This window comes from Nocardioides antri (assembly GCF_008373765.1).
GTDB classification, from domain to species: Bacteria; Actinomycetota; Actinomycetes; order Propionibacteriales; family Nocardioidaceae; genus Nocardioides; species Nocardioides antri.
This window is the reverse complement of the sequence record NZ_VUJW01000009.1, coordinates 56632-112408: the sequence shown is the minus strand read 5'-3', so window position 1 is coordinate 112408 and position 55777 is coordinate 56632. Positions and strand designations below refer to the sequence as shown.

General features: G+C 71.6%; 54 protein-coding genes and 1 tRNA gene (2 of these 55 running past the window's edge). 37 read left to right on the top strand and 18 right to left on the bottom strand.

Features of this window, described 5'->3' with window-relative positions; genetic code table 11:
- The 8 genes from F0U47_RS15115 to F0U47_RS15085 all read left to right on the top strand — a co-directional run.
- Nucleotides 1–650, top strand: partial view of a CDP-alcohol phosphatidyltransferase family protein gene (locus tag F0U47_RS15115; RefSeq protein WP_149751307.1) — the 3' portion only. Its footprint begins 4 nt before the window's first position; only the last 650 of its 654 coding nucleotides appear in the window; the start codon falls outside the window, past its left edge; the stop codon is at nucleotides 648–650.
- Entirely contained in the window at nucleotides 647–1141 is a 495-nt protein-coding gene (locus F0U47_RS15110; RefSeq protein ID WP_149751306.1) for a VTT domain-containing protein, read from the top strand. The genes F0U47_RS15115 and F0U47_RS15110 overlap by 4 nt, the downstream gene beginning before the upstream one ends.
- Before the next feature lie 24 nt (nucleotides 1142–1165).
- The gene (locus tag F0U47_RS21295) at nucleotides 1166–1324 is read left to right on the top strand and encodes a hypothetical protein (RefSeq protein WP_188111377.1); all 159 of its coding nucleotides are present in this window, start codon (nucleotides 1166–1168) and stop codon (nucleotides 1322–1324) included.
- Nucleotides 1325–1340: 16 nt separating this feature from the next.
- Nucleotides 1341–1964 carry a nicotinate-nucleotide adenylyltransferase gene (gene nadD / locus F0U47_RS15105; RefSeq protein WP_149751305.1) on the top strand — a complete coding sequence of 208 codons (624 nt, stop codon included), beginning with the start codon at nucleotides 1341–1343 and terminating at the stop codon, nucleotides 1962–1964.
- Nucleotides 1961–2347: a ribosome silencing factor gene (rsfS, locus tag F0U47_RS15100; protein WP_149751304.1), complete on the top strand. Its 387-nt coding sequence runs from the start codon at nucleotides 1961–1963 to the stop codon at nucleotides 2345–2347. Before nadD ends, rsfS begins: the two co-directional genes overlap by 4 nt.
- Entirely contained in the window at nucleotides 2340–2954 is a 615-nt protein-coding gene (locus F0U47_RS15095; protein WP_149751303.1) for a histidine phosphatase family protein, read from the top strand. Before rsfS ends, F0U47_RS15095 begins: the two co-directional genes overlap by 8 nt.
- Before the next feature lie 55 nt (nucleotides 2955–3009).
- A tRNA-Ala gene (locus F0U47_RS15090) sits at nucleotides 3010–3082 on the top strand.
- Nucleotides 3083–3229: 147 nt separating this feature from the next.
- Nucleotides 3230–3733 carry a nitroreductase family deazaflavin-dependent oxidoreductase gene (locus F0U47_RS15085; protein ID WP_149751302.1) on the top strand — a complete coding sequence of 168 codons (504 nt, stop codon included), beginning with the start codon at nucleotides 3230–3232 and terminating at the stop codon, nucleotides 3731–3733.
- Here the strand turns inward: F0U47_RS15085 and F0U47_RS15080 are convergent.
- Nucleotides 3726–4127 (bottom strand): arsenate reductase ArsC, encoded by a 402-nt coding sequence (locus tag F0U47_RS15080; protein WP_149751301.1) that lies wholly within the window; start codon nucleotides 4125–4127, stop codon nucleotides 3726–3728. The genes F0U47_RS15085 and F0U47_RS15080 overlap by 8 nt on opposite strands.
- A 58-nt stretch (nucleotides 4128–4185) precedes the next feature.
- On the opposite strand from F0U47_RS15080, the gene F0U47_RS15075 reads away from it, so the two are divergent.
- Nucleotides 4186–4908 (top strand): aquaporin, encoded by a 723-nt coding sequence (locus tag F0U47_RS15075; protein ID WP_438362077.1) that lies wholly within the window; start codon nucleotides 4186–4188, stop codon nucleotides 4906–4908.
- A gap of 10 nt (nucleotides 4909–4918) precedes the next feature.
- Nucleotides 4919–5521: a TetR family transcriptional regulator gene (locus tag F0U47_RS15070; protein WP_188111376.1), complete on the top strand. Its 603-nt coding sequence runs from the start codon at nucleotides 4919–4921 to the stop codon at nucleotides 5519–5521.
- Here F0U47_RS15070 and F0U47_RS15065 read toward each other — a convergent pair.
- Nucleotides 5488–6165: a LuxR C-terminal-related transcriptional regulator gene (locus F0U47_RS15065; RefSeq protein WP_223162795.1), complete on the bottom strand. Its 678-nt coding sequence runs from the start codon at nucleotides 6163–6165 to the stop codon at nucleotides 5488–5490. The genes F0U47_RS15070 and F0U47_RS15065 overlap by 34 nt on opposite strands.
- A gap of 128 nt (nucleotides 6166–6293) precedes the next feature.
- Here F0U47_RS15065 and F0U47_RS15060 point away from each other — a divergent pair, with 128 nt between their 5' ends.
- The 5 genes from F0U47_RS15060 to F0U47_RS15040 all read left to right on the top strand — a co-directional run bounded on the left by F0U47_RS15060 (nucleotide 6294) and on the right by F0U47_RS15040 (nucleotide 14813).
- The gene (locus F0U47_RS15060) at nucleotides 6294–7922 is read left to right on the top strand and encodes an AMP-binding protein (protein ID WP_246159645.1); all 1629 of its coding nucleotides are present in this window, start codon (nucleotides 6294–6296) and stop codon (nucleotides 7920–7922) included.
- A 112-nt stretch (nucleotides 7923–8034) separates the two neighbouring features.
- Nucleotides 8035–10143, top strand: a complete 2109-nt coding sequence (locus F0U47_RS15055; protein WP_149751298.1) for a PhoX family protein — start codon at nucleotides 8035–8037, stop codon at nucleotides 10141–10143.
- 233 nt (nucleotides 10144–10376) lie between these two features.
- On the top strand, nucleotides 10377–12875 hold the full coding sequence (leuS, locus tag F0U47_RS15050; protein WP_149751297.1) for a leucine--tRNA ligase: 2499 nt from the start codon (nucleotides 10377–10379) through the stop codon (nucleotides 12873–12875).
- Nucleotides 12876–12914: 39 nt separating this feature from the next.
- Nucleotides 12915–13775 (top strand): DegV family protein, encoded by an 861-nt coding sequence (locus F0U47_RS15045; RefSeq protein ID WP_149751296.1) that lies wholly within the window; start codon nucleotides 12915–12917, stop codon nucleotides 13773–13775.
- A 99-nt stretch (nucleotides 13776–13874) separates the two neighbouring features.
- The gene (locus tag F0U47_RS15040; RefSeq protein ID WP_149751295.1) at nucleotides 13875–14813 is read left to right on the top strand and encodes a ComEA family DNA-binding protein; all 939 of its coding nucleotides are present in this window, start codon (nucleotides 13875–13877) and stop codon (nucleotides 14811–14813) included.
- Between the two features lie 6 nt (nucleotides 14814–14819).
- On the opposite strand, the gene F0U47_RS15035 is transcribed toward F0U47_RS15040, so the two are convergent.
- The gene (locus F0U47_RS15035) at nucleotides 14820–15860 is read right to left on the bottom strand and encodes an HPP family protein (protein WP_149751294.1); all 1041 of its coding nucleotides are present in this window, start codon (nucleotides 15858–15860) and stop codon (nucleotides 14820–14822) included.
- A gap of 143 nt (nucleotides 15861–16003) precedes the next feature.
- Here F0U47_RS15035 and F0U47_RS15030 point away from each other — a divergent pair, with 143 nt between their 5' ends.
- Nucleotides 16004–18358: a ComEC/Rec2 family competence protein gene (locus tag F0U47_RS15030; protein ID WP_149751293.1), complete on the top strand. Its 2355-nt coding sequence runs from the start codon at nucleotides 16004–16006 to the stop codon at nucleotides 18356–18358.
- Between the two features lie 10 nt (nucleotides 18359–18368).
- The gene (gene holA, locus F0U47_RS15025) at nucleotides 18369–19316 is read left to right on the top strand and encodes a DNA polymerase III subunit delta (protein WP_149751292.1); all 948 of its coding nucleotides are present in this window, start codon (nucleotides 18369–18371) and stop codon (nucleotides 19314–19316) included.
- A gap of 86 nt (nucleotides 19317–19402) precedes the next feature.
- On the opposite strand, the gene rpsT is transcribed toward holA, so the two are convergent.
- The 4 genes from rpsT to F0U47_RS15005 all read right to left on the bottom strand — a co-directional run bounded on the left by rpsT (nucleotide 19403) and on the right by F0U47_RS15005 (nucleotide 22189).
- Nucleotides 19403–19663, bottom strand: a complete 261-nt coding sequence (gene rpsT, locus F0U47_RS15020; protein ID WP_149751291.1) for a 30S ribosomal protein S20 — start codon at nucleotides 19661–19663, stop codon at nucleotides 19403–19405.
- A 159-nt stretch (nucleotides 19664–19822) separates the two neighbouring features.
- Nucleotides 19823–20803, bottom strand: a complete 981-nt coding sequence (locus F0U47_RS15015) for an aminoglycoside phosphotransferase/kinase family protein (RefSeq protein WP_149751290.1) — start codon at nucleotides 20801–20803, stop codon at nucleotides 19823–19825.
- Nucleotides 20800–21738 carry a phosphotransferase family protein gene (locus tag F0U47_RS15010; protein ID WP_149751289.1) on the bottom strand — a complete coding sequence of 313 codons (939 nt, stop codon included), beginning with the start codon at nucleotides 21736–21738 and terminating at the stop codon, nucleotides 20800–20802. The genes F0U47_RS15015 and F0U47_RS15010 overlap by 4 nt, the downstream gene beginning before the upstream one ends.
- A gap of 25 nt (nucleotides 21739–21763) precedes the next feature.
- Nucleotides 21764–22189, bottom strand: a complete 426-nt coding sequence (locus F0U47_RS15005; protein ID WP_149751288.1) for a VOC family protein — start codon at nucleotides 22187–22189, stop codon at nucleotides 21764–21766.
- Between the two features lie 62 nt (nucleotides 22190–22251).
- Between F0U47_RS15005 and F0U47_RS15000 the strand changes: the two genes are divergently transcribed.
- The 3 genes from F0U47_RS15000 to F0U47_RS14990 are packed head-to-tail and all read left to right on the top strand — an operon-like array spanning nucleotide 22252 to nucleotide 26111.
- Nucleotides 22252–23226, top strand: a complete 975-nt coding sequence (locus F0U47_RS15000) for a helix-turn-helix transcriptional regulator (RefSeq protein WP_246159644.1) — start codon at nucleotides 22252–22254, stop codon at nucleotides 23224–23226.
- A 45-nt stretch (nucleotides 23227–23271) separates the two neighbouring features.
- Nucleotides 23272–25155, top strand: coding sequence for a translation elongation factor 4 (lepA, locus tag F0U47_RS14995; protein WP_149751287.1), 1884 nt, complete (start codon nucleotides 23272–23274; stop codon nucleotides 25153–25155).
- 23 nt (nucleotides 25156–25178) lie between these two features.
- Nucleotides 25179–26111, top strand: a complete 933-nt coding sequence (locus tag F0U47_RS14990) for an aminoglycoside phosphotransferase family protein (RefSeq protein ID WP_246159643.1) — start codon at nucleotides 25179–25181, stop codon at nucleotides 26109–26111.
- Nucleotides 26112–26123: 12 nt separating this feature from the next.
- Here the strand turns inward: F0U47_RS14990 and F0U47_RS14985 are convergent, their stop codons facing one another.
- Nucleotides 26124–26624 carry a hemerythrin domain-containing protein gene (locus F0U47_RS14985; RefSeq protein ID WP_149751286.1) on the bottom strand — a complete coding sequence of 167 codons (501 nt, stop codon included), beginning with the start codon at nucleotides 26622–26624 and terminating at the stop codon, nucleotides 26124–26126.
- 295 nt (nucleotides 26625–26919) lie between these two features.
- On the opposite strand from F0U47_RS14985, the gene F0U47_RS14980 reads away from it, so the two are divergent.
- Nucleotides 26920–28743 carry an AMP-dependent synthetase/ligase gene (locus tag F0U47_RS14980; RefSeq protein WP_149751285.1) on the top strand — a complete coding sequence of 608 codons (1824 nt, stop codon included), beginning with the start codon at nucleotides 26920–26922 and terminating at the stop codon, nucleotides 28741–28743.
- Between the two features lie 142 nt (nucleotides 28744–28885).
- Here F0U47_RS14980 and F0U47_RS21290 read toward each other — a convergent pair whose 3' ends face one another.
- Nucleotides 28886–29056 carry a hypothetical protein gene (locus tag F0U47_RS21290; protein WP_188111375.1) on the bottom strand — a complete coding sequence of 57 codons (171 nt, stop codon included), beginning with the start codon at nucleotides 29054–29056 and terminating at the stop codon, nucleotides 28886–28888.
- A 34-nt stretch (nucleotides 29057–29090) separates the two neighbouring features.
- Here F0U47_RS21290 and hemW point away from each other — a divergent pair, with 34 nt between their 5' ends.
- Together hemW and F0U47_RS14970 are read left to right on the top strand one after the other, a co-directional pair.
- Nucleotides 29091–30323 carry a radical SAM family heme chaperone HemW gene (hemW, locus tag F0U47_RS14975; RefSeq protein WP_149751284.1) on the top strand — a complete coding sequence of 411 codons (1233 nt, stop codon included), beginning with the start codon at nucleotides 29091–29093 and terminating at the stop codon, nucleotides 30321–30323.
- A 61-nt stretch (nucleotides 30324–30384) separates the two neighbouring features.
- A complete protein-coding gene (locus F0U47_RS14970) occupies nucleotides 30385–31014 on the top strand; it encodes a TM2 domain-containing protein (RefSeq protein WP_223162794.1) in 630 nt (209 codons plus the stop codon).
- On the opposite strand, the gene F0U47_RS14965 is transcribed toward F0U47_RS14970, so the two are convergent.
- Complete coding sequence (locus F0U47_RS14965; protein WP_149751283.1) at nucleotides 31015–31887, bottom strand: DUF3097 domain-containing protein; 873 nt, start codon at nucleotides 31885–31887, stop codon at nucleotides 31015–31017.
- Between the two features lie 97 nt (nucleotides 31888–31984).
- Here F0U47_RS14965 and F0U47_RS14960 point away from each other — a divergent pair, with 97 nt between their 5' ends.
- Nucleotides 31985–33544 (top strand): adenylate/guanylate cyclase domain-containing protein, encoded by a 1560-nt coding sequence (locus F0U47_RS14960; protein ID WP_149751282.1) that lies wholly within the window; start codon nucleotides 31985–31987, stop codon nucleotides 33542–33544.
- Here the strand turns inward: F0U47_RS14960 and F0U47_RS14955 are convergent.
- A complete protein-coding gene (locus tag F0U47_RS14955; protein ID WP_149751281.1) occupies nucleotides 33537–34388 on the bottom strand; it encodes an MBL fold metallo-hydrolase in 852 nt (283 codons plus the stop codon). The two genes, F0U47_RS14960 and F0U47_RS14955, sit on opposite strands and share 8 nt — an antisense overlap.
- Nucleotides 34389–34408: 20 nt before the next feature.
- A complete protein-coding gene (locus F0U47_RS14950; protein ID WP_149751280.1) occupies nucleotides 34409–35164 on the bottom strand; it encodes a hypothetical protein in 756 nt (251 codons plus the stop codon).
- A gap of 139 nt (nucleotides 35165–35303) precedes the next feature.
- Here F0U47_RS14950 and hrcA point away from each other — a divergent pair, with 139 nt between their 5' ends.
- The 3 genes from hrcA to F0U47_RS14935 all read left to right on the top strand — a co-directional run bounded on the left by hrcA (nucleotide 35304) and on the right by F0U47_RS14935 (nucleotide 38303).
- A complete protein-coding gene (hrcA, locus tag F0U47_RS14945) occupies nucleotides 35304–36320 on the top strand; it encodes a heat-inducible transcriptional repressor HrcA (protein WP_149751279.1) in 1017 nt (338 codons plus the stop codon).
- Between the two features lie 61 nt (nucleotides 36321–36381).
- A complete protein-coding gene (dnaJ, locus tag F0U47_RS14940; protein ID WP_149751278.1) occupies nucleotides 36382–37557 on the top strand; it encodes a molecular chaperone DnaJ in 1176 nt (391 codons plus the stop codon).
- A 2-nt stretch (nucleotides 37558–37559) separates the two neighbouring features.
- A complete protein-coding gene (locus F0U47_RS14935) occupies nucleotides 37560–38303 on the top strand; it encodes a 16S rRNA (uracil(1498)-N(3))-methyltransferase (protein WP_149751277.1) in 744 nt (247 codons plus the stop codon).
- Here F0U47_RS14935 and F0U47_RS14930 read toward each other — a convergent pair.
- The gene (locus tag F0U47_RS14930; protein WP_149751276.1) at nucleotides 38300–39343 is read right to left on the bottom strand and encodes a winged helix DNA-binding domain-containing protein; all 1044 of its coding nucleotides are present in this window, start codon (nucleotides 39341–39343) and stop codon (nucleotides 38300–38302) included. The genes F0U47_RS14935 and F0U47_RS14930 overlap by 4 nt on opposite strands.
- A gap of 45 nt (nucleotides 39344–39388) precedes the next feature.
- On the opposite strand from F0U47_RS14930, the gene F0U47_RS14925 reads away from it, so the two are divergent.
- Both F0U47_RS14925 and F0U47_RS14920 read left to right on the top strand, forming a co-directional pair.
- Nucleotides 39389–40216, top strand: coding sequence for a 1-acyl-sn-glycerol-3-phosphate acyltransferase (locus F0U47_RS14925; RefSeq protein ID WP_149751275.1), 828 nt, complete (start codon nucleotides 39389–39391; stop codon nucleotides 40214–40216).
- Nucleotides 40216–40656, top strand: a complete 441-nt coding sequence (locus F0U47_RS14920; RefSeq protein ID WP_149751274.1) for an SRPBCC family protein — start codon at nucleotides 40216–40218, stop codon at nucleotides 40654–40656. The genes F0U47_RS14925 and F0U47_RS14920 overlap by 1 nt, the downstream gene beginning before the upstream one ends.
- A gap of 31 nt (nucleotides 40657–40687) precedes the next feature.
- On the opposite strand, the gene F0U47_RS14915 is transcribed toward F0U47_RS14920, so the two are convergent.
- Genes F0U47_RS14915 through F0U47_RS14905 form a run of 3 tightly spaced genes read right to left on the bottom strand, consistent with a single transcriptional unit; the run spans nucleotide 40688 to nucleotide 43279 of the window.
- Complete coding sequence (locus F0U47_RS14915; RefSeq protein WP_149751273.1) at nucleotides 40688–41599, bottom strand: Gmad2 immunoglobulin-like domain-containing protein; 912 nt, start codon at nucleotides 41597–41599, stop codon at nucleotides 40688–40690.
- A gap of 28 nt (nucleotides 41600–41627) precedes the next feature.
- The gene (locus F0U47_RS14910; RefSeq protein WP_149751272.1) at nucleotides 41628–42656 is read right to left on the bottom strand and encodes a hypothetical protein; all 1029 of its coding nucleotides are present in this window, start codon (nucleotides 42654–42656) and stop codon (nucleotides 41628–41630) included.
- Complete coding sequence (locus F0U47_RS14905) at nucleotides 42653–43279, bottom strand: SigE family RNA polymerase sigma factor (RefSeq protein ID WP_246159642.1); 627 nt, start codon at nucleotides 43277–43279, stop codon at nucleotides 42653–42655. Before F0U47_RS14905 ends, F0U47_RS14910 begins: the two co-directional genes overlap by 4 nt.
- Before the next feature lie 67 nt (nucleotides 43280–43346).
- Between F0U47_RS14905 and F0U47_RS14900 the strand changes: the two genes are divergently transcribed.
- On the top strand, nucleotides 43347–43712 hold the full coding sequence (locus tag F0U47_RS14900; RefSeq protein ID WP_149751270.1) for a histidine triad nucleotide-binding protein: 366 nt from the start codon (nucleotides 43347–43349) through the stop codon (nucleotides 43710–43712).
- Here the strand turns inward: F0U47_RS14900 and F0U47_RS14895 are convergent, their stop codons facing one another.
- A complete protein-coding gene (locus tag F0U47_RS14895) occupies nucleotides 43713–43976 on the bottom strand; it encodes a hypothetical protein (protein ID WP_149751269.1) in 264 nt (87 codons plus the stop codon).
- A gap of 125 nt (nucleotides 43977–44101) precedes the next feature.
- Between F0U47_RS14895 and F0U47_RS14890 the strand changes: the two genes are divergently transcribed.
- From F0U47_RS14890 to F0U47_RS14880, 3 genes are read left to right on the top strand one after another with little or no spacing between them, the layout of a single operon-like run.
- Nucleotides 44102–45118, top strand: coding sequence for a PhoH family protein (locus F0U47_RS14890; RefSeq protein ID WP_149751268.1), 1017 nt, complete (start codon nucleotides 44102–44104; stop codon nucleotides 45116–45118).
- A 7-nt stretch (nucleotides 45119–45125) separates the two neighbouring features.
- On the top strand, nucleotides 45126–45590 hold the full coding sequence (ybeY, locus tag F0U47_RS14885) for an rRNA maturation RNase YbeY (RefSeq protein WP_149751267.1): 465 nt from the start codon (nucleotides 45126–45128) through the stop codon (nucleotides 45588–45590).
- 16 nt (nucleotides 45591–45606) lie between these two features.
- Entirely contained in the window at nucleotides 45607–46914 is a 1308-nt protein-coding gene (locus F0U47_RS14880; protein WP_149751266.1) for a hemolysin family protein, read from the top strand.
- 13 nt (nucleotides 46915–46927) lie between these two features.
- Here F0U47_RS14880 and F0U47_RS14875 read toward each other — a convergent pair whose 3' ends face one another.
- Complete coding sequence (locus F0U47_RS14875; RefSeq protein ID WP_188111374.1) at nucleotides 46928–48019, bottom strand: calcium-binding protein; 1092 nt, start codon at nucleotides 48017–48019, stop codon at nucleotides 46928–46930.
- Nucleotides 48020–48188: 169 nt separating this feature from the next.
- On the opposite strand from F0U47_RS14875, the gene F0U47_RS14870 reads away from it, so the two are divergent.
- The 4 genes from F0U47_RS14870 to F0U47_RS14855 form a co-directional block, all read left to right on the top strand.
- The gene (locus tag F0U47_RS14870; protein ID WP_149751264.1) at nucleotides 48189–48533 is read left to right on the top strand and encodes a cytidine deaminase-like protein; all 345 of its coding nucleotides are present in this window, start codon (nucleotides 48189–48191) and stop codon (nucleotides 48531–48533) included.
- Between the two features lie 103 nt (nucleotides 48534–48636).
- Nucleotides 48637–50025 carry an FAD-binding oxidoreductase gene (locus F0U47_RS14865; RefSeq protein ID WP_149751263.1) on the top strand — a complete coding sequence of 463 codons (1389 nt, stop codon included), beginning with the start codon at nucleotides 48637–48639 and terminating at the stop codon, nucleotides 50023–50025.
- On the top strand, nucleotides 50025–51317 hold the full coding sequence (locus tag F0U47_RS14860) for an SAM-dependent methyltransferase (RefSeq protein ID WP_149751262.1): 1293 nt from the start codon (nucleotides 50025–50027) through the stop codon (nucleotides 51315–51317). The genes F0U47_RS14865 and F0U47_RS14860 overlap by 1 nt, the downstream gene beginning before the upstream one ends.
- A 144-nt stretch (nucleotides 51318–51461) precedes the next feature.
- Nucleotides 51462–55777 carry the 5' portion of an Ig-like domain-containing protein gene (locus tag F0U47_RS14855; protein WP_149751261.1) on the top strand. It continues 772 nt past the right edge of the window, so 4316 of the gene's 5088 nt are visible here — the first part of the coding sequence; it begins with the start codon at nucleotides 51462–51464; its stop codon lies beyond the right edge, outside the window.

The window sequence follows — 55777 nt, the reverse complement described above, 5'->3', positions numbered from 1 at the left end:
CAGGGGCGCCCGAGCGGATCTACGCGGACGCGGCGTCGGAGCGACTTCTCACCGGCGCGACGGTGATCACCTTCATCCGGACCGTCGCGACGCTCGTCCTCAGCATGTGGGGGGCGTACGACGAGAGCCTGGCCCTGCTCGTCTCCGGGCTCGTCGTGTACTGGGTCGGCGACACCCTCGACGGGGAGTGGGCACGCCGGTTCGACTGCGAGACCCGGATCGGCGGCGTGGTCGACATGGTGAGCGACCGGCTCAGCTGTGGCGCGTTCTACGTCGGCCTCGCCTGGCTGCAGCCCGCGCCGTTCTTCTTCAGCGACGAGCCGATGGAGCTGATCGCGATCCCGGTCGCGGTCTACCTCTTCGAGTTCATGGTCATCGACATGTACCTCTCGCTGGCGTTCCTCGCGTGGCCGATCCGCAGCCCCAACTACTTCTACGTCGTGGACCGCCGGATCTACCTGTGGAACTGGTCGCGGCTCGGCAAGGCCGCCAACTCCGGCCTCTTCGCCGTCCTGCTGCTGGCCACCGGGTGGTGGTGGCTGGGCCTGATCATCGCGGTCGGCCTGCTGGCGCTGAAGTGCGTGTCGCTGCGCTGGCTGCTGCAGCTCGGGATCCCGGTGCCGGCGCGCGTGGAGCAACCTTCGTCATGACGCTGCTGTTGGCCAGCTTCGGGATCAGCATCGCATCGGCTCTGGTCCCGCTGATCAACATCGAGGCCTACGTCATCGGCATCAGCTCGACCGGTGTCGGCAGCGCCGCCGCCGTCAGCCTCTCGCTCGTCTGCGGCGCGGGCCAGAGCCTGGGCAAGGTCGTCTGGTACGAGGCGACCCGCCGCGGCATCGAGAGTGGCTGGGCGCAGAAGAAGCTGTTGAACCCCAAGGTCCGCGCGAGCTACGAGCGCTGGGTCGAGCGGATGGAGGGCCGGCCGCTGTACGGCGGCGCGATCCTCTTCGCCGCGGCGTTCATCGGCCTGCCGCCGCTGCTGGTGATGGCCGCCGTCGCCGGCGCCCTCAGGATGCCGATGTGGGTGTTCCTGCCGACGATCTTCGTCGGGCGCACCGTCCGGTTCTGGATCTGCTTCGAGTTCGGCGCGCTGATCGAGTGGAGCCAGATCCTGGACTGGCTCGTGTTCTGGACCTGAGCCACGTTCGCTAGGATCCGGCCCATGCAGATCAGCCTGACCGCCCTCGCCGTACTCCAGGCCGCGGAGGAGCACAGCGAGCCCGCCGTGAACCCGTGGATCATCGGCGGCGCTGCCCTGGGCATCCTGCTCCTCATGCTGCTCGCCCTGGTCTGGTTCGGCGGCGGCCGCGACCACAGCTGATCGGGTTGACCGGCCGATGACGGACCCCGCTCGGCGGCCCCGGGTCGGGGTGATGGGTGGCACGTTCGACCCCATCCACCACGGCCACCTGGTGGCCGCGTCCGAGGTCCAGGGCTGGTTCGAGCTCGACGAGGTCGTCTTCGTCCCGACCGGGGAGCCCTGGCAGAAGAGCGAGCGGGTGGTGTCCCCGCCCGAGCACCGGTACCTCATGACGGTCATCGCGACCGCAGCGAACCCGAGGTTCACCGTCAGCCGGGTCGACATCGACCGGGGCGGGCCGACCTACACCAAGGACACGCTGCGGGACCTCCGCGCCGCCCGCCCGGACGCCGACCTGTTCTTCATCACCGGCGCCGACGCGCTGACCGACATCTTCAGCTGGCGCGACGCCGACGAGCTCTTCGAGCTCGCGCACTTCGTCGGCTGCACGCGGCCCGGGTCGGAGATGGACCCCGCCACGCTTTCGGCGATCCCGGTCGAGCGTGTCACGATGTTGGAGGTGCCGGCGCTCGCGATCTCCTCCACCGACTGCCGTCAGCGACAGGCGGAGGGGCAGCCGATCTGGTACCTCGTCCCCGACGGGGTCGTGCAGTACATCACCAAGCACGGCCTCTACGCCGCAGAACCCGGAGTGAAATGACAGCGACCGAGCACGCCGTCGAGCTGGTGCACGCGGCGGCCCGCGCCGCCGCCGACAAGCTCGCCACCGACCTTCTCGCCTTCGACGTGAGCGAGCAGCTCGCGATCACCGACGCCTTCCTCCTCGCCAGCGGCGCCAACGACCGCCAGGTCAAGGCGATCGTCGACGAGATCGAGGACAAGCTGCGCGAGATCGGAGCCAAGCCGGTGCGCCGCGAGGGCGAGCGCGACGGGCGCTGGGTCCTGATCGACTACGGCGAGATCGTCGTGCACGTGCAGCACAGTGAGGAGCGGCAGTTCTACGCGCTCGAGCGGCTCTGGCGCGACTGCCCGGTCATCGCGCTCCCTGCGGAGGTCCACGGCCCCGCCGCGGCCGATGGCTGAGCCTGAGCGCAGGCTGGTCCTGCTCCGGCACGGCCGCACCGAGTGGAACGCCATCCGGCGGATCCAGGGTCACCTCGACCCCGCCCTCGACGAGACGGGTCACGCGCAGGCGCAGGCCGTCGCCCCGGCGGTCGCCGGGCTGCGCCCGGTCCTGCTGGTCTCCTCGGACCTGCAGCGGGCCCGCCAGACCACGGAGTACCTCGCGCAGGCGACCGGCCTCGCGCCGTCGTACGACGAGCGCCTGCGGGAGTGCTACCTGGGGGAGCGGCAGGGCCTGACCCACGAGGAGTACTCCGCACTCGACCCGGAGGAGTACGCCCGGTTCCGCGCCGGCGAGTGGGACGACATCCCGGGTGCCGAGACGCTGGCGGAGGTCGCGGCACGGGTCACCTCCGTGCTGAAGGAGACCGCCGCGGCCCTCGAGCCCGGTGAGACGGCGCTCGTCGTCGGGCACGGCGCCGCGATCCGGACCTCGATGGTGCACTGGCTGGGCTGGCCCGGCGAGCTCGTGCGCGACTTCCGGGGGCTGGCGAACTGCGGCTGGGTGGAGCTCGTCGAGCGCCCGTCGGGCCGCTGGGCCCTCGCGGCCTACAACCGCACCGCCTGACCTCGATTTCACCGTCGCTGCACCGTTCGGTAAGGTTCTCCGCGTTGCAAACCACGGGGCTGTGGCGCAGCTGGTAGCGCATCTGCATGGCATGCAGAGGGTCAGGGGTTCGAGTCCCCTCAGCTCCACCGGATCAAAGGCCGCCTTCGGGCGGCCTTTGTCGTTTCGGCTGCCCGTTCTCGCGAGCCGCGCTCCGGGAGCTCCGGCGTGACGGCGAGCGGGACAGCGGGGCGCATCCCTGGCCCCGGGTGCCGGCGGGCTGCTTGAATCCGGTCATGACGATCCCCGACTACCGGTGGGGCCGGGAGGGTTCGGTCCTGTCGCGTGCCGGGCAGCGGTTCGCCGCGACGAAGGCCGGCTCCTGGACGATCCGCAAGCTGATGCCGCTGGACCGCAGGCTGCTGCTGCGGACCCGCGGCCGCCGTACGCTCCTCGGGCCGATCGGCGCGCCGACCCTCGTGCTCGAGACGATCGGCCGGAAGTCCGGCCAGCCGAGACTCAGCCCGCTGCTGTTCGCCCGCGACGGGGGCGCGGTCATCGTCGTCGGCTCCAACTTCGGCCAGCAGCACCATCCCGCCTGGACCGCGAACCTGATCGCGAACCCACGGGCGAAGGTCGTTTCCGGCGGCGTCGAGGTCGACGTCGTGGCCGAGCTGCTCTCTGGTGAGGAGGCCGAGGCCGGGTGGCGGCAGATGGTCGCGGTGACGCCGGTCTACGCGGAGTACAAGAACCGCACCGACCGCGACATCCGAGTGTTCCGGCTGACGCCGGTCAACTGACGCCCAGCGAGGCCAGCAGGTCGAGCACCCGCCGCTCGATCTCGTCGCGCACCGGCCGGACCTCGTCGACGCCCTTGCCGGCCGGGTCGTCGAGCTTCCAGTCCTCGTAGCGCTTGCCCGGGTAGAACGGGCAGGCGTCGCCGCAGCCCATCGTGACCACGACGTCCGCGGCACGAACGATCTCGTCCGTCCAGGGCTTGGGGTACTCCTGGGCGATGTCGATCCCGCGCTCGGCCATCGCCGCGACCGCCGACGGGTTGACCTGGTCGGCGGGCTCGGAGCCGCCGGACCAGGCGAGGGCGCGGTCCCCGGCGTGGTGCTTGAAGAAGCCCAGCGCCATCTGGGAGCGGCCTGCGTTGTGGACGCAGAGGAAGAGAACGCTCGGCTTGCTCATCGGTTGGCCTTTCTACCCGAGTGGTGGGCCCACATCTTCCTCCGCGAGGATGTCCGCCGTGCACACCGCCCCCCTCGCCCGCCGCCTGCTCGCCGAGCTCCTCGGCACCGGGCTGCTCGTCGCCGTCGTGGTGGGCTCCGGCATCGCGGCGGAGCGGCTCTCGCCGTCCGACGTCGGCCTCCAGCTGCTCGAGAACTCCACAGCCACGGTGCTCGGGCTGACCGTGCTGATCCTGCTCTTCGGCCCGGTGTCGGGCGCGCACTTCAACCCGGTGGTGTCGCTCGCGGACTGGTTCCTCGGGCGCCGTACCGGATCCGGGCTCATGCTCCGCGAGGTCGGCGCCTACACGGCGGCGCAGGTCGTCGGCGCGGTCGGCGGGTGCGTCCTGGCCAACGTGATGTTCGAGGTCAGCACCGAGATGTCGACCAAGGACCGGGTCTCGTCGGGTCACCTGGTGGCCGAGGCGGTCGCGACCGCTGGCCTGGTGGCCCTGATCTTCGCGCTGGTGCGCAGCGACCGCGGTGCCTTCGCGGCGCCTGCGGTGGGTGCCTACATCGGCGCGGCGTACTGGTTCGCGAGCTCCACCTCGTTCGCCAACCCCGCCGTCACGGTCGGCCGGATGTTCTCCGACACCTTCGCCGGCATCGAGCCGAGCTCGGTGCCGGCGTTCGTGGCGCTGCAGGTCGTCGGCCTCGCCGTGGGCGTCGCCGTCACCCTCGTGCTCTACCCGGATGCGGGCACCCGCGCCGACGACGTCGTGCTGCCGCACCCGGACCACTAGCCTTCCGCACATGCCCCGCTCCGGTGTGCCGCCCCGTGTCGCGGTCTTCGCTGCGTTGCGCGAGATCCTCACGGAGACGCCCTGGCGCAAGGTCAGGCTCGAGACCGTCGCGAAGCAGGCCGGGGTCAGCCGGCAGACGATCTACAACGACTTCGGCTCCCGGTTCGGCCTGGCGGAGGCCTACGCCTACGAGGTCGCGGACACGATGTGCGACCTGATCGCCGCCGACCTGGCCGCGCACGCCGACAGCCCGCGCGCCGCGCTCGAGTCGGCCCTCCGGATGTTCCTCGACGCGACGATGCGCGACCCGCTGATCCGACGGGTCCAGGAGGGCGAGGCGCACGAGGACCTCATGCGGCTGGTGACGACGGACAGCGGACCGCTCCTGGAGCACATCGCCGGCCGACTGGCCGAGGCCGTGGGGCAGGTGTGGCCGGTCGTCGACCCCGTCGCGGGCCGGGCGTTCGCCCGGACGATCGCCCGGCTCTGCATCAGCTACGTCGCCATGCCGCCCGAGACCGACGAGGACGTCGCGGCGGGGCTCGCGATGTTGCTGGCGCCTGCTCTCGAGGCGGCAGTTCAGGAGAGGACGGTCGAGCCCGACGCCGGCTGATCGCCGCGCAGTCGCTGCGCGAGCAGCGCCGCCTGCGTCCGGTGGGCGACCCCGAGCCGGCTGAGGAGTGCCGTCACGTGGTTCTTCACCGTCTTCTCGGCGAGGAACAGCCGCTCGGCGATCTCCCGGTTGGTCAGACCGTCCGCGATCAGGGACAGGATCCTGGTCTGCTGCGGGGTGAGGTCGGCGACCACCTGGGACGCACGCCGGTGGAACGCCACCTGCTCCATGACGCGCGCGGCGGCGGAGCGGTCGATGAGCGAGTGACCGCTGGCGACCAGCCGGATGGCGCTGACGAGCGAGCCGCCCTCGATCTCCTTGTGGACGTAGCCGGAGGCGCCCGCGAGGATCGCGGCCGAGATCGCCTCCTCGTCCTTGCGGTCGGTGAGGATCATCGCCTTCATGCCCGGCGTGATGGCGCGCACCTCACGGCACAGGTCGACACCGTCGCCGTCGGGTGGGTGCGCGTCGAGGACGGCCACGTCGGGCCGCAGGACGAGCAGCTCGACGAGCGCCGTGACCGCCAGCCCGGAGTGGCCGGTGACCTCGATGTCCGCCTCGTCCGCGAGCAGGCTGAGGATCCCTCGACGCACGAGATCGCGTCCCTCGAGGAGGTAGACGCGGATCGGGGGTTTGGCGGACACGCTCAAACTCTGCCGACAGGATCGCCCCCGCAACGCCGTATCGCCACGGAACCTCACCAGGTCGGTGCTTTCTGTCCACTCGTCGTCGAGACCCTCACCCGTTGGGACTAGTCGGCGCTACGGTTCGGATGATCGCAGCGCACCACCGAGAGGACACCGCCGTGCCGTTCAAGAGCCCCTTCCCCGATGTCGAGATCCCCGACGTCACCGTCTACGACTTCCTCTTCGGCGACCTGACCGAGGAAGAGTCCGGACGGGTGGCGGTCTTCGACTCCGCGACCGGCTCCGAGACGACGTACGGCGACCTGCGCGCCCGCATCGACGCGTTCGCCGGCGCGCTGGCCGCCCGTGGCATCAAGCCGGGCGACGTCGTCGCCCTGCACGTGCCGAACACCGCAGCGTTCGTCATCGCGTTCCACGGCATCCTGCGCGCAGGGGCGACCGCCACGACGATCAACTCGCTCTACACGCCCCCGGAGATCGCCAACCAGCTGCGCGACTCCGGCGCGGTCCGCTACGTGACCGTGTCGCTGCTCCTCCCCGGCGCACTGGCCGGTTGTGCGGAGGTGGACCTGCCGCCGGAGAACGTCGTCGTCCTCGACGGTGCCGAGGGACACGAGTCGCTGATGGACCTGCTGTCCGAGGGCGCGGCCCCGCCGGACGTCTCGATCGACCCGGCGACCCACCTCGCCGTGCTGCCCTACTCCTCGGGCACGACGGGCAAGGCCAAGGGCGTCATGCTCACCCACCGCAACCTGGTCGCCAACGTCCTGCAGTCGATGTCGGCGATCCCCGAGCGTTCCGACGACGTGGTGCTCGCGGTGCTGCCGTTCTTCCACATCTACGGCATGAACGTGATCATGAGCATCACCCTCAAGGTGCGGGCCAAGCTGGTCACGATGCCGAAGTTCGACCTCGACCAGTTCCTCCGGCTGATCCACGAGCAGCGGATCACCTTCCTCTACATCGCGCCCCCGATGGCGGTGGCGCTCGCCAAGCACCCCGCCGTCGACGACATCGACACCTCCAGCGTGCGGGCCGTCCTCAGCGGCGCGGCCCCGCTCGACGAGGCGCTCGGCCAGGCGGTCAAGAAGCGCCTCGGCTGCGGGATGCAGCAGGGCTACGGCATGACCGAGCTCAGCCCCGTCTCGCACGCCCTGCCGCTCGACCGCGAGGACATCTCGATCGGCTCGGTGGGGCTGGCGGTGGCCAACGTGGAGTTCAAGGTCGTCGACACCGCGACGGGCGAGGAGATCGAGGCCGTCCCCGGCGGGCGCACCGCTCCCGGCGAGCTGTGGGTCCGCGGGCCGGGCGTCATGGTCGGCTACCTCGGCAACGAGGAGGCGACGCAGGAGACCATCGACGCCGACGGCTACCTCCACACCGGCGACATCGTCGAGGTGGGCCCCGAGGGCGAGGTCTACGTCGTCGACCGCCTCAAGGAGCTCATCAAGTACAAGGGCTACCAGGTCCCGCCCGCCGAGCTCGAGGCCGTGCTGCTGACCCACCCGGACATCGCCGACGCCGCCGTCGTGCCCCATCCCGACGACGACGCCGGCGAGGTCCCGCACGCCTTCGTCGTGCTCCAGCAGGGCGCGTCGCTCACCGCCGAGGACGTCATCGCGTACGTCGGCGAGAAGGTCGCGCCGCACAAGAAGGTCCGCGTCGTCGATTTCATCCCCGCCATCCCGAAGTCCGCGTCCGGGAAGATCCTGCGCAAGGACCTCAAGGGCAAGACCGCGGCCGACTTCTCCTAGGAGGGTGCTGGCGTCGCGCAGTAGGCCCAGTTGTTCAGCAGTCTCCTAAGGTTCATAGTCCGGTCACCACCGGACCGGCACCGGTTCAGCGGTCGGCGGTTGGCTCCGCCTCATGACTGTGACGCGCACCGAGCACCGCCCGCTGCTGCCCCTCGCCCCGGTCGTCCGGGAGGGGAACCGGCACGGCTCGCGGTCCTACCTGACCTGCCTGTTCAAGTGCGGCAACGCCTGCGACCACGAGGTTCCCAACCCGAATGACGGCGAGACGATCCGCGACGTCATCCAGTCCGCCGTCGGTCGTCGCGCGGTGCTCCGAGGATCCGCCCTCGGGACCGGCGCGCTGGTGGTGGGCGCCAGCGGCCTGATGGCGGGCGCCGCCCCCGCTGCCGCCGCGCCCGCCGCCGGCGCCCCCGGTCCCACGACGCTGGCCAATGCCAGGTTCAGGTCCGTCGCACCCAACCGCCGTGACGCGGTCGTCCTGCCCGACCAGTTCGACCATGACGTGATCATCCGGTGGGGCGACCCGGTGCTCCCCGGCGCGCCCGACTTCGACGTCCGCAACCTCACAGTCGCGGCGGTGAAGAAGCAGTTCGGCTACAACAACGACTACGTCGGCGTCGTCCCGATCGGCAAGGACCGGGCCGTGATGGTCGTCAACCACGAGTACGACGACATCGGGCTGATGTACCCGCAGGGTCACTACAGCCAGCGGGACCTCGCGCGGCTCGGCATGTACACCCACGGCATCTCGGTGGTGACGATCAAGCGCGGCAAGGTGCCGGGATCCTGGCGCCGGGTGAAGGATCTCACCAAGGCGCCGAAGAACCGTCGGATCACGGTCGAGACGCGGTTCAAGATGACCGGCCCGGCGGCCGGCAGCGACTGGCTGAAGACCTCCGACGACCCCACCGGCAGCGTCGTCAAGGGCACGCTCAACAACTGCGCCGGCGGCACGACGCCGTGGGGAACCGTCCTGTCGGGCGAGGAGAACTTCAACCAGTACTTCAACACCGAAGGCACGGTGCCGACCGGCCCGACCTTCGGTGGCGCGAAGGACTCCTATGCCCGCTACGGGATCCGGAGCAACAGTTCCGACCCCCGGAATTGGCACGACGTCGACGACCGGTTCGACCTCGAGAAGGAGCCCAACGAGCCGCACCGCTTCGGGTGGATCGTCGAGGTCGACCCCTTGCGTCCCAAGTCCCAGCCGCGGAAGCACACCATGCTCGGTCGGTTCAAGCACGAGGGCGCGAACGTGGTGATCGCGGACAACGGCCGGGCTGTCGTCTACTCCGGCGACGACGAGCGCGGAGACTACATCTACAAGTTCGTGTCGGAGGAGAGGTACGACCCCCGCAAGACCGCGCGGGCCCGCAACCACAACAAACGGCTTCTCGAGGCGGGGACGCTCTACGTCGCCAAGTTCACCGGCGACGGCCTCGAGGATGGGGTGTCGGACGGCACCGGGAAGTGGATCAAGCTCTGCAGCGACAGGGAGTCGTTCGTGCCGGGCATGACGGTGGAGGAGGTCCTCACCTTCACCCGCCTCGCAGCGGACAAGGTCGGACCGACCCAGATGGACCGCCCCGAGGACGTCGAGGTCAACCTGGTCAACGGCAAGGTGTACGCCGCTCTGACCAACAACTCCCAGCGGGGTTCGACCTTTCCGGCTGACGAGGCGAACCCGGTCACGTCGTGCGGCACCCGCACGAGTCCGGGAGCGCCGCTCGAGATGAAGAGCGGCAACCGCAACGGCTACGTCCTCGAGATGACCCCTGACGACGGCGACCACACCAGGTCGACGTTCACCTGGGACCTGTTCCTGATCTGTGGTGACCCGGAGTCCCCGGAGACCTATTTCGCAGGCTTCGACAAGAGCAAGGTCAGCCGGATCAGCTGTCCCGACAACCTCGCCTGGGACTCATCCGGGAACCTGTGGATCTCGACCGACGGGGCGGCGGCCGGGCTCGGCCACAACGACGGCCTGTTCCGGGTGCCCACCTCCGGTCCCGAGCGTGGGCGCGTCCAGCAGTTCCTCACCGTGCCCAAGGGCGCCGAGTGCTGCGGCCCGCTGGTCACCGACGACGACCGGTCGCTGTTCTTCGCACCGCAGCACCCGGGCGAGATCGACGGTGCGACGTTCGCGGAGCCCGCCAGCACCTGGCCGCACACCGACGACTTCCCGCGCCCGTCGGTCTGCGTCGCGTTCCGGAAGGCCTGAGCCGACCACCCGTGGGGCCGTCCGGTGCGCCGGTCGGCCCCACTGCCATGTGCGGTCGCCGTGCCCCGGCGGGGCGCGGTAGCATGGCCTCGTGCGGAAGAACCTGCTTCTTAGCTAGCCGCGTCGACGATCCAGACGGGTCGACGCGGCCGCCCCTCCCTGTGTGAGGGGCTTTCTTGTGTCTGGAGCGTCACCGGGGCAGGTCACCCACCCACGAGCACCGAGAGAGAACCATGAGCGAGCAAGAGCACTCCGAGGCGTCGTCGTACGACGTCCAGGCCGTCGAGTCGAAGTGGCTGCCGGTCTGGGAGGACCTCGACCCCTTCCGCGCCGACGACGAGGTCGTCCGGTCGGGGGAGCGGCCCAAGTACTACGCGCTGACGATGTTCCCCTACCCGAGCGGTGACCTGCACATGGGTCACGCCGAGGTGATGGCGCTGCACGACGTGATCGCGCGCTACCGCCGGATGCAGGGCTACGAGGTCCTGAACCCGATGGGCTGGGACTCCTTCGGCCTCAACGCCGAGAACGCCGCGATCAAGCAGGACGAGCACCCGGCGACGTTCACCTACGCCAACATCGAGACCCAGTACGAGTCGTTCAAGCGCTACGCGACGGCGTTCGACTGGTCGCGCCGGCTGCACACGTCCGACCCGGAGTACTACCACTGGACCCAGTGGCTGTTCCTGAAGTTCCGCGAGCGCGGTCTGGCCTACCGCAAGCTGAGCCCGGTGAACTGGTGCCCCCAGGACCAGACCGTGCTGGCCAACGAACAGGTCGTCGACGGCCGCTGCGAGCGCTGCGGCGCCGAGGTCACCAAGCGCGAGCTGACCCAGTGGTACTTCAAGATCACGGAGTACGCCGAGCGGCTGCTGCGCGACCTGGAGCCGTTGGAGGAGCGCTGGCCGGACCGGGTCGTGCACTCGCAGCGGAACTGGATCGGGCGCTCCGAGGGCGCGCACGTCGCGTTCGCCGTCGAGGGTCGCGACGAGCCGGTCACGGTCTACACCACCCGTCCGGACACTCTGTTCGGTGCGACGTTCATGGTGGTGGCGGCCGACGCCCACCTGGCCGCCGAGCTGGTGACCGACGAGCAGCGACCCGCCTACGAGGCCTACCTGGCCGAGGTCCGCAAGTCCTCCGAGATCGAGCGGATGGCGACCGACCGGCCGAAGACGGGCGTCTTCCTGGGCGTGCACGCCACCAACCCGGTCACGGGGGAGCGGATCCCCGTGTGGGCTGCCGACTACGTGCTGGCCGACTACGGCACCGGCGCGATCATGGCCGTCCCCGGGGGCGACCAGCGCGACTACGAGTTCGCCAAGGCCCACGACCTGCCGATCATCTACACCGTGCAGCCGCCCGAGGGGTTCGAGGAGTCGGGCGGTGAGGCCTACGCCGGCGCCGGTCCCGCAATCAACTCCGCCAACGACGAGGTCTCGCTGAACGGCCTGGAGGTCGCGGACGCGAAGCGGACGATCATCGACTGGCTGGTCGCGAAGGGGCTGGGCACCGCGGCGGTCAACTACCGGCTGCGCGACTGGCTGCTGTCGCGCCAGCGGTTCTGGGGCGCGCCGATCCCGATCATCCACTGCCCCGCCTGTGGCGAGGTCCCGGTGCCCGAGGATCAGCTGCCCGTCGTACTCCCCGACAACCTGAAGGGCGCCGACCTGAAGCCCAAGGGGGTCTCGCCGCTGGCAGCCGCCGAGGAGTGGGTCAACGTCGACTGTCCGACGTGCGGCGGCCCCGCCAAGCGCGACAGCGACACGATGGACACGTTCGTGGACTCGTCGTGGTACTTCCTGCGGTTCTGCTCGCCCGGCAACGACCAGATGGCCTTCGACCCCGAGCAGGTGCGCCTGTGGGGACCGGTGGACCAGTACGTCGGCGGCGTCGAGCACGCCGTGCTGCACTTGCTGTACGCGCGCTTCTTCACCAAGGTGCTTCACGACATGGGCCTGCTGGACTTCACCGAGCCGTTCCAGGCCCTGCTGGGCCAGGGCGTGGTGATCAACCAGGGCAAGAAGATGTCGAAGTCGCTGGGCAACGGCATCAGCCTGGGTGAGCAGCTGGAGCTGTACGGGGTCGACGCCGTCCGGCTGACCCTGGTGTTCGCAAGCCCGCCCGAGGACAACATCGACTGGGCCGACGTGAGCCCGGCCGGCTCGGTGCGCTTCCTGCAGCGCGCCTGGCGGCTGTCGGGCGACGTGACGTCCGAGCCGGGGACGGACCCGACGACCGGCGACGCCGTGCTGCGCAAGGCGACCCACCGGACGATCCACGACGCCACCGCGCTGCTGGAGGGCCACCGGTTCAACGTGGTCGTCGCCCGGGTGATGGAGCTGGTCAACGCCACCCGCAAGGCGATCGACTCCGGCTGCGGCCCGGCCGACCCCGCCGTGCGCGAGGCCACCGAGACGGTGGCGATCCTGCTGTCACTGGTCGCGCCCTACACCGCCGAGGACATGTGGGAGCGACTGGGCCACGAGCCGTCCGTCGCCCAGGTCGCGTGGCCGGCCGTCGACGAGGCCCTGCTGGTCGAGGAGTCCGTGACGGCGGTCGTCCAGATCCAGGGCAAGGTCAAGGCGCGCATCGAGGTTGCGCCGGACGTGTCGGACGCCGACCTCGAGGCGGCCGCGATGGCCGACGCGGACGTCGTCCGCGCCATCGACGGGCGCGAGGTGCGGCGCGTGATCGTGCGCGCCCCCAAGCTGGTCAACATCGTCGTCTAGCGCGATGACGGACACCGGGACATGCCCTAGCCTCGGCGCATGACGATCGCGCTCGTCACCGACTCCACCGCGAGCCTCCCGCCGGAGGTCGCCGCGGAGTGCCGGGTCGCCGTGGTGCCGGTCCAGGTCGTGATCGACGACGTGGCCTACGACGAGGGCGCGGAGGAGGCGTCGCCGGCGTGCGTCGCCGCGGCGCTGAGGGAGAAGAGGTCGGTGAGCACCTCCCGGCCGGCGCCAGCGGTGTTCGCCGACGTGTACCGCCGGCTCGCCGACGAGGGCGCGACCGAGATCCTCTCGGTGCACCTGTCGAGCGAGGTGAGCGGGACGTTTGAGTCGGCACAGGTGGCGGCGCGGCACGCGCCCGTGCCGGTGACCTGTGTCGACACCCGGCTGGTCGGGCCGGGCACCGGGTACGCCGTCGAGACCGCCGCTGCCGTCCTCGCCGCCGGCGGCAGCCGCACCGCTGCCGCCGATGCTGCGGCGACCCGGGCAGCGTTGGCGACCTCGGTGTTCTACGTCGACAGCCTGGAGTACCTCCGTCGGGGTGGCCGGATCGGGGGCGCTGCTGCGATGCTGGGCGGGGCACTGGCGGTCAAGCCGCTGCTCGGGATCGAGGGTGGCGTCATCACCACCCTGGAGAAGGTGCGCACCTCGGGGCGGGCCATCAGCCGGCTGGAGGAGCTGGCCGTGGAGGCCACCGAGGACCAGCAGGTCGACGTGACCGTCGCCCACCTCGCCAGCGAGGAGCGGGCGGAGGTGCTGGCCGCCAGCCTCGCCGACCGGCTCGAGAAGCAGCTCGACGGGCGTGCCGTCCGGTGCACCGAGCTCGGCGCCGTGCTCGGGGCCCACGTCGGCCCCGGCATGCTCGCGATCTGTGTGGCGCCGATCGTGCCTGTCTGAGCCCGCCACCGTCCACAGGCCGGCCCGGGACCGCTGTCGTCCACAGGCGCGCGCAAGGCAGGGTGCGGGCTGGGTGATCGGGCGCCTACCGTCCCGGCCATGCGCAGCACTCGTGGACCGTCCGGCGGCGAGCCGTCGCGTGAGGACCGTGCCGATGCCGCGGCCCGGCGGCTCGCCCTGCTGGCCGCCGATCTCGGCACGACCGACCCGGACCCCGTGGAGCGGCCGTGGCCGCCGCCGGAGGCCGACGACTACACCCGGGTGGTGCCGGCCCGCCGTGCCGTGCCCGCGCTGCCGGAGCCCGTCGCGGCACCCGAGCCTGCTGGCCCGGCCGCACCGACGCCGCCGGTGGTGCTGCCGCGCCCGGGGCGGCACGCCGCGCGTCGGCGGCTGCCGGTGGCGCTGCCGCGCGTCCCGGTGCTCGGGCCTGCCCATCTCGCCGTGCTGGCCCTCGTCGTGGCCGCCGGCATCGGCGTCACGGCATGGCTGGTCGTGCGTGACCAGGCCGAGCCGGTCGGTCCCGCCGTCGCGGCGCCGGCGCAGTCGGTGGAGCCGCTGGTCCCGGCGCCCGGCGGCGCAGATGCGAGTGCGAGCCCGGCCGGCACTGATGACACGGTGACCGTGGACGTGACCGGGAAGGTACGCCGCCCCGGGATCGTGGTGCTCGACGTCGGTGCGCGGGTGGTCGACGCGCTCAAGGCTGCGGGCGGCCGGCGTCCGGGCGTCGACCTCAGCACGCTCAACCTGGCCCGGGTGCTCGTCGACGGCGAGCAGATCGTGGTCGGCGGCTCTCCCGCCGCCGCGCCGGCGGTGCCGAGCGGGTCGGCGCCGCCCGGCGCCCCAGTGACGCTGGTCAACCTCAACACGGCGACCCAGGCCGAGCTCGAGACGCTGCCCGACGTCGGGCCGGTGACCGCGGCGGCGATCCTGGCCTGGCGCGACGAGCACGGCGGGTTCACGAGCGTCGACGAGCTGCTCGAGGTCGACGGCATCGGTGACGTCACGCTGGAGAAGCTCAGCCCTCACGTCACCTTGTGAGGTGGTCTACCTGCTGCCGTCCTCGAGGAGGGCCCGGTGGAGCACGGCGATCAGGTCGCCGCGGGTCACGATGCCGACCAGGCGCTCCTCGTCGTCCACGACCGGCACCACCTTGAAGCCGTCCTGGGTCATCGTCGGCACCAGGTCGGCCACCGGCGTCTCGGCCGGCACCGTGGTGACGTCGCGGATCATGATCGTCTCGACGGGCTCCAGCTCGACCAGGTCGCGGGTGAAGAGGTCGATGATCGAGACGATCCCGACGACGCGCCGCTCGGCGTCGACGACCGGGAGGGTCTTCACCTGCCGCTGCACGATCACGGTGCGGGCGCGGTAGATCGACTCGAACGGCTGCACCGCCGCCACGTCGGTGTGCATGACCCGCGAGACCGGCACGCTGCCGAGCCGCCGGTCGAGCGCGTGGGCCTCGGCGTCGCGCACCAGTGCGACGACGTCCTCGGGCAGCACGTCGAGACGCTGGGCGAGCCGGGCCATCGCCGACTCGATGTCGGCGGTGCCGATGGAGAGCTCTGCGGCCGCGCCGGTCGTCGACGGGGCTGCGGGCGCGCGGTGGGGGTAGCGGCGCCCGGTCAGGTTGTTGACGGCGATCGCCACCAGCAGCAGCGCCACGGTGTTGACGGCTACCGGCAGGGCGGCGAACGCGAGGCCCTGCTCGTCGATGGCCGGCGTCGCGGTCGCCGCCAGGAGGGCGCAGGCGCCGCCGGGCGGGTGGAGGCAGCGCAGCAGCATCATCACGCCGATGGCAGCGCCCACGCCGACTGCCCCGGCGAGGAGCACGTCGTCGACCAGCCAGTGGGCGGTGAGACCGACCATCGTGGAGATCACGTTGCCGCCGACGACCGGCCACGGCTGCGCGAGCGGGCTGGCAGGCACGGCGAACAGCAGGACGGCGGCCGCCCCCATCGGGGCGACGATGAACGGCAGGGACTCCTCCCCGCCCGGGACCAGCGTCGCCGTGGCCGCGGCGACGGCGATGCCGACGAGAGCACCGAGGGAGCCCCGGCCCAGCTCGGCGGGGGAGTAGCGCATCACCCCGGCACCTTAGGTGTTCTCCCGGCGGTCATCCGGCACCGGGCCAGGAACCGTCCACAGGGCCCTCTCGAGGCCCGGACCTCCACAGGCGAAGGGCAGGGCGGCCTCGCCTGTCGGGTGTCCTCCCTAGCTTCACGGCCATGGAGCAGCAGGCTGCCGTCGACCCCACCGCCCGGCCGGGCCACGACCTCCGGATGGCGGTGATCGGTGCGGCGGGCTGGCTGGGCGGCATCGCGGCCTATGCCGCCGGCGTGCGATCGGTCCTGCTCCCGGTCGCGCTCGTGGTGGGTGCGATCGTCGTCGCCCGGCGCGGAGGCGTCCGGGCCGCCCGGCTGGTCGCGGCGTCTGCGGTGGTGAGCGCCGGCGTGGTTGCGTCGGCCGTGCTGCGGAGCGAGGCAGTGGCGAGCGGGGTGATCGCGGAGCTCGCCGAGGAGCGGGCGGTCGCCGAGCTGACCGGGACGGTCGTCTCCGACCCGTTGTCGGTCGACGGACGGTGGGGGCAGCAGGTCGTCGTGCGGGTGCGCGTCCACGAGGCAACGGCTCGTGGCGCGACGTACGAGCTCGGTGCGGTGGTCGTCGTCCTCGGAGACCCGGAGTGGGGGAGGGCCGAGCTCGGCTCGCTGGTCCGGTTCGTCGGGCGCCTCGCGCCCGCCGGCGATGGCCGGGTCGCCGCCCTGGTGGTCGGTCCGCGCCCACCCGTGCGGATCCGGGGACCGGACGTGTGGTGGCGGGGCGCCGCCGCGGTGCGGGCCTCGATCCGGGAGTCCGTGGCCGGCCGGCCCGACGACCAACGCGCGCTCGTCCCGGCGCTCGTGGTCGGTGACGACGCCGGGCTGCCCCAGGCGCTCGAGGACGACTTCCGGACCACCGGTTTGACCCACCTCACGGCTGTCTCGGGGACCAACCTCACGCTGGTGGTGGGGTTCGTGGTGCTGCTGGCGCGAGCGCTGGGCGTGCGCCGACGCTGGCTCACCGTCGTGGGGCTGGTCGGCATCGCCGGGTTCGTGCTGCTGGCGCGCACCGAGCCAAGCGTCGTGCGGGCGGCGGCCATGGGCACGGTGGGACTGTTCGCCCTCGGCACGGACGGCCGTCGGCGCGGGCTGCGGGCCCTGGGCGTCGCGGTCACCGGGCTGCTCCTGGTGTCTCCCGCGCTGGCGGTGTCGGCCGGCTTCGCACTCTCGGTGCTGGCGACCGGCGGCATCGTGCTGCTCGGGCCACCGGTCCAGACGGCGCTCGGTCGATGGCTGCCGGCTCCGGTCGCGGCGGCGGTCGCAGTGCCGTTCGCGGCACAGGTCGCCTGCACGCCGGTGATCGCCGCCCTCTCGGGGGAGATCAGCGTGGTGGCGGTGCTCGCCAACATCCTGGTCGCTCCCGCGGTGGGGCCGGCGACGGTGCTCGGCCTCGCCGGTGGTCTCGCCGGCCTGGTGTGGGACCCGCTCGGCGGTCTCGCCGGGACCGCGGCTGGCCTTTGCGTGGGCTGGATCGTGGTCGTCGCGGAGCGCGGGGCCGACCTCCCCGTCGCCGCGATCGGGTGGGGTTCAGGCGTCGTTGCGGTGGGCCTGCTCACCGTCCTCTGCGTCGTCGGTGCCCTGGTGGCGCCGTTGGTGCTGCGTCGGCGGCGGCTCGGGGTCGCCGTCGCCGTCGGCGTCCTGCTCATCGTGCTCGGGGTTCCGGGGCGGATCGCGTCCCTGCCGGCCGGCTGGGCGCCGGGCGGCTGGCCGCCCCGTGACTGGGTCCTCGCTGCATGCGACGTCGGCCAGGGCGATGCACTGGCGGTGTCCGTCGGCCCGCGGGCCGCGATCGTGGTCGACGCCGGTCCTGACCCGGACCTCGTCGACGACTGTCTCGACCGCCTGGGGGTCGAGACCGTCCCGCTCGTCGTGCTGACCCACTTCCACGCCGACCACGTCGACGGGCTGTCCGGCGTGCTCCGCGGGCGGTCGGTCGGCGCGGTGGAGGCGAGTCCGCTGCTCGACCCGACGACCGGCGTCGCAGAGGTCGAGCGGGCGACGCAGGGCTCGGGACTCCCGGTCGCGGCGGCGCCCTACGCCGTGACGCGGCGCTACGGCGACGTCTCGCTCCAGGTGCTCTGGCCCGACCTCGCGGCCCCACGTGCAGGACCTGGCGACGGCAGTGCGGCGAACGACGCGAGCGTGGTGCTGCTCGTCGAGGCCGGCGGGCTGCGGATCCTGCTCACCGGCGACATCGAGCCGCCCGGCCAGGCGCGCCTCGCCGGCCTCCTGCCGGACCTCGACATCGACGTCCTCAAGGTGCCGCACCACGGGAGCCCCCACCAGGACACCGACTGGCTGCGCTCCCTCGACGCCGAGGTGGCGGTGGTGTCGGTCGGGGAGGGCAACGACTACGGGCATCCCGACTCCTTCCTGCTCGACGTGCTCGCCCGGGACGGGACGAAGGTTGCGCGCACCGACCGGGACGGAGCGGTCGCGGTCGTCGCGGGGGAGGGCGGGCCGGCTGTCGTCACCGAGGACTAGGCTCGCCGCCATGCGGGCGGAGGACGTGCTGGGGCGGGTGGTCCTGGTGACCGGCAAGGAGGAGTTCCTCAGTGCGCTCACGGTCGAGGAGGTCCGGGCGGTCGTCCGCGCCCACGACCCCGAGGCGGAGATCTCCGAGGCCACGGCGGTCGACCTCACCCTGGCCACCCTCGGCGAGCTGTCCGCGCCGTCGCTGTTCTCCACGGTGCGGTGCGTGGTCGTGCGCGGTCTGGAGAACCTCCCCGACGAGTCGGTCGACGGGCTGCTGGGCTACGCGGCGGCGCCGGCCGACGACGTCGCGCTGATCCTCGTGCACGGCGGCGGCCCCAAGGGCTCCGGCGTGCTGGCCAAGCTGCGGAAGCTGCCGACCGTCACCGAGGAGAAGTCGGCCGAGATCAAGCCGTGGGAGATGGGCTCGTTCGCGGTCGGGGAGGCCCGGCGACGGGGCGCGACACTCGACAAGCGCGCCGCCGAGGTGCTCGTCGTCGCGGTCGGCCACGACCTGCGGTCCCTCGCGGCCGCGGTCGACCAGCTCACGAGCGACTTCCCGGGGGAGCGGATCGACGAGGAGAAGGTCGGCCGCTACTTCGGCGGCCGCGCCGAGGTGAAGAACTACGAGATCGCCGACGCGATGCTCGCCGGCAACCGCGCGCTCGCGCTCCAGGAGCTCCGCTGGGCGATCGAGAGCGGCACTTCCGAGGTCTACATCCTGTCCGCCGTCGCGGGCCAGCTGCGCTCGCTCGCCAACCACGTCGCCGGCAACCGGGACGGCGGGATGCCGTCGTGGAAGCAGAAGTCCCTCAACCAGCAGGCTCGGGGCTGGACGCCGCCTGCGCTGGCGCGGGCGATCCGGGCGGTCGCCAAGGCCGATGCGGACCTCAAGGGCGCGTCCAGCGACGCGTCGTACACCCTCGAGCGCCTGGTGCTGACCATCGCCGCGCTCCGTGAGGCGGCCTAGCCCACCGTGGAATGACGAAGGCGCCCGACCCCTGTGGGGTGGGCGCCTTCGTCGAAGGTCGGTGCTCCGGACCGGAGCCAGGGGCCTCAGAGAGAGGCGGCCTTCTTCATGATCGCGGACTTGCGGTTCGCGGCCTGGTTCTTGTGGATGACGCCCTTGGAGGCGGCCTTGTCGAGCTTCTTGGCAGCCTCGCGACCGAGCAGGACCGCCTGCTCCTTGTCGCCGGCCTCCGCGGCCTCGCGGAACTTGCGCACGGCGGTCTTCAGGCCGGTCTTGACGGCCTTGTTGCGCTCGTGACGCTTCTCGTTCTGCTTGTTCCGCTTGATCTGGCTCTTGATGTTCGCCACTACTACGCCTCTGTCGTCTCGCTCGATGAAAACTGGACTGGTCCGGAGTGCGTCTGTCAGTGATGACTGGGCAGGACAGAACCCGCCGGAGACGCGACGGACAAGGCTAACAGCGCCGCCCGAGTGCTCCCAAATCGTGCTGGCTGTCGGCGCTCGCCGTCATGGGCCGACTCCTAACCTCCGCGCCGCTGCGCCGAGGAACCGCGCGCTCTCGACCCGGCGGAACTCCGCGAGGGTGGGCAGGTTGACGTCGACCGCCGTGACGGCTCGGACGGCCAGGTTGGTCCCGAGGCCGACCAGCCACGTGGTGACCGCATCGTCGCCGATGGCCGCCAGTGCCGGCGACGCGGCCAGCGAGCGGTCGAACCACGGCTGGTCGACCCGCTCGAGCCGGGCCAGCAACGGGTCCAGCCAGGCTTCGCCGACGCCGGCGGCGCCCCAGTCGAGGAACACGATCTCACCGGTCGGTCGCTGCAGCAGGTTGTCCACCCGGATGTCCCAGTGCACGAGCGTGTCCGACCGCCCGCCAGCCAGGGCGGCCAGCCGTGCGTGCCACTCGCCGGCCCCGGCCCGGACCCACGCCGGCACCGGAGCGTCGGGCAGCCGCTCGAGCGCCTCGAACGCCGGCAGCCAGTTGCGGAGCACGGCGTGCTGGTCGGTCAGCCCGGGCTGCATCAAGGTGCCGCCGACGAGGTGGTCGACCGAGCGGGCGTCCACCCGGGCCCGCATGACGTCGCCGAGCTCGTCGGTCGCCGCCAGGAGCTGCTCCATGGTGGTGTCGTCGGCCAGGTCGGGATGGGTCCCGTCCACGTCCTCCAGCAGCAGGGCGACCCGCTCGCCGTCGTCGTACGACGCGAGCAGGTCTCCCCACAGCGCGTGGGAGCCGAGCAGCGACAGCACCGTGATCTCGCGGCGGAACAGGGTCGGGGTGTCGGGGTTGAGGTCGGTCCCGACCGCCTTGACGAACGCCCGGGTGCCGTCGGCACACCGCAGCCGGGTCGCGCAGCCCGGGGACATGCCGCCGACCTGGTCGACGGCCTCGACGACCGGCGACCCCAGCGCGTCGTCGACCCAGTCGCGCACGACACCTGGCATGGCGTCGTACGACGCCCGCACGCCCACCGCACGCGGCGCCGTCACGGCGCTGCCCAGCCCCGGCGCTCGGCGAGCCAGTCGTGGAGGACGTCGCGCTGCCACGCCTGCGCCTGCCGGAGGTACGGCGACGTGGGCGGCACCGGCTGGGAGGCGGACGTCTCGAAGTAGCCGAGGACCAGCGCGATCACCACGTCGATCTGCTCCGGTTCGACGGCCGAGAGCAGCGGGTGGGTCGCGATGTGCGCCTCGACGTCGAGCCCGTCGCCCCGTGGGCCGATGAGCAGGAACAGGGAGTCCAGCCACGACGCACCCGCCACCGGCCAGTTCCAGTCGCACATCACGACCGTGCCATCGGGGCGGACCAGCAGGTTGTCGTCGCGGATGTCGGTGTGGACGAGGGTGTCGCCGTCGACGACGGCGGCGTACTGCGCCGCCAGCGCGCCGCACTCCGCCGCGCGCGGGTGGTCGGTCCGGTCCCACAGCGCGGGCCACGACGCGAACTCGTCGACCGCCCGGTCGACCCCGTCGGGCGCCGGCGTCAGCAGCCGGGCGATCTCGACCGCCATCGCTGACGCCGCGGCGAGCTCGTCCGGCACCCACGGGCGCTGGGGGGCCCGCCCCTCGACGTGCTCGAAGCCGAGGACGACCCAGTCGTCCGCGTCGTGCACCCACTGCAGCCGCGGCGCGGGCGTGCCGGCCGGCAGCAGCCGCAGCTTGCGGGCCTCCTCGCGGTAGGCGTCGGCGAACATCCGCTGCGCGACGGTGGAGGCCGCCTTGACGAAGTGGCGACTCCCGTCGGCACAGGTGAGGACCGAGGCGAACCCGGGCGTGAACCCGCCGGTCTGCGAGACCGCGTCCGTCACCGGCGACCCCACCCGGCGCTCGACCTCGGACCGGATGTGGGGCGGCAGGAACCGCCACTCCAGGCGGCGGGCCGTGCGTCCGTGGGGGATCCGGGTCGGCAGGGGTACGGCGGTCACGGCGCCCATCCTCGCCCGAGTCGGGTCAGTTCTGCGCGCTCATATCGCCGAGCTGCTCGACGTAGTGCGGGCTGTGCATCAGGCCGATGACGTTCCCGAACGGGTCGGCCACGGTGGCGATGACCCAGCCCGGCGCCTCGAGGTCGCGCGGTGCGGCGAGGCTCTCGGCGCCCAGCGACAGGAGTCGCTCGTAGGCCTCGCGGACGTCGTCGACGTGCCAGTGCATGACGGCGCCCGCGCGCTCGGCGTCGGAGTAGCCGGCGGGCCGGAACCGGCCGTCGAGCAGGCCGAGCTCGTCGTCGCTGTCACCGACCCGGAACTCGACGTACATCGGGTCGTCGGCCGTCGGCCGCACGAAGTAGGGCTCGACATCGAGCACCTGCTGGTACCACTCCGCCGCCTTCCGGACGTCGTCGACGAAGTAGTTGATGGTGGTGAATCCACGGAACATCGCTGCCTCCTGGCTGCTCACTGGGTGATGTCTCCGACTCTGTCAGGCAAAGTGCTCACGGAATGAGCACTTTCTCCGGCATCATGGGAGACATGCGCGCCGACCGGATGATCGCGACCCTGCTGCTGATGCAGTCCCGCGGTCGCGTGACCGCTGCGGAGCTCGCCCGGGAGCTGGAGGTGTCGGTGGCGACCGCCCGGCGCGACCTCGAGGCACTGTCGACGGCCGGGGTCCCGGTGTACCCCCAGCCCGGCCGCGGCGGCGGCTGGTCGCTGGTCGGCGGTGCCCGCACGGACCTGAGCGGGCTGACCGCGCCGGAGTCCACGGCGCTGTTCACCCTGCTCGGCCCGGCGGCCTCGCTCTCCCCCGAGACCGCGTCTGCGGTGCGCAAGCTGCTGCGGGCGCTGCCGGGTCCGTTCCGCGCCGACGCGGAGTCGGCCGCGTCCGCCGTACGGCTGGACGACCTGGGGTGGGGCGAGGTCGGGCGGGACCGCCCCGCGGCCGTGGACGTGGTCCAGCAGGCGGTCATCGACCGGGTCAAGGTGCGGGTGGACTACCGGAACCGCTCCGGCGACGGCAGCACCACCCTCCTCGACCCGCTCGGCCTGGTCGCCAAGGACGGCGTCTGGTACCTCATCGCCACCCGGGACGGCGAGACCGACACCAGGACCTACCGGATGGACCGCGTCCGCGCGGTCGAGCCCACCGACCAGCCGGCGGACCGCCCGGCCGGCTTCGACCTCGCCCGGGAGTGGCGGCGCGTCGTGGAGTACGTCGAGAGCCGCCGCTCGCTCGTCCGCGCGACCGTCAGGCTGGCCGGCCGGCACCTCGGCGTGCTCCGCGACCACTTCGGCACCTACCTCGAGGTCGTCGAGGACGACGGGGACCGGGTCGTCGTCACGGTCGCCGCGCACACCGCGCGCTCGGTCGCCGAGCAGCTCGCCGGGTGGGGTGCGATGGTCGAGGTGACCGGCCCCGACGCCGTACGCGAGGAGCTGGCGAGGATCGGGCAGGAGCTCGCCGAGGCCTACGGATAGGCAGGATTCACCTAAGTGCTGCCCCTTTGGGAGAATGGGCGGATCATGCCCGCATCCGCTCCGCAGCCCGGTCGTACCGACCCCGCGATCATCCGCAACTTCTGCATCATCGCCCACATCGACCACGGCAAGTCGACGCTGGCCGACCGGATGCTGCAGCTGACCGGCGTGGTGGGGGAGCGCGAGGCGCGGGCGCAGTACCTCGACCGGATGGACATCGAGCGCGAGCGCGGCATCACCATCAAGTCCCAGGCGGTGCGGATGCCGTGGACGGTGACGGAAGAGGCAGCAGCCAAGCACGGCATCCCGTCCGGGCCGGGCACCTACGTCCTCAACATGATCGACACCCCGGGCCACGTCGACTTCACCTACGAGGTGTCCCGTTCGCTCGAGGCCTGCGAGGCTGCGGTGCTCCTCGTCGACGCCGCCCAGGGCATCGAGGCCCAGACGCTGGCGAACCTCTACCTCGCGATGGGCGCGGACCTCCACATCATCCCCGTGCTCAACAAGATCGACCTGCCCAGCGCCAACGTGGACAAGTACGCCGCGGAGCTGGCCGGCCTCGTGGGCTGCGACGTCTCCGACGTGCTCCTCACCAGCGCCAAGACCGGGGTGGGCGTGGAGACGCTGCTCAACGAGATCGTGAAGCAGACGCCGGCGCCGGTCGGCGCCGCCGACAAGCCGGCCCGTGCGCTGATCTTCGACTCGGTCTACGACACCTATCGCGGAGTGGTCACCTACGTCCGGGTGGTCGACGGCAAGCTGACCCACCGCGACAGGATCAAGATGATGTCGACCAACGCGGTGCACGAGATGCTCGAGGTCGGCGTCATCAGCCCGGAGCCGGTCAAGGCGGGCGAGATCGGCGTGGGCGAGGTCGGCTACCTGATCACCGGCGTGAAGGACGTCCGCCAGTCCCGCGTCGGCGACACCGTGACCAGCCAGCACCACGGCGCCACCGAGCCGCTCGGCGGCTACAAGCACCCCAACCCGATGGTCTACGCCGGCCTCTACCCGATCGACGGCGACGACTACCCCGTGCTCCGCGACGCGCTGGAGAAGCTGCAGCTCAACGACGCTGCGCTGGCCTACGAGCCGGAGACCTCGGGTGCGCTGGGCTTCGGGTTCCGGGTGGGGTTCCTCGGGCTCCTGCACATGGAGATCACCCGCGACCGGCTCGAGCGGGAGTTCAACCTCGACCTGATCTCGACGGCCCCCAACGTCGTCTACGAGGTCGTCATGGAGGACGGCAAGACCATCGAGGTGACCAACCCGAGCGAGTACCCCGACGGCAAGATCGCCGAGGTCCGCGAGCCCGTCGTCCGCGCCACCATCCTGTCGCCGAGCGACTACATCGGCGCGATCATGGAGCTCTGCCAGGCGAAGCGCGGCAACCTGCAGGGGATGGACTACCTCTCCGAGGACCGCGTCGAGATGCGCTACACCCTGCCGATGGGCGAGATCGTCTTCGACTTCTTCGACCAGTTGAAGTCGCGCACCAAGGGCTACGCGTCACTCGACTACGAGCGGTCGGGCGAGCAGGCCGCCGATCTCGTCAAGGTCGACATCCTGCTGCAGGGCGAGCCGGTCGACGCGTTCAGCGCGATCGTGCACCGCGATGCGGCGTACTCCTACGGCGTGATGATGGCGTCGAAGCTCAAGGAGCTCATCCCGCGGCAGCAGTTCGAGGTGCCGATCCAGGCCGCGATCGGCGCCCGCGTGATCGCGCGCGAGAACATCCGCGCGATCCGCAAGGACGTCCTTGCCAAGTGCTACGGCGGTGACATCACCCGGAAGCGCAAGCTGCTCGAGAAGCAGAAGGAAGGCAAGAAGCGGATGAAGATGGTCGGCCGGGTCGAGGTGCCCCAGGAGGCCTTCGTCGCCGCGCTGTCCACGTCCGGGCCGGCGGGGGACAAGCCGAAGAAGTAGGGCGCGTCTGGTGGGATGACGGTGTGCTGACCATCCCGCCCGGCCTCGACCGGCAGCGGTCGCTCGGCCCCCAGTGGGGTGCCTGGCTCGACCGGCTGCCTGGGCTGGTCACCGAGGTGACCGCGGCGTGGGAGCTGACGGTGGACGGCCCACTCTGGAACGGCTTCTGCTCGCTGGTCGCGCCGGTCCACACGCCGTCCGGCAACGAGGCGGTGCTCAAGATCGGACTCCCCGACGACGAGTCCGAGCACGAGCACCTCGCGCTCCAGCGCTGGCGCGGCAGGGGAGCGGTGCGCCTGCTGCGTGCGGACCCGGCGCGACGGGCCCTGCTGCTGGAGCGGCTCGACCGGGTCGACCTCGGCGACCAATGGGACGAGGAGGCGTGCGAGATCGTCGGCGGGCTCTACGCGCGGCTGCACGTGCCGCCGATGCCGCAGCTGCGGGAGCAGGCGTCGTACGTCGCACGCTGGGCGGCCGCGCTCGAGCGGGACGCCCACGCCGTACCCGTCCCTCGACGGCTCGTCGACCAGACGCTGTCCCTGGCCCGCGACCTGTGCGCCGCGCCGGCGACCGCAGTCGTCCACGGGGACCTGCACTACGCGAACGTCCTCCTCGGCGATCGTGGCGGCGAGCCGACCTGGCTCGCGATCGACCCGAAGCCGACCAACGGCGACCCCCACTACGAGGTCGAGCCGATGCTCCGCAACCGGTTCGAGGAGTACGGCAGTGCCGTCGGGGGCGGGTCGGTCCGCGACGGCATCCGGCGCCGGTTCCACGTCCTCGTCGACGCGGCCGGACTCGACGAGGCGCGCGCCCGCGACTGGGTGGTCGTGCGCAGCATCCTCGACGCGCACTGGGCGTTCGAGGACGCCGTGCGGGCCGGCCGCCCGATGTCCGCCGACGAGCGCGACCACGTGACGCGCTGCATCACCGTCGCCAAGGCCGTCCAGGACTGACCCGGCTGCTCGTCAGGAGATGACCGCGTCGACGGTCTTCTTGAGGGCGCTGGGCTGCGACGGGCGCTTGGGTGCCTTCTGCTTGGCCTCCAGCAGGTCGGCGCCGATCTCCTGGAGTGCCTTGCGGCCGAGGCCCTCCCGGACCTTCGGGAACCACTCCTGCTCCTCCTCCTCGATGTGGTGCGTCACGCTCTCGATGAGCACCGAGGTCTTGGCGTCGAAGCGCTCGTCGGTGGCCTTCATGCCGGCCAGCTCGACGACGAGCAGGTCAGCGACGTGGTGCTCCTCGTAGGACTCGAGCACGTCGTCCTCGAGGTCGGGCAGCAGCTCGCGCACCCGCGGGTACATCACCTCGTTCTCGATGTAGGTGTGCACGGTCAGCAGCTCGATGATCTTGTCGACGAGGTGTCCCTTGCGAGCGGTCGCGTCCTTCCCGGCCTGCTGGAACTCCTTGAAGAGTCGTCGGACCTCCTTGTGGTCCTGCTTGAGAAGGACGATGGCATCGGTGGACATGGGTTCCTCCTGGCGTCGGGTCTCGCGGGGTGGCGCAGAGGTACCCACCGGACCGACGCGCATGCTGACAGCGTTTGCCTGCGGGGACTCGCGGCCGCGGAGGTGACGGACGAGCGCCGCCGGTTCGTCGTCCGGCGCGGCGGGATATCCCCGCGCCGCTGACCACCGCCGCCTGGAACGCGCCGGAAAGTCGACGAATATCTCGCGCGCCGAGGGGTCCGCTACCGGGGGCGGCGCCGGTGATCTAGGTTACGCAGTATTCACCGTCGGTCTCGGAACGAGCATGAGGAGCGTCATGCCCATCAACCACGACACGAGTTTCCTCGAGCACATGCCACAGAACGTCGCGGCGCAGTTCCTCGACCGCGTCGCCACCTCTGGTTCGAAGGAAGCCTTCCGATTCCCGCGCGGTGACGCCTGGGAGTCGGTCACGTGGGCGCAGGCGGGAGACAAGGTACGCCGCCTCGCGGCCGGTCTGCTCTCCCTCGGGCTCGAGCCCGAGCAGCGGGTCGGCATCGCGTCCTCGACGCGGTACGAATGGATCCTCGCCGACCTGTCCGTCATGTGTGCGGCGGGGGCGACGACCACGGTCTATCCCTCGACCGGCGCCGACGACACCGCCTACATCCTCGGTGACGCCGAGTGCCGGATCGTGTTCGCTGAGGACGCCGCGCAGCTGGAGAAGATCCAGGCCCACCGCGACGAGCTCTCGCAGCTGGACAAGGTCGTCTCGTTCGACGACACCCTCGCCGACGGTGACTTCGTGCTCTCGATGGACGGCCTCGCCGAGCTCGGCGACGCCTACCTCGCCGACCACCCCGACGCCATCGAGTCGATCAGCAAGGAGATCCGGCCCGACCAGCTGGCGACGCTGATCTACACCTCGGGCACGACCGGCCGCCCGAAGGGCGTGCGCACGCTGCACCGCGCGTGGGTGTTCGAGGGCGAGGCGATCAAGGCGCAGAACATCCTCGACGAGAGCGACCTGCAGTTCCTGTGGCTGCCGATGGCCCACTCGTTCGGCAAGGTCCTCCTCTCGACCCAGCTCGCGTGCGGCTTCGCGACCGCGATCGACGGTCGGGTCGAGAAGATCGTCGACAACCTGGGCGTCGTGAAGCCGACGTTCATGGGCGCGGCGCCGCGGATCTTCGAGAAGGCCCACGCCCGCATCGTCACGATGCAGGCGGCCGAGGGCGGCGCCAAGGAGAAGATCTTCAAGAAGGCCTTCGAGGTCGGCACGAAGGTCGACCAGCTGAAGATGGCGGGCAAGCCCGTCCCGCTGACGCTCAAGCTCCAGCACGGCGTCTTCGACAAGCTGGTCTTCACCAAGGTCCGTGAGCGCTTCGGTGGGCGGGTGAAGTTCTTCATCTCCGGCTCGGCCGCGCTCAACGCCGAGATCGCACAGTGGTTCCACGCGGCCGGCATCCTGATCCTCGAGGGCTACGGCATGACCGAGAACGCCGCCGGCGCGACGGTCAACCACCCGGAGGACTACAAGATCGGCACGGTCGGCAAGCCCTTCCCGGGCACCGAGGTCCGCATCGCCGAGGACGGCGAGGTCCAGCTCAAGGGCCCGCACCTGATGGCGGGCTACCACAACCGCGACGAGGCCACCGCCGAGGCGATGACCGAGGACGGCTGGCTGCGCACCGGCGACAAGGGCGAGCTCGACGCCGACGGCTTCCTCAAGATCACCGGCCGGATCAAGGAGCTCTTCAAGACCTCCGGCGGCAAGTACATCGCCCCGCCGTCGATCGAGGCGAAGTTCAAGGCGATCTGCCCCTACGTCAGCCAATTCATGGTGTTCGGCGCCGAGCGCAACTTCGTGGTCGCCCTGATCACGGTCGACCCGGACGCCATCGCCGGCTGGGCCGCCGAGAACGACATGGGTGGGAAGTCCTACACCGAGCTGGTCCGCTCCGAGAAGGTCCGCGCGATGATCGGCGACTACGTCGACGAGCTCAACAGCCAGCTCAACCGCTGGGAGACCATCAAGAAGTGGGAGCTCCTCGACCACGACCTGACCATCGAGTCGGGCGAGCTCACCCCGTCCCTCAAGGTCAAGCGTGCCGTCGTCGAGTCCAACAACAAGGACCTCATCGACTCCTTCTACGGCTGAGCACGGTCGGCTCACAGGAGCCGCACAGCAACGCGGGCTTCACTGGTCGCCATGACCGGTGAAGCGAACGACCACGCCGACGGGTGCTCGCTCCGGCTGGCCGAGGTCACCGGCTCCGTCGACGAGGGCTACACCGCGACGCTCAACGTTCCGGTGTGACGCCGGCGTCCGCGAGTGCCGCCGCGAACTCGTCCCCGGTCGCCATGCCGAGGCCGGCGAGGAAGTCGTCGAACTCGGCACGACTCAGACACGTCCCGCGCAGCTCGACGAACGACGCGCCCTCGATCCTCGCAACGGCGGCCGTCGCCGGCACGAGTGCGCGTACTCATCTCTGAGACACTGGGCGGGTGCCGTCAGCGTTGCCCGAGGGGGAAGCCGCGCCGGCCGACGGCAGCCTCCCGCCGTCGGCGCTGACCGGCCTCGGCAGCCGGCCGTTCGGGGTCTACGTCCACGTCCCGTTCTGCACGGTCCGCTGCGGCTACTGCGACTTCAACACCTACACGGCCGAGGAGCTCGGTGGCGGCGTCTCCCGGAGGACGTACGTCGACCACGCGATCGCCGAGGTCCGGCTGGCCCGCTCGGTGCTCGGTGAGGCCGACGTCCCGGTGGAGACCGTGTTCCTGGGCGGCGGCACGCCGACCCTGCTCCCGCCGGAGGACCTCCGCCGGCTGCTGAGCGCGATCGGCGACGAGCTCGGACTGGCGCCGGGCGCCGAGGTGACGACGGAGGCCAACCCGGACTCGGTCGACCGCGCCTACCTCGACCGGCTGCGCGAGGCCGGCTACACGCGGATCTCCTTCGGCATGCAGTCGGCCGTCCCGCACGTGCTCGCGACGCTCGACCGCACCCACGACCCGGCGCGGGTGCCGGACGTCGTCGCGGCGGCCCGGGCCGCGGGGTTCGACCAGGTGAGTCTGGACCTCATCTACGGCACGCCGGGGGAGAGCGCGGACGACTGGCGGACATCCGTCGAGGCGGCGCTCGCCTGCGAGCCCGACCACGTCTCGGCGTACTCCCTCATCGTCGAGGAGGGCACGGCGCTCGCCCGCCGGGTGAAGCGGGGCGAGCTGCCGATGCCGGACGAGGACGACCTGGCGGACAAGTACGTCGCTGCCGACGACCTGCTGACGGCCGCCGGGCTCGACTGGTACGAGGTCTCCAACTGGGCGCGCCACAGTTCCGGCGGCGCCGCCCGGTGCCGCCACAACCTGGGCTACTGGTCCGGTGCCGACTGGTGGGGCGTCGGCCCCGGCGCGCACTCCCACGTCGGCGGCGTGCGGTGGTGGAACGTGAAGCACCCGGCGGCGTACGGCGACCGCCTCGGCTCCGGCCTCAGCCCCGCGCACGCCCGGGAGGTGCTGGGCGCGGAGACGCAGCGGGTGGAGCGGGTGCTGCTCGAGGTCCGGGTCCGGGAGGGCCTCGCCGGCGACGTGCTCGACGCCGGCGGGCGGTCCGCGGTGCCCGGCCTGGTCGACCGCGGGTTGGTCGAGCCCGGCCCGTGGGACGCCGACGGCCGCGTGGTCCTCACCCGGCACGGTCGGCTGCTCGCCGACGCGGTCGTGCGCGACCTGCTCGTCTGATCGGACGATTTTCGGCGGCGTTGTGCCCCGCCGACGCGAACGGCTGGCTAGTGTCCGGGGCATGGCCGACGACGAGCAGTCCCAGCCCGACGAGGGCGCGACCCCGCCCACCCAGCGCCCGCCGACGCCGCCCGAGGAGCCGACCGCCGTGCGCCCGCCGGACGGGCCGCCCATCGAGGACATCACGATGTTCCGGCCGCCGGAGCCGACGCAGCCGCCCGCCGCGCCGAGCCCGCCACCGGCCGCTCCGACGGGCCCGCCGCCCCCGACCGGTGGCGCGCCGTACCAGCCGCCGCCTGCGCCGTACCAGCCCGCTGCTCCGGGCCAGGGCTACCAGCCGTACGGCACCCCGCAGCCGGTCCCGGGCGGATTCGCCCTGCCGGGCGCGAAGGTTCCGGGCCAGATGGACCCCGAGTCGGGCCTGCCGTTCTCCGACAAGGAGCGGCTGACCGCCGGCCTGCTGCAGCTGATCCCGTCGATGATGGGCATCCCGGGCATCGGCCGGCTCTACACGGGGCACACGGCGATCGGGCTGATCCAGCTGATCGGCGCGGTCAGCGGCTGGGTGTTCACCTGCATCCTCATCGGCCTGCTGTGGGCGATCCCGCTGTGGATCTGGGGCGTCGTCGACGGGATCCTGATGCTCACCAACAAGCGGTTCACCGATGCCCAGGGGCGGGTCCTGCGCTGATCAGCCGGCGTCGACCGTCACGAAGTCGATCAGCTCCTCGACCCGGCCGAGCAGCTCCGGCTCGAGGTCGGCGAACGAGCCGACCTTGGACAGGATGTGCTGCCAGGCGCGGGCGATGTCGGCCTGGTCGCGGTGCGGCCAGCCGAGGTGCTGGCAGACGCCCTTCTTCCACTCGACGTTGCGGGGGATGGTCGGCCACGCCTCGAGGCCCAGCCGGTCGGGCTTCACGGCCTGCCAGATGTCGACGTACGGATGGCCGACGATGCGCACGTGCGGGCCGTTGGGCCCGCGCATGATCGCGTCGGCGATTCGCGACTCCTTCGAGCCGCGGACCAAGTGGTCGACGAGCACGCCGACCCGGCGCTGCGGGCCGGGCTTGAACGACACGAGGTGGTCGGCGAGGTCGTCGACACCGCCGAGGTACTCCACCACCACGCCCTCGATCCGCAGGTCGTCGCCCCAGACCTTCTCGACCAGCTCGGCGTCGTGGCGGCCCTCGACGAAGATCCGGCTCGCGCGTGCCACCCGGGCCTTGGCTCCGTGCACCGCGACCGAGCCGCTCGCAGTCCGTCCGGGCCTCCCTCGGTGGTCGAGCTTGTCGAGGCCCTTCGTACGGCGGGCCGGCGCGGTCAGGATCACCGGCCTGCCCTCGAGCAGGAACCCGGGCCCCAGCGGGAACGTACGGCGCTTCCCGCGCCGGTCCTCGAGCGTCAGCGTGTCGAGGTCGCGGTCGACCGCGACGATCTCGCCGCACCAGTCCGTGGTGACCTCCTCGACGACCGATCCGATCTCGGCGGGCGTCTCGACGGCCCGCCCGTTCTTCGGCCTCTTCCAGTCCCCGGCCAGCACGTCTGCTCCGTAGCGATCGGTCACGACCGGCCACCGTACGGGGCGATCGGGCTATGCCCCGGGTGCCGCGCCGTTCGCCCGTTCGGTGGACGGATTCCGCGCCGGAGGTCACACTCGAGGGGTGCTCGATCGCTGCACCGGGTGGTTGTACGAGCGCCTGGGATCGCGGTACTGGCTCGTGCTGGCGATCGGCCAGGCGCTCGTCTCCGTGCTCGTCGCCCTGCTGACGGTCGTGATCATCGCGTCCTACTACGACGCCGACCCGGCCGACGTCCGGGAGCTCGCGATCTTCGGAGCGGTTCTCACCGCGATCGCCGTGCTGGCGGCCAGCTGGCGGACCAGGTCCGCCTTCTGCGCCATCCGGACCTGGCACGACACCTCTGATCCGACGCCGCAGGAGTCGGTCTCCGCCTGGGAGACCGCCACGACGCTGACCTACCGGCAGTACCGGCGCAACAGCTGGTGGGTGAACCCCTTCGTCGTGATCCCGACCAGCATCTTCAGCGTGGTGCTCTTCGACCTCACCTGGCCCGAGCTGTTCGTCGTCCTGCTGGCCACGGTCGTGCCGGCTGCCTATGCCACCGTGATGAGCTACTCGACCGGCGAGATGCTGTCGCGCCCGTTGGTGGCCGACATCGCGAAGGTCCTGCCTGACGACTTCGCGTTCGTCCGCGAGGGCGTGTCCGTGCGCAAGCGGATCCGGCTGGGGCCGTCCATCTACACGGTCACGACCGGGATCCTCGTGGCCAGCCTGGTGGGCGGCCGTGAGGGCTCGGACCATCTGGTCCTCGCGGTCGCGGCGTCCATCGGTGTCGGTCTGGCGCTTTCGCACGAGTTGGCGGTGCTGCTCTCGGAGGCCATCACCCGCCCGATCGAGCGGGTCCGCGACGCGATGGCGCGGGTCGCGGACGGCGACCTGACGGCGCGGGTGCCCGTGATGACCAGTGACGAGCTCGGCGAGCTCGCGCACGACTTCAACCTGATGGCGCGGGGGCTCGAGGAGCGCGAGCAGATGCGCGCGGCGTTCGGCACCTACGTCGACAAGGAGGTCGCCGCGCTGATCCTGTCCGGCCAGTTCCCCGAGGAGGGCGTCGAGATCGACGTCTCGATCATGTTCTGCGACGTGCGCGGGTTCACGTCGTACGCCGAGAACGCACCTGCCGCCGAGGTCGTGGCCACGCTGAACCGGCTCTTCGAGGGCATCGTGCCGATCATCGACCGGCACGGCGGCCACATCGACAAGTTCATGGGTGACGGGCTGATGGCCGTGTTCGGCGCACCGGAGCTCTACCCGGACCATGCCGACCGCGCCGTGGCGGCCGCCTGCGAGATCGTGGCGGCGACGGAGGCCGGGGACACCGGGCTGGGCGTCGCCGCCGGGGTCAACACGGGGCGGGTCGTCGCCGGTTCGATCGGCGGGGCCGGTCGCCTGAACTTCAGCGTGATCGGGGACCCGGTGAACGTGGCCGCGCGGGTGGAGGCCGCCACCCGGCAGACGGGCGACGACGTGCTGATCACGGCCGCGACGGCGGCGATGCTGCAGCGCGAGGTCCCGCTGGTGTCACGGGGCAGCGTGCCCCTCAAGGGCAAGGCGGAGCCGCTCGAGGTGCTGGCGCCGATGCCGGTGCGGCCTCCGGAGCGGGCAGGTTCGTCACGCCCGCGAGGCACCGGCGTCAGATGAGCGGCAGTCGCTTCTGCGCGCGGGGCAGCTGGGCATAGGCACGGCGTACGGCGTTCGCCAGACCCTCGCGCGGGAACGGCCACTCGGCGGCGGCGAGGGCGTCCTCGACCGGCACGCCCCGGCCGGCGAGGTCGCGGACCGTCTCCGCCACGACGCCGATGTCGGCGCGCTGGTCCTGGACGAACGCACGGTCGACGACGGCGCCGTGACCCGGCACCACGATCGTGTCGGGCGTGGTCAGGTTGAGGACGAGGTCGAGCGTCAGCGGCCAGTCGAGTGGGAAGCTGTCCTCCCCGTAGGCGGGCGGCGCCGACTCCTCGACCAGGTCGCCGGCCAGCAGCACGTCCGCGTCGGGCACGCGCACGACGAGGTCGCCTCCGGTGTGGCCGCGACCGGGGTGGACGAGCTCGACCGCGCGGTCGCCGAGGTCGAGGACGCTGGCCGAGGAGAAGACGTGGTCCGCCGGCACGATCGTCGTGGCGAGAACCTCCTCCCGGTGCGGGTCGTCGACCGCCTCGTCGTAGCGCCGCTTGACCCGCTCACCGGCGGCAGGGGTCCGCGCCGCGGCCTCGTCGGTGGCGTGGATCGGCAGGGTTGCGTCGTACTCCTCGCGGAACGTGGCGTTGCCGAAGGTGTGGTCGAAGTGCTCGTGGGTGTTGACCACCGCGACCACCTCGCCGGCGCCGAGCCCGCGCACGTCGTCGACGACCGCACGGGCGGCGAGCGCGGACGCGTGGGTGTCGACCACGACCAGGCCGCGCGACCCGCCCACGAGCGTCACGTTGACGTCGAACCAGGAGTAGCGGGCGACCCACACCCGGTCGGCGATCTCGGCGAACGGCATGGGGTGGACGGTACCGCCGGTCAGCACATGCCGGCGTGCAGGTGGTCGCGCAGCAGCCGGCCGAGCTCGGCGGGCGTGGTCGCCGAGCGCCCGAACTCCAGGGTGCGGGCGTGCGCGCCGGACACGTCGACCCAGCGGACGTCGACCCGGTCCGGCCGCAGCCCGGCGAGGTGGACGCCGACGATGTCGCGGAGCCGGGTGTCGGTGGTGGTCGCGATGGCCTGTCGCAGCTCGTCCTGGTGGCACCGGTTCGCGTGGTCGACCGAGCGCTGGAGGAACCCGCGGTTGAGCCGGTGGTCGGGGGAGAGGTACGCCGCGAGCGGCACCGGCTGCTGCACCTGCTCGCCGGGCCGCGCGCTCGGCCGGCTGAGCAGGACGTAGTCGAGCTCGAGGCACACCGTGGCGCGCACGCGGTCGCAGCACGGGCAGTCCTCCCGGTCGGCCACGGCGAGCCGGCCGGCGAGGGTGACCGCGGCGTCGCGGGCGGGGGAGCCGGGGCGCCCGAGACCGCTGGTCAGGGTGACGACCGCGCTCCGGCCCTCGGCAGCGGCCGCAGCCAGGGGAGCGCCGGCCGGGCAGCTGAAGACCGGGCGTCCGTCGACGTCGCGCAGGTCGAGCCCGGCATCGTCGCCGGCGTACCCGCCCTCGTCGAGACCCTCGGTGACGTCGTCGATGCCGTCCACGACCAGCTGGACGTCGAGCGGGCAGGCCAGGATGCTGCGGGCCGCTGCGGCGAGGCGGACCGGGTCGGCCCGACGGGTGCTGTCGACGGTCACGGATACTCCTTCGCTCAGTTTAGGTAAGGCTAACCTACAGTCCGACGAGTGACAGGGCGGACGTCGCAGGTTGGACGGGCCAGGCCGCGGCGGCGGTACTCTTGGCACTCCGATGATCCGAGTGCCAGAAGGAGGCGAGATGCAGGAGGACCGCAGGCTCGCCGTGCTGCGCGCGATCGTCGAGGACTACGTGGCGACCGAGGAACCGGTCGGCTCGAAGGCCCTCGTGGAGCGCCACGGCCTCAACGTCTCTCCCGCGACGATCCGCAACGACATGGCCGCGCTCGAGGAGGAGGGCTACCTCGCGCAGCCCCACACCAGCGCGGGCCGGGTGCCGACCGACAAGGGCTACCGGCTGTTCGTCGACCGGTTGACCACCGTCAAGCCGATGACCGCCGCCGAGCGGCGGGCGATCGCGACCTTCCTCGACGGAGCGGTCGACCTCGACGACGTGGTGCACCGGTCGGTCCGCGTCCTCGCGCAGCTGACGCGCCAGGTGGCCGTCGTGCAGTACCCCACGCTCTCGCGCTCGACCGTGCGCCACGTCGAGATCGTGGCGCTGACGCCGACCCGCCTGCTGGTCGTCCTGATCCTCAGCACCGGACGGGTGGAGCAGCGGCTGGTCGAGCTCACCGACGAGCTCGCCGACGACGACCTCGCGGCGCTGCGGTCGCGGGTCAACCTCGCCGCCACCGGCGAGCAGATCTCCCGCGCGGCCGTCGCCCTCGACGCGCTCGTCACCGGCGACGAGCCGGCGCCGCCGGCCACCAAGGCCGTGGTCGAGACGCTCGTCGACGCGATGAGCGACCACCGTTCCGACGAGCGGATCGCCGTCGGCGGCACGGCGAACCTCGCCCGCTTCGGTGACAGCTTCGACTCCGCGGTCCGGCCCCTGCTCGAGGCGCTGGAGGAGCAGGTGGTCCTCCTCAAGCTGCTCGGCGAGGCACACAGCGGGGGCGCGGTAACCGTGCGGATCGGCGCCGAGGGGCCCTACGAGCAGCTCTCGTCCACCAGCGTGGTGGCGACCGGCTACGGACCCGACGACGCGCTCGCCTCGCTCGGCATCGTCGGACCGACCCGGATGGACTACCCCAGCACGATGGCGGCGGTCCGGGCCGTCGCCCGCTACGTGTCGAGGATCCTCGACGAGGGCTGACCCCGGATCTGCCCGCCGGCGAAACCCACCTGACGAAACCCACAGAGAAGCAAGGAAGCACGTGAGCCAGGACCTGTACGACCTCCTCGGTGTCGCCCGCGACGCGGACGGCGACACGATCAAGAAGGCCTACCGGCGCCTCGCCCGCCAGCTCCACCCGGACGTCAACCCCGACCCGGCCGCACAGGAGCAGTTCAAGCAGGTGACGGCTGCCTACGAGGTGCTGTCCGACCCGCAGAAGCGCGCGGCCTACGACCGCGGGGGCGACCCGTTCGGTGGCGGCTTCGGCGGACAGGGTGCAGGGTTCTCCTTCACCGACATCATGGACGCCTTCTTCGGTGGCGCGGCCGGCGGCGGCGGCGGGGGCCGTGGCCCGCGGCAGCGCACGCGCCGCGGCCAGGACGCCCTGATCCGGCTGGAGGTCGACCTCGCCGAGGCAGCGTTCGGCGTGTCCCGCGAGCTCAAGGTCGACACCGCGATCCGCTGCACGACCTGCAACGGCGACGGCGCGGCGCCGGGCAGCAGCCCGATCCCGTGTGAGACCTGCCACGGGCAGGGCGAGGTCGCCCACGTACAGCGCTCGTTCCTCGGCGAGATCCGCACCCTGCGGCCCTGCCCCTCCTGCCGCGGCTTCGGTTCGGTGATCCCCGACCCGTGCCGCGAGTGCGCCGGCGACGGACGGGTCCGCGCGCGTCGCACCCTCACCGTCAAGATCCCCGCCGGCGTCGACACCGGCACCCGGGTCCAGCTCAGCGAGCAGGGCGAGGTCGGGCCGGGCGGCGGCCCGCCGGGGGACCTGTACGTCGAGATCCAGGTGGCGCCGCACCCGACGTTCACCCGGCACGGCAACGACCTGCACTGCACCGTCGTCGTCCCGATGACCGCAGCCGCGCTCGGCACCGCGCTGACCCTGCCGACGCTCGAGGCGGACCTGGTCGACGCCGAGGGTGCTGCCGGCTCGGGGCTCGAGACCGACTTCCACCTCGACATCGCACCTGGCACCCAGTCCGGGCACCAGACGGTGGTGCGGGGCCAGGGCGTGCCCGGCCTGCGGGGTGGGCGCGGCGACCTGGTCGTGACCGTCGCGGTGGAGACCCCGACCCGCCTCGACGAGCGGCAGGAGGAGCTGCTGCGCGAGCTCGCCTCGCTGCGCGGCGAGGAGCGCCCCGACGGTCAGGTGCAGGCGACCCAGCGCACGGTGTTCGGCCGGCTCCGCAACGCCTTCACCGGCCACTGACCATGACCCTCCCGCAGCACCTGGTGCCGTCCCTCGCGGGAGTGGAGCCGGGCTCGACCGTGACCGTCGAGGGCGACGAGGCCCACCACGCGGTCGTCGTACGCCGGCTGCGGGTCGGCGAGTCGGTCCTGCTGGCCGACGGTGCGGGGGTCGTCGCGACCGGCGAGGTGAGTGCCACGTCGAAGCGCTCGTTCGACGTGCGGGTGACCGCGCTCGACGAGGTCGCCGAGCCGACGCCGTCGGTCACGGTCGTCCAGGCGCTGCCGAAGGGCGACCGCGGCGAGCTGGCGGTCGAGGTGCTGACCGAGGTCGGCGCCGCGCGGATCGTCCCCTGGGCCGCGACCCGCAGCGTCGCGGTCTGGAAGGGCGAGCGGGCCGCGAAGTCGCACGCCAAGTGGCAGACCACTGCCCGGGAGGCGGCCAAGCAGTCCCGCCGGGCCTGGCACCCGGTCGTCCATCCGCTCGCCAACGCCGCCGAGGTCGCCTCGCTCATCAGCGGTGCCGACCTCGCGGTGGTGCTGCACGAGGACGCGACGGAGCCGCTCGGCGCGCTCGCCGTGCCGGATCTCGGTGAGATCGTCGTCGTGGTGGGCCCGGAGGGCGGGATCACCGACGAGGAGGTGGCGACGTTCGTCGCGGCAGGGGCGGTCGCCGTACGACTCGGCGACGAGGTCCTCCGCACGTCCACCGCCGGGGTCGCCGCGGTGGCCGGGCTGCTGGCGCGGACGCCGCGCTGGGGCGGCTAGGCCGCCAGCAGCGCCTCCACCCGCGCGGTCTCCTCGTCGAGCTGCGCCGTCTCGTGCCTGGTGAGCTGGCGGTGGAGACGGTCGACCTCGACCCGGCCGTCGACGACCCGCCAGATGCCGGCGAGCCAGCCGTCGGCGAAGAGGGTGTTGCCGATCCCGCCGTTGGTGCCCATCCACGACCTCCGGGCCTCCGGATCGGTGACCCGGTCACGGGCGGCGTGGGACAGCCAGACGTTGTCGTAGGTGCCGAGCAGCCGCACCGGCGCCGGCGCGTCCTCGTCGGCGATCGGCGCGCCCTCGACGTCGTAGAGCACCCGCCCGTCCTCGTCCTCGTGCTGCACGAGGTCCTCCATGCCCTTGAGCACCGGCCCGAGCCGGGTGACGGCGGACCACGCAGTGACGTCGGCGGCGGTGGCCGGCCCGAACGCCCGGAGGTAGCGGCGGACCAGGTCCGGCACGTCGGGCTCGGCGATCGGCACGCCGGTCCAGCGGTCGACGTAGTCGTAGACCACGCCGCCGGACGCCTTCCAGCAGCCACGCGGGGGCAGCTGGGCCAGGGGCGCGATGGAGCGGGCGAGCTGGCCGAGCTGGGTGGCCGGGTAGGGGAACCGCTCGGCGAGCCGCAGGCCGATGTCCTTCTGCGGCAGCGGCCCGTCGGCCAGCACCTCGCGCAGGGCGGCCTCGGCCTCCGGGCGCGGGATCTCCCGGGCGTCGCCGATGGACTGGCTGACCCGGATCTCCTGCTCGATCCGCGGCGCGACCCACGGACGCAGGGAGGCGGCGTCCTCCGGGGTCAGCAGGTGGATGGTCCCGCGCATCGTCAGCAGCCGCACCAGCCGTCGCTCCTCGAGGTGTGCGCTGACCTCGTGGGGATCGAGCGTGGTGAGCCGCGCGGCGAGGGAGAGGTACGGCGGGAGGTTCTCCTGGGCCTGGAGCCCGACCAGGTGCCGGACCATCGTGACCGGCTCGGTCGCGACCCGCTCGAGGAGGTGCTGGCGGAGCAGCAGGGTGCGGTTGAGGCGCTGCCGGGTCAGACGCATGCCGGAGACACTAATGTTCCGCACAGACAGAGAGAGGGGTGGGCGATGGCGCTGGTTCGTGTCCCGTCCCTGCACCGGGTGCCGGACGGTGTCGAGGGTCGCGACCCGGAGTACATCCGCCGGATCCTGCCGCGGCTGTGGCTCGCCTTCGAGCTCTACTTCCGCGCGGAGGTCGACGGGTTCGAGCACGTCCCCGACGAGCCGGTGCTCTTCGTCGGCAACCACAGCGGTGGCGCCAGCGTGCCCGACACATGGCTGTTCCTGCTGGCCTACAACACCTACTTCACCGTCGAGGGCCGCCCATTGATCGGCCTCGCGCACCGGGTCATCACCGACACCCCGCTCATCGGCGACCTGGCCCGCAAGTTCGGCATGGTCAAGGCCGGGCCGCACCGGGCGCGCGAGGTGCTCGACCAGGGCGCCAACGTGCTGGTCTACCCCGGCGGCGACGTCGAGGCACTCCGGCCCACCCGCGACCGCAACCGGATCGTCTTCGACGGCCGCAAGGGCTTCCTCAAGCTCGCGCACGACGCCGGGGTGAAGATCGTGCCGGTCGTGGCCACCGGTGGCCAGGAGACGGTCCTCGTCCTCAACGACGGCCGCGCGACGGCGAAGGCGCTCGGCTTCGACAGGTTCCTCCGGATCAAGTCCGTCCCGCTGACGCTCAGCATCCCGTGGGGCCTGCTGCCCGGCGGCCTGCCGCACCTCCCGCTCCCGGCGAAGATCCGGATGCAGGTGCTGCCGCCGATCGACCTGCAGGAGAGGTACGGCGACGAGCCCGACTGGGATGACGCCTACGACTACGTCACCTCCACGATGCAGGTCGCACTCTCGGCTCTCGCCGCCCGGACGATCCTCCCGGTGCTGGGCTGATGGCGACGACCGCGACCGAGTCGGTCGTCGTACGACGTCCGCTCGACGTGGTCGCCAAGGTCGCCACCGACCCCGGCGTGCTGCTGCCGCTGGTGGCCGGTCTCGGCCGGTTCCGGTTCATCGGCCGCCTCGACGACGGCACCGAGGAGTGGGACATGTTCCTCGACATCGGCGCCATCCACGTGGGCGGCCGGGTCCACGTCGTCAGCGCGGCGCCGACCCTGACCTGGCAGTCGGTGCGCGGCACCCGCCACTCGATGCTCGTCGAGGTGACCGAGCACCCGGACGGCGCCACGGTGACGATGGCGATGACCGTGGAGCTCGGCGGCCTGGTCCTCGGCCGCCTGGCCGAGCGCATCGCGCGTGGCATCGCCGGGCGCCACCTCGTCGCCGGGCTGGAGCAGCTGCGGCACCACCTGGAGTTCGGTTCCCCGAGGTGACGACCTCAGCGGCCGCGAGGCGGGCAGAGGGTCACTCGACGACGATCGTCTTGGTGTCCTCGGTCGGGCCGTGGCCCTCGGTGCCGCCGGACGGGTCGTCGGTCATCGCCACGAACGTGTAGGTGCCCGGCTCGAGGCCGCTGACGTCGACCTCGGTCTCCCACGGGTAGAGCCCGTCGAGCCAGCCCTCCGCTGTGGCGAACCCGTCGAGGACCGTGGCGCCGGTCTCGTCACGGACCTCCCACGGCACGGTGGCCTCGAACGAGCTCGCCTCGCCGGACGCGGTGAACGAGCCGCTGACCGTCTCTCCCTCACCGGGGGAGAGGACGTTCACGAGGCCGCGCACGTCGAGCTCGTCGGCGGCGCCGATGGTCGAGGCGTCGACCCCGAAGAGGAGCCCGGTGGGGGCGACCACGACGGGCACCTCGGCGCCCTCCACGGCCTGCAGTGTGTAGACGAGCTGCTGGACGGCGAGCTCGGCGTCGGCCTTGCTCATCCCCGGCGCGCGGGTGCTCCAGCCGTCGTCCGGGACGGTCACGACGAACTTCTCGCCGTCGTACTCGATGCTCTCGAAGGACCCGGCCGGGAACAGCGTGCGGTAGTCGGGGTCGTTCGCGTCGCCGGCCACCATGATCGCGGCCGCCTCCTCGAGCGGGTTGTCCGCCTCGATCGTCCGGACCTCGGCGAAGAGGCCCTGGCCGTTCGCCGTGTCGGCCGCGAAGAAGATCGGCGCCTCGACGGTCTCCGCCGTCGCCGTGTCGCTCGTCGTCGGGCTCTCCGTCGGGGTCGAGACGGGAGCCGAGGTGGTGGGCTCGCTCTCGCTCTGCGTCGGAGACGAGGCCGGGTCGTCGGCCGAGCCGGACGGCTCGTCCTCACCGCACGCGGTCAGGACGAGGGCGGCGAGCGTCGCGGTGATGGCCAGGGGGAAGGTGTGGCGCTTCATGGCTTTGATCCTTGCTGTCATGAGGGGGTCAGCGGACGGTGATGGTCCGCGTGTCGCTGAATTCACGGGCGGCGTCGGACGTCTGTCCGACGTCGAGGCCCGTGACCTCGAAGACGTAGTCACCCGGGGCGAGGCCGCTGAGGTCGATCTCCCCGGTCTCCCAGCCGGGAGCGCCGAGGGTCGCCCGGGCGTCGGGACCGTCGATCGCAGCCGGCTCCGCACGGCCCCGCAGGACGACGTCGCCGTCGAGCGACAGGGTCCACGCGACCCGGCGGACGTTGGTCGACATGGTGCCGTTGGCGCTCCAGGTGTCCACGTCGACGCGGAGCCCCTCCGACGGGTCGCTGATGTTGACCGGCGCGGTCAGCGCGAACGACGAGTCGCGGTCGACGGTCGCTGCCACGAAGAGCCCCAGCACCTCCCGGGCCAGCTCGCCGTTCCACTCGAAGGCCAGCGGCAACCTCTCGCCCAGGGCCGCCTCGGCGGTGTAGACCGCCTGCTGGACGCCGAGCCGTCCCAGGCCGGAGTCGCCGGTGAGGGCTCCGTCCGTGCCGAGCTCGACGACGATCCGGTCGTCCTCGAGCCGGACCGCGCTGAACGAGTCCGACGGCCACAGCGTGCGGTAGTCGGGATCGCGCGGGCCCAGGTCGAAGGTCAGTCGCTGGAGCGCGTAGAGGACCTTCTGCTCCGGGTCGGCGGTCCGTGTGACCGCCTGGAACTCCCGGAACAGCCGCGGACCGGTCGGGGTCTCCCCGACGAAGTAGACGCCGGCCGCAGCCGTGGTCGGGCCGTCCGTCGAGGACGTGCCGGCAATCGGGATGTCGTGGTCCGGCTCCGGGTCGTCGCCGAGACCGCCGAACACGAACGTCGCGGCCACGACGGTCGCCGCCACCGCACCCGCACCGACGAGGAGCGGCGCCCAGTGCCGCCCACCGGACGTACGACGCGCGCGGGTCCGCCGTCGTACGTCGGCCAGCCGGTCGCGCGGCTCGACGTCGGAGACGGCGTCGTGGAAGAGCGCGCGCAGCCGGTCCTCGTGGTCCATGTCGTCGTTCATCCGTCGGCCCTCAGGTCCGGGCCGAGTCGCTCGAGGATCGGCCGCAGGGCGGCGCCGCCGCGGGACGCGTGGCTCTTCACCGCACCGCGGCTGATGCCGAGGGTCTCGGCGATCTCCGCCTCCGAGAGGTCGAGGTAGTAGCGCAGCGCCAGCACCTCGCGCTGGCGGCGGGGCAGCTCCTGGAGCGCGTCGAGGACCATCTGTCGTCTGCTGTCGCCCAGCACCGGCTGGTCGGCGCCGGGCGCCGACTCGGGCGTGTGCTGGCGGGCGAGGTAACGGCTGACGACGCCGCGGTGCCGCAGCGCGGACCGGGAGCGGTTGACCACGGCCTGGCGCAGGTAGGCCAGCGCCTTGTGGTGGTCGGTGAGCCGGTCCCACTTCTGGTGGACGGCGACGAGCGCGTCCTGGACGATCTCCTCGGCCATGCCCTTGTCGTGCACGAGCAGCACCGACAGCCGGACCAGCTGGTCCCAGTGCGCGAGGTACAGCGCCTCGACCGCGGCGTCCGCGTCCGACCCGGCGTTCGACTCGGCGTTCGACTGGGCGTCGGGGCGCGCGTCGGTCACGCCGATCTCCCAGGCGGGGTGCGGCGCGATCCCGGCAGTCGCTGCATAGGCGGTCACGCTAGTTCCACGCGGGTCCCGGCGGTTGGGTTGACGTCGGCGCGCCCCCATTTGGGAAGGTACGACGGTGACCTCTCCCACAGACCCGGACTGCCTGTTCTGCAAGATCGCCTCGGGGAACATCGAGGCGACCATCGTGCACGAGTCGGAGACGACGGTCGCCTTCCGTGACCTGAACCCCCAGGCTCCGACGCACGTCCTGGTGATCCCGCGCAGCCACTACCCGAACGCCGCCGCCCTCGCCGAGAACGAGCCCGCCACCGCGGCGCACCTCTTCGACGCGGCGCGGGAGATCGCGGCCGAGGAGGGTCTGGACGGGCCTGACGGGGGCTACCGGATGGTGCTCAACACCGGTCCGGCCGCGCACCAGTCCGTCTTCCACGCGCACCTGCACGTCCTCGGCGGGCGGACGATGACCTGGCCGCCCGGCTGATCAGAGGGCCTGGAACAGGCGCATCAGGGCGAAGAGCACCGGCAGGCCGAAGACGACGAGCAGCAGCCACGCGGCGAACCGGTGGTAGGGCTTCGCGCCGTCGAGCGACCCGGCGAAGTCGAGCAGCGCGCCGTCGGGGACGTGGTGCGTGAGGCCCAGCCTCCGGGCGTCCGCGGGCAGGTGGTTGCCCGGGAACCAGTCCGGCTCGGCCGAGTCGTCGAGGAGCTCGACCGGCTCGTCGTCGTACTCGTCCGGTTGCGCCATGCGGCAACGGTACGCGCCCCGAACTACTCCCGGCGGATTAACTCGCTCGGGCCGGGCGTTGAGGGGGCGTAGCATGAATGACCTCTGTCGCCACACCGGAAAGGCCGCCCGATCCCAGGGCAAGGATGACCAACACACCGACGCACCAGACCCGGCACACCGTTGTGGTGCCCAACAGCATCGACATGGTCAGCCTGCTCGGCCCCGGCGACGAGCATCTCGCCATGATCGAGCGCGGCTTCGGCTGCGAGATCCACGTTCGTGGCAACCGGATCACCCTGCTCGGTGACCCCGGTGAGGTCGCGCTCGCCGAGCGCCTGCTCGACGAGCTCGTGGCGATCATCCGCACCGGCCAGGGCGTCACCCCCGAGACCGTGGAGCGCGTGGCAGCCATGCTGCGTGCCGAGACGACCGAGCGGCCCGCCGACGTGCTGTCGCTCAACATCCTCAGCAACCGCGGCCGGTCGATCCGCCCGAAGACGCTCAACCAGAAGCGCTACGTCGAGGCGATCGACAAGCACACGATCACCTTCGGCATCGGCCCGGCGGGCACCGGCAAGACCTACCTGGCCATGGCGAAGGCCGTGCAGGCGCTGCAGTCCAAGCAGGTCAACCGGATCATCCTGTCCCGGCCGGCGGTCGAGGCGGGGGAGAAGCTGGGCTTCCTGCCCGGCACGCTGAGCGAGAAGATCGACCCCTACCTGCGGCCGCTCTACGACGCGCTCCACGACATGATCGACCCGGAGTCGATCCCGAAGCTGCTGGCCGCCGGCACGATCGAGGTCGCCCCGCTGGCCTACCTGCGCGGCCGGTCGCTCAACGACTCGTTCATCGTGCTCGACGAGGCTCAGAACACCACGCCCGAGCAGATGAAGATGTTCCTCACCCGGCTCGGCTTCGGCTCCCGGATCGTGGTCACCGGCGACGTCACCCAGGTCGACCTGCCGTCGGGCACCACCTCCGGCCTGCGGATCGTCGAGGACATCCTCGACGGGGTCGACGACCTCACCTTCGTCCGGCTGACCGCCCACGACGTGGTCCGCCACAAGCTCGTCGGCCGGATCGTCGAGGCCTACGACGTGTACGACGCGCGCGCCGACCAGGTCGCCCCGGTCGCGCGACCACAGCGCCGCGATGGATGATTCCCTCGTGAGCATCGAGGTCCTCGACGAGTCCGGCACCGGCGTCGACGTGAAGCACCTGGCACGGCTCAGCAGGTTCGTGATGGACCAGATGCGCGTGCACCCGCTCGCCGAGCTCTGCATCAAGGCGGTCGACGAGGAGACCATCGCGCAGCTCAACGAGCACTGGATGGAGAAGGAGGGCCCGACCGACGTGCTCGCCTTCCCGATGGACGAGCTCCGGCCCGGCCTGGTGACCGAGGAGCCCGAGGAGGGGATTCTCGGTGACCTGGTGCTCTGCCCCGCGGTCGCCGAGCGGCAGGGCCAAGCGGCCGGCCATGGCACTGTCCCCGAGCTCGAGCTGCTGACCGTGCACGGCATCCTGCACCTCCTCGGCTACGACCACGCGGAGCCGGCGGAGCACAAGGAGATGTTCGGGTTGCAGGACCAGCTGCTGGCGCAGTGGCGCGCCGGCGCCTCGACGGCCGGCTGAGGCCGGGGGTCGTTCGATGTCGACCGGGGACCTGTGGCTGCTCGTCACCGCGGCCGTCCTGGTGGTGCTGGCAGGACTCTTCGCCGCGGCCGAGGCCGCGCTCGGCGGGTTCTCCCGCGCCCGCGCGGGCGAGCTCGAGGGTGAGGCGCGCACCGGCGCGCAGCGGCTGGTCGTCGTGCTCGACGACGCGCCGCCGTACCTCAACACGGCGCTCTTCGTCCGCATGCTCTGCGAGATCGCGGCGATCGTGTTGGTCACCGTCCTCGTCACGGAGTACGTCGACCAGTCCTTCTGGGCGCGGGTCGGGCTCGCCACCGGCGCGATGCTCGTCGTCTCCTTTGTCGTCGTGGGCGTGGCGCCGCGCACCCTCGGCCGGCAGCACGCCGAGTCGGTCGCGCTGTGGTCGGCCGCGCCGCTGTGGGCGCTGACCCGGATCCTCGGGCCGTTCCCGAAGCTCCTGATCATGATCGGCAACGCCATCACTCCGGGCCGCGGCTTCCGCGAGGGCCCGTTCTCGACCGAGACCGAGCTCCGCGAGCTCGTCGACATGGCGGAGGCGTCCGCCGTCATCGAGTCGGGCGAGCGCAAGATGATCCACTCGGTCTTCGAGCTCGGCGACACCACCGTCCGCGAGGTGATGGTGCCGCGCGGCGACGTCGTCTACATCGAGTCCTACAAGAACCTCCGGCAGACGCTGTCGCTGTTCCTGCGGTCCGGCTTCTCCCGGGTCCCGGTGATCGGCGAGAACCTCGACGACGTGCGCGGCTTCGCCTACCTCAAGGATGTCGTCCGCCGCGACTTCGAGGCGCCCGACGTCGAGCTCACGCAGCGGGTGGAGGAGATCATGCGGCCCGTGGTCTGGGTGCCGGACTCCAAGCCGGTCGACGACCTCATGCGGGAGATGCAGGCCCGGCGCCAGCACATCGCGATCGTGGTCGACGAGTACGGCGGCACCGCCGGCCTCATCACGATCGAGGACCTGCTCGAGGAGATCGTCGGCGAGATCACCGACGAGTACGACGAGGTGGGGATCGAGGTCGAGCACCTCGGCGACGGCGAGGTCCGGGTCTCCTCCCGCTACCCGATCGACGACCTCGACGAGATCTTCGGGTTCGACGTCGAGGAGGAGGACGTCGACTCGATCGGCGGCCTGATGGCCAAGCACCTCGGCAAGGTCCCGATCCCCGGTTCCTCCGTCGAGTGCCACGGGCTGCGCTTCGAGGCCGAGCAGCCGGCCGGCCGTCGCAACAAGGTCGGCACCGTCCGGATCCGGCTGCTAGAGCCGGCTTCGGCCGAGTCCGAGGAGCGCACCTCCGCGGGGTGACCCGGTCAGGTCGTCAGGGGTCGACCAGGGTGTTGGTGCCCGGGCCGCCGTTGAGGTGGTCCGTGCCGGTGCCGCCACTGAGGTAGTCGTTGCCGTCGTGGCCGTAGAGGAAGTCGTCGTCCTCCTCGCCCAGGAGGCGGTCGTCGCCGGGACCACCCTCGAGCACGTCGTTCCCGGCGCCGCCCCATATCCTGTCGCGCACGTCGCCGCCGGCGATCTCGTCTGCCCCGGCCTCGCCGTACAGGTCGTCGCCGCCGGTGGCGCCGAGGATCCTGTCGTCACCGACTCCGCCGAGGATCTTGTCGTAGTTCGGACCGCCGTTCAGCACGTCGGCGTGCTCGCCTCCGCGGATCTGGTCATCGTCGACACCACCGAGGATGGTGTCCAGTCCGGCGTTGCCGTTGAGGAAGTCTGCCCAACCGCGACCCTCGAGACGGTCGTCGCCGAACTGCCCGTACATGTAGTCCCGGTCGGCGCCGCCGATCATCACGTCGTTGCCCGCACCTCCGTCGATCCGGTTGGTGCCGTCGCCGCCGGAGACGTTGTCGTCACCGCCACCCGCGCCGATGATGTCGTCTCCCGGACCACCGAGGATCTCGTCGTTGTCGGTCCCTCCGTAGAGCAACGCGCTGCCCGTGCCCCCGACGATGTGGTCGTTGCCGGAGTCGCCGCTGATCCACTCGGTCTGGGCGGCGGGGGCATTCTGGTCCCCGGTGAGATGGTCGTCCCCGGCACCGCCGCTGAGCCGGGCGCCCTCGGCCCCTGCCTCGAGGGTGTCGTTGCCGGCGCCACCGCCCATGCGGTCGTAGCCCGCCTCGCCGTACAGGAAGTCGTCACCGCCCAGGGAGCAGACGCGGTCCTCGCCGCCGCCGCCGTAGATCGTGTCGGCCCCGGCCGAGCCGATGATGACGTCGTCGCCGGGCGTGCCGTGGATGGTGCCGGCGCCCACGATGGTGGCGGGCTCGAACCAGCAGGAGGAGACGGCCTTCGCCGGTGGCGCGAGCGCGGTCGTCGGAGCGACGATCCCGACCGCGAGAGCCGCGATCGCGAGGGCTCGACGTGTGGTGATCTGTGCGCGTGGGCTCGGGAGCAAGCGAGGGAGCATCGTGTCCCCATCCTTCGTGGTGCCTCGGATATGTGGGGCGAGACCTTGGCCCGAGCCGGGACGTCGCTCCACGACGCTAACCCGGCGTCGGGATCTGCGAGGCGATCTAGACCACCTTTTACCGGGCGCGGGCGGAGACCGCCCCGACGGGTTCGGGATAATCGCCGCCATGGATGACCTGTCGGCCGAGGACAAGAAGCTCGTCACCCTCGCGCGCGCCACCCGCGCCCGGATCGGCGCGGCCGAGGGCGCAGCGGCACGCGACACCGACGGCCGCACCTACGCCGCCGCCACCGTCGACCTCCCGTCCCTCCGGCTCTCGGCAGTGCACGCCTGTGTGGCGATGGCCGTCGCATCCGGCTCGACGGGGGTGGACGCCGTCGTCGTCCTGGGCGAGTCGGGCGAGCTCGCCGAGGCCGACCGCGCGGCGCTGGCGGACTTCGCCGGCGCCGGCGGGGTCGTGGTCCACGTCGGCGACCCGCGCGGCAGGATCGCGACCTCGCTTCCCGTCTGATCCCGAGCTCGGCCTGCGGACGACGGTCGGGCGACATGTTGTCGCATCAAGTCGTCCGAAAATCGATAACGGGATTGTCGCCGGGTCGCGGTAGTTTCGAGGCATGCAAGACCGTGCTTGGGAGGGTCACGCAGCGGCAGTCGCGCGGCTCGCGGCGTCATACTCCGCGATCGGGCCGGGTGAGCCGGTGCGCCTTGCCAAACAGACGACGAACCTCTTCCGTGCGCGTGCCGCCAGCACCGCGCCGGGGCTCGACGTCAGCGGGCTGACCGGCGTCATCCAGATCGATGCTCACCCGGCCGAGGGACCGCCGACCGCCGACGTGCAGGGGATGTGCACCTACGAGGACCTCGTCGACGCCACGCTCCCGCACGGCCTGATGCCGCTGGTCGTGCCGCAGCTGCGCACCATCACCCTCGGCGGAGCGGTGACGGGTCTCGGCATCGAGTCGACCAGCTTCCGCAGCGGCCTGCCGCACGAGTCGGTGCTCGAGATGGACGTCTTCACCGGCGCTGGTGAGGTGGTCACCACGCGACCGGGCGACGACCTGTTCGACGCGTTCCCCAACTCCTACGGCAGTCTCGGCTACGCCACCCGGCTCCGGATCGAGCTCGAGCGGGTGGCGCCGTACGTCGCGCTCCGGCACGTCCGGTACGACGACCCGGGCCTGCTCGCCAAGACGATCGAGGAGATCACCCAGACGAGGGCCTACGACGGCGCGCCCGTCGACGGCCTCGACGGGGTCGCGTTCGCGCCGGGGGAGTACTACCTCACCCTGGCGCGCTGGACCGACGACCCGGGGCGGTCGACCCCGTCCGACTACACCGGCCAGCAGATCTACTTCCGGTCGATCCAGCAGAAGCAGACGGACCTGCTGACGATCTACGACTATCTCTGGCGGTGGGACACCGACTGGTTCTGGTGCTCGGGCGCGTTCTACGCCCAGCACCCCGTGGTGCGCCGGCTCTGGCCGGCCAGCCGACGGCGATCCGACGTCTACATGCGGCTGCTCAAGCTCGACCGGAGGTTCGCGATCGCCGACCGGCTCGACCGTCGGGCCGGCCGCCCGCTGCGGGAGCGCGTGGTCCAGGACGTCGAGGTGCCCGTCGACCGGCTGCCGGAGTTCCTCGACTGGTTCGACGCCGAGGTCGGCATGCGGCCGGTGTGGATCTGCCCCTTGCTCTCGACAGGCTCGACCGACGGAAGGAGCTGGACCGCCTACCCGCTCGAGCCCGGGCTCACCTACGTCAACGTCGGCTTCTGGGGCACCGTCCACGTCGGGGCGGATGCCGTCCACTCTCCGAAGAACCGCGCGATCGAGGAGAAGGTCCACCAGCTCGGGGGCCACAAGAGCCTCTACTCCGAGGCGTTCTACGACCGCGACACCTTCGACCGGCTCTACAACGGGCCGGCGCTCGCCGCGGTGAAGCGGCGTTACGACCCCGAAGACCGATTGACCACTCTCTACGACAAGGCCGTGAGGAGCCACTGATGACCCCGACCCCGAGGAAGGCCAGGCTCTCGATCGCAGAGGCGTTCGAGAGCCTGACGCGGGAGCCGCTCCCGCTCCGGATCACCGCCTACGACGGCAGCGCGGCCGGCCCCGAGGACGCGCCGTACCGCTTCCACATCGCCACCGACCGCGGGCTCAACTACCTCATGAGCTCGCCGGACCCCGACCTCGCGCTCGGCCGTGCCTACGTCGCGGGCGACCTCGAGCTCTACGGCACCCACCCGGGTGATCCCTACGACGCGCTGGTGGTGCTCAAGGAGGGCGTCAAGTTCCGTCGCCCGTCGCCGGCCGAGTTCGTCACCATGGTGCGCTCGCTCGGCGCCTCGAACCTCGTGCCGCCGCCCCCGCCCCCGCAGGAGGCGCCGTCCCGCGTCCGCCGTGTGGTCCAGGGCCTGCGCCACAGCCTGGGCCGCGACGCCGAGGCGATCCACCACCACTACGACGTGTCCAACCGGTTCTACGAGCTGGTCCTCGGCCCGTCGATGACCTACACCTGCGCGGTCTTCCCCCACGAGTCCGCGACGCTGGAGGAGGCGCAGTTCGCGAAGTACGACCTGGTCGCCCGCAAGCTCGGGCTGGAGCCGGGGCAGCGGCTGCTCGACGTCGGCTGCGGCTGGGGCGGCATGGTCCGCCACGCCGCCAAGGAGTACGGCGTCAAGGCGCTCGGGGTGACCCTCTCGCGGGAGCAGGCAACGTGGGCGCAGGAGGAGATCAAGCGGCAGGGGCTCGACGACCTGGCGGAGGTCCGGCACCTCGACTACCGGCTCGTCGAGGAGAGCGAGTTCGACGCCGTGAGCTCGATCGGTCTCACCGAGCACATCGGCGTGCGCAACTACGCGCCGTACTTCTCGTTCCTGCGCGGCAAGCTCAAGCCGCGTGGGCGGCTCCTCAACCACTGCATCACCCGCGCGGACAGCACCCAGTCCACGAGGACGGGTGAGTTCATCGACCGCTACGTCTTCCCCGACGGCGAGCTCGCGGCGCCGGGGCGGATCGTGACCGCCGTCCACGACGCCGGGCTCGAGGTCCACCACGAGGAGAACCTCCGCCTCCACTACGCCCGCACGCTCGCGGGCTGGTGCGCCAACCTCGCCGAGCACTGGGACGAGTGCGTCGCCGAGGTCGGCGAGAGCACCTGCCGCGTGTGGGGCCTCTACATGGCCGGGTCGCGGCTGGCGTTCGAGCGCAACGAGATCCAGCTCCACCACGTGCTGGCGGCGAAGGTGGACGAGCACGGGAGGAACGGCTTCCCGCTGCGACCGACCTGGTAGTCCATCAGAAGGAAAATTCCGGCAACCTGTCGCATTCCTCTGACGCGACCGCATTGCGGTGGCAGAGTCCGATCCGTTCACGGGGGAACAAGTCCTTCTGCGTCGATGCGGGCGATGCGGTCCAGAGTTGGCGGGAGCGTTGGCATGGCTGGTGCACGCGCGTCGAAGTTCGGGTCTTTCCTCGCGGTCGCGGCAGCGTCCGCCCTGCCGCTGTCGGGCCTGTCAGGTGCCGCCTGGGCGGACCCGCCCCCGCTCGGGAGTGCCTGCACCATCGAGGGCACCGTCGGCGCCGACGTGCTCACCGGCACGTCGGGCGCCGATGTCATCTGCGGCCTCGGTGGTGACGACACCATCAACGCACTGGGCGGCGAGGACCTCGTCATCGCGGGTCCCGGAGCCGACACGGTCGACGGTGGCCCTGGCAACGACGACCTCCGGGGCGGCCCCGGCGATGACGACCTGTCCGGGGGCTCGGGCGCCGACGGTGTGTACGGCGACGGCGACAACGACACCGCGGACGGCGGGCCGGGCACGGACGAGGTGAGCGGCCGTGCGGGCGACGACGTGCTCACCGGCGGGCTCGACGCCGACCAGGTCTTCGGCCAGGACGGCGCGGACCAGGCCATGGGTGCGGCCGGTGACGACAAGGTCGTCGGCGGGGCGGGCGACGACGACGTCCGCGGCAACACCGGTGCCGACCGGGTGCTCGGCAACGACGGCGACGACCTCGTCTACGGCAGTGACCAGGACGACATCCTGCGCGGCGGCTCCGGCAACGACGACCTCTACGGCCAGCCCGGCGACGACGTCCTGCATGACCGCGACGGCGCCGGGAACGTCGACGCCGCACACTGCGGCGACGGCGCCGACGTCGCCAACATCGACACCTTCGACACCGCCGACGCCGACTGCGAGGACGCGAACGTCCTCGACCGCGACGACCCGGTCGCGGTGGACGACACCAAGACAGTCGTCGAGGACTCTGTCACGCGGCCCATCGAGGTCCTCGCCAACGACACCGACGCGGACGGCGGCCCGATCGGCGTTGCCTCGGTGACCGACCCGGCCGACGGCACGGTGACGATCGCGGCGAGCAAGAAGCGGGTCTTCTACACGCCGGACGCGGACTACTGCAACACGCCTCCGGGCACCACGCCGGACACCTTCGACTACACGCTGGCTCCGGGCGGCTCGACCGCGACCGTGTCGGTGAAGGTCGCCTGCCGGCCCGACGTCCCGGTGGCCGAGGACGACACCGCGACGGTCACCGAGGACGACCAGGCGACGACGATCGACGTGCTCGCCAACGACGAGGACGCCGGCAACGTGGTCACGATCGCATCGGTCGACACCACCTCGACGAACGGCACCGTGACCATCACGAACGGCGGTGCCGACCTGACGTACGAGCCCAACGACGACTACTGCAACGACGGCACCCCGACCGACGACTTCACCTACACGCTCGACCCGGGCGGGGACACCGCCACCGTCGCGGTCACCGTGACCTGCGTGAACGACGCACCGGTCCCAGGCAACGACACGGCCGCGGTCGCGGAGGACGCCCCGGCCACGACGATCGACGTGCTCGGCAACGACTCCGACGTCGAGGGTGATCCCTTCGCCGTCGACATCGTGGCGGACCCCGTCAACGGCACCGCCACCATCACCAATGGCGGGGCGGACATCAGCTACCAGCCCGACCCGAACTACTGCAACGACGGCATCACCACCGACGACTTCACCTACCAGCTCAGCCCGGGCGGACTGGCGGCCACGGTCGCCGTGACCGTGACCTGCGTTCTCGACCCGGCCGTCGCCGCCGACGACGACACCGACGTCATCGAAGACGCCCCGGCGACCACGATCGACGTGCTTGCCAACGACACCCAGGGCGAGACCGGCGCCCTCTCGATCACGGCCGTCAGCGATCCCGCCAACGGCACCGCGACCATCACGAACTTCGGCGCCGACCTCACCTACGAGCCGGACCCCGACTACTGCAACGACCCGCCGGGCAACGCCGACGACACGTTCACCTACACCCTCGGCCCGGACGGCGACCAGGCGACTGTCGCGGTCACCGTCGCCTGCATCAACGACCTCCCGGTCGCCGACGACGAGAGCTACACCGGCAGCAACGCCGCGGTGGGCAACACCGTCCTCGTCCACGACGACGCCACCGACGCCGCGCCCACCGAGGCCGGCCCCCACAAGGTGGTGACCGGCGACCTCCTCGACGGCGACACCGACATCGACAGCGCCGGGCCGCTGACGATCACTTCCGAGACTGTGACGAGCGTCGACGGTGGCAGCGCCGTCATCCAGGCCGACGGCGACTTCGTCTTCACCCCGGCCGCCGGGACCAGCTGCACCGACACCTTCGACTCGTTCGCCTACACCCTCAACGACGGCGACGGCGGCACGGACTTCGGTGAGGTGACCGTCGAGATGACCGGCTGCGTCTGGTACGTCGACAACACCGCCACCGCGGGCGGCATGGGTGTATCCAACGCGCCCTTCGACACGCTGACCGAGGCCGAGACCGCCTCGGGCGCGAACCACACGATCTTCGTGTTCGACGGTGACGCCACCAGCACCGGCTACGGCGGCGACGGGCTCGTCCTGAAGGCCGGCCAGCGCCTGCTCGGTGAGCACAACGGGCTCCAGGTCGGCGGCGACACGTTGCACACCGCCAACCCCGGCGCCCGGCCGACGCTGACCGCGAGCAACGCCGATGTCGTGACGCTCGATGACGACAACGTCCTGCGCGGCCTGGTCATCGACCCCTCGGGCACGGGCGGCGGCATCGCGGGCGGCTCCGGCGACACCAACGGCACCATCGCCGAGGTCGACATCATCGACGGCGGCGCCCCGGGGAACCAGCCCGGGCTCGAGCTGGACGCCACCAGCGGCACGTTCGCCGTCTCCGACCTCACCGTCAGCACGTCGGGCGCGACGGGTGTCCGGCTCGCCAGCGCCGGCACGGTCGGCTTCGCGGGTGTCGGGACGATCTCCGTCACGACGACCGGCGCGAAGGCGCTGGACCTGGCCGGCACCAACCTGGGCACGAGCGTGTTCGACTCGGTGACCGTCACCGGCTCGGGCTCAGGCGGCGTCTCCGCGACCAGCACCACGGGCAGCCTGACCTTCGGTGACCTCTCCCTCACGACGACGTCGGGGACAGCCCCCGCCTTCGCCCTCAACAGCGCCGCGGCCGTCACCGTCCCCGCCTCGGACACCGCGAACCTGAGCGCGACCGGCGGTCCCGCGGTCGACGTGATCAACAGCAGCGCCGCGGCCCTGAGCTTCGACGGCGTCACCTCGACCAACAGCGCGACCGACGGTGTGAACCTGGACGGGCTGGGCACGGGCGGGTTCAGCGCCTCCAGCGGCAGCATCAGCGGCGCGTCCGGCATCGCGTTCGACCTCAACGGGGGGTCCGGCGACGTGACCTACCCGGGCACGGTCACCAACGGCTCCGGTTCGTCCGCAGACGTCACCGGCCGCACCGGCGGGACGGTCACGCTCTCGGGCTCGATCACCGACGGCAGCGACGCCGGCGGCGGGATCAGCGTGTCGAGCAACACGGGCGGCTCGACGGTGTTCAGCGGCACGACCGTGCTCGACACCGGCGCCTCCCACGCCGTGTCGATGACGAGCAGCGACGGGCACACCATGCGGTTCACCGCCGGTGGGCTCCTGCTGACCACGTCCAGCGGTCGGGGCTTCAACGCCGAGAACAGCGGGACCGTCGCCGTCACCGGCGCGAACAACACCATCAACAGCTTCGGCGGCGGTCGGGCGCTCAGCGTCGTCAACACCGACATCGGCGCCGACGACCTCACCTTCCGGTCGCTGTCCGCGAGCGGCAACGGCCTCCAGGGCATCGTCCTCGACACGACCGGCAGCCTCGGCAACCTGGTCGTGACCGGCGCGGGTGGTCCCGGCGGCTGCACCAATGTCGACCAGACAGGCTGCACCGGCGGCACCATCACCAACGTGACCGGCGGCGACGACGGCCTCGACCAGGTCCCCGACGGCACGGCCATCGTGCTGCGGAACACGACGGCGCCGTCGTTCACGCGCATCCACATCAACAACGCGACCAACTACGGGATCCGCGGCACCAACGTCAACGGCCTCACCCTGGCCGACAGTGTGCTGCGCGGTGTGCTCGGCAACAGCGCGCTCACCGACAACAAGGACGGCGGCCTGCGCTTCGTCGAGCTGACCGGCACGGTCAGCGTCACCAACACAGTGGTCACCGGCGGCTACTTCACCAACATCATGGTCGACAACACCCAGGGCACGCTCAATGCGACGTTCAACAACGTCGACAGCCTGGCGCTGGACGCCACCGGCGGCGACGACGCCGTGCAGTTCGAGGGCATCGGCACCTCCGACATGAACGTCGTCTACCAGAACAGCCAGGTCACCACGGCGACCGGCGACCTGTT

Excerpts from the sequence above, each read along its gene's own strand:
- F0U47_RS14970 (WP_223162794.1), top strand. The coding sequence starts at position 30,385 with ATGGCCGACGACGAGCAGTCCCAGCCCGACGAGGGCGCGACCCCGCCC.
- F0U47_RS14930 (WP_149751276.1), bottom strand. The coding sequence starts at position 39,343 with ATGCGTCTGACCCGGCAGCGCCTCAACCGCACCCTGCTGCTCCGCCAG.
- hrcA (WP_149751279.1), top strand. The coding sequence starts at position 35,304 with ATGCAGGAGGACCGCAGGCTCGCCGTGCTGCGCGCGATCGTCGAGGAC.
- rsfS (WP_149751304.1), top strand. The coding sequence starts at position 1,961 with ATGACAGCGACCGAGCACGCCGTCGAGCTGGTGCACGCGGCGGCCCGC.
- F0U47_RS14890 (WP_149751268.1), top strand. The coding sequence starts at position 44,102 with ATGACCAACACACCGACGCACCAGACCCGGCACACCGTTGTGGTGCCC.
- holA (WP_149751292.1), top strand. The coding sequence starts at position 18,369 with ATGCGGGCGGAGGACGTGCTGGGGCGGGTGGTCCTGGTGACCGGCAAG.
- F0U47_RS14915 (WP_149751273.1), bottom strand. The coding sequence starts at position 41,599 with ATGAAGCGCCACACCTTCCCCCTGGCCATCACCGCGACGCTCGCCGCC.
- F0U47_RS15095 (WP_149751303.1), top strand. The coding sequence starts at position 2,340 with ATGGCTGAGCCTGAGCGCAGGCTGGTCCTGCTCCGGCACGGCCGCACC.
- F0U47_RS15070 (WP_188111376.1), top strand. The coding sequence starts at position 4,919 with ATGCCCCGCTCCGGTGTGCCGCCCCGTGTCGCGGTCTTCGCTGCGTTG.
- F0U47_RS15005 (WP_149751288.1), bottom strand. The coding sequence starts at position 22,189 with ATGTTCCGTGGATTCACCACCATCAACTACTTCGTCGACGACGTCCGG.
- F0U47_RS15110 (WP_149751306.1), top strand. The coding sequence starts at position 647 with ATGACGCTGCTGTTGGCCAGCTTCGGGATCAGCATCGCATCGGCTCTG.
- F0U47_RS15060 (WP_246159645.1), top strand. The coding sequence starts at position 6,294 with ATGATCGCAGCGCACCACCGAGAGGACACCGCCGTGCCGTTCAAGAGC.
- F0U47_RS15055 (WP_149751298.1), top strand. The coding sequence starts at position 8,035 with ATGACTGTGACGCGCACCGAGCACCGCCCGCTGCTGCCCCTCGCCCCG.
- lepA (WP_149751287.1), top strand. The coding sequence starts at position 23,272 with ATGCCCGCATCCGCTCCGCAGCCCGGTCGTACCGACCCCGCGATCATC.
- F0U47_RS14880 (WP_149751266.1), top strand. The coding sequence starts at position 45,607 with ATGTCGACCGGGGACCTGTGGCTGCTCGTCACCGCGGCCGTCCTGGTG.
- F0U47_RS14860 (WP_149751262.1), top strand. The coding sequence starts at position 50,025 with ATGACCCCGACCCCGAGGAAGGCCAGGCTCTCGATCGCAGAGGCGTTC.
- leuS (WP_149751297.1), top strand. The coding sequence starts at position 10,377 with ATGAGCGAGCAAGAGCACTCCGAGGCGTCGTCGTACGACGTCCAGGCC.
- nadD (WP_149751305.1), top strand. The coding sequence starts at position 1,341 with ATGACGGACCCCGCTCGGCGGCCCCGGGTCGGGGTGATGGGTGGCACG.
- F0U47_RS14955 (WP_149751281.1), bottom strand. The coding sequence starts at position 34,388 with ATGCCGTTCGCCGAGATCGCCGACCGGGTGTGGGTCGCCCGCTACTCC.
- F0U47_RS15035 (WP_149751294.1), bottom strand. The coding sequence starts at position 15,860 with ATGCGCTACTCCCCCGCCGAGCTGGGCCGGGGCTCCCTCGGTGCTCTC.
- F0U47_RS15040 (WP_149751295.1), top strand. The coding sequence starts at position 13,875 with ATGCGCAGCACTCGTGGACCGTCCGGCGGCGAGCCGTCGCGTGAGGAC.
- F0U47_RS14865 (WP_149751263.1), top strand. The coding sequence starts at position 48,637 with ATGCAAGACCGTGCTTGGGAGGGTCACGCAGCGGCAGTCGCGCGGCTC.
- F0U47_RS14920 (WP_149751274.1), top strand. The coding sequence starts at position 40,216 with ATGGCGACGACCGCGACCGAGTCGGTCGTCGTACGACGTCCGCTCGAC.
- F0U47_RS14895 (WP_149751269.1), bottom strand. The coding sequence starts at position 43,976 with ATGGCGCAACCGGACGAGTACGACGACGAGCCGGTCGAGCTCCTCGAC.
- F0U47_RS15030 (WP_149751293.1), top strand. The coding sequence starts at position 16,004 with ATGGAGCAGCAGGCTGCCGTCGACCCCACCGCCCGGCCGGGCCACGAC.
- F0U47_RS14910 (WP_149751272.1), bottom strand. The coding sequence starts at position 42,656 with ATGAACGACGACATGGACCACGAGGACCGGCTGCGCGCGCTCTTCCAC.
- F0U47_RS15080 (WP_149751301.1), bottom strand. The coding sequence starts at position 4,127 with ATGAGCAAGCCGAGCGTTCTCTTCCTCTGCGTCCACAACGCAGGCCGC.
- F0U47_RS14925 (WP_149751275.1), top strand. The coding sequence starts at position 39,389 with ATGGCGCTGGTTCGTGTCCCGTCCCTGCACCGGGTGCCGGACGGTGTC.
- F0U47_RS14980 (WP_149751285.1), top strand. The coding sequence starts at position 26,920 with ATGCCCATCAACCACGACACGAGTTTCCTCGAGCACATGCCACAGAAC.
- F0U47_RS14935 (WP_149751277.1), top strand. The coding sequence starts at position 37,560 with ATGACCCTCCCGCAGCACCTGGTGCCGTCCCTCGCGGGAGTGGAGCCG.
- F0U47_RS14870 (WP_149751264.1), top strand. The coding sequence starts at position 48,189 with ATGGATGACCTGTCGGCCGAGGACAAGAAGCTCGTCACCCTCGCGCGC.
- F0U47_RS15085 (WP_149751302.1), top strand. The coding sequence starts at position 3,230 with ATGACGATCCCCGACTACCGGTGGGGCCGGGAGGGTTCGGTCCTGTCG.
- F0U47_RS15000 (WP_246159644.1), top strand. The coding sequence starts at position 22,252 with ATGAGCACTTTCTCCGGCATCATGGGAGACATGCGCGCCGACCGGATG.
- F0U47_RS14875 (WP_188111374.1), bottom strand. The coding sequence starts at position 48,019 with ATGCTCCCTCGCTTGCTCCCGAGCCCACGCGCACAGATCACCACACGT.
- F0U47_RS15045 (WP_149751296.1), top strand. The coding sequence starts at position 12,915 with ATGACGATCGCGCTCGTCACCGACTCCACCGCGAGCCTCCCGCCGGAG.
- F0U47_RS14985 (WP_149751286.1), bottom strand. The coding sequence starts at position 26,624 with ATGTCCACCGATGCCATCGTCCTTCTCAAGCAGGACCACAAGGAGGTC.
- F0U47_RS21295 (WP_188111377.1), top strand. The coding sequence starts at position 1,166 with ATGCAGATCAGCCTGACCGCCCTCGCCGTACTCCAGGCCGCGGAGGAG.